The organism is Vibrio sp. Isolate30, assembly GCF_022397975.1.
Classification (GTDB): Bacteria; Pseudomonadota; Gammaproteobacteria; order Enterobacterales; family Vibrionaceae; genus Vibrio; species Vibrio fortis.
Map to the genome: position 1 here is coordinate 57,672 of NZ_JAKEUS010000001.1, position 57,671 is coordinate 115,342.

Annotated in this window: 56 protein-coding genes and 2 pseudogenes (2 of these 58 cut by a window edge); 27 read left to right on the plus strand and 31 right to left on the minus strand. The window is 46.0% G+C overall.

The genetic code is table 11. The annotated features are described in order from the left end of the window. On the minus strand, positions 1–155 hold the 5' end (the start) of the coding sequence (locus L1D60_RS00275) for a hypothetical protein (RefSeq protein WP_239839198.1). The gene continues 328 nt to the left of window position 1, outside the view; 155 of the gene's 483 nt are visible here — the first part of the coding sequence; the start codon lies at positions 153–155; its stop codon lies off the left edge, out of view. A gap of 360 nt (positions 156–515) precedes the next feature. On the opposite strand from L1D60_RS00275, the gene L1D60_RS00280 reads away from it, so the two are divergent. From L1D60_RS00280 to L1D60_RS00300, 5 genes are all read left to right on the plus strand, one after another. After that, positions 516–1,814, plus strand: coding sequence for a nucleoside permease (locus L1D60_RS00280; protein WP_239839199.1), 1,299 nt, complete (start codon positions 516–518; stop codon positions 1,812–1,814). A 75-nt stretch (positions 1,815–1,889) separates the two neighbouring features. Continuing rightward, complete coding sequence (locus L1D60_RS00285) at positions 1,890–2,912, plus strand: ADP-ribosylglycohydrolase family protein (protein WP_239839200.1); 1,023 nt, start codon at positions 1,890–1,892, stop codon at positions 2,910–2,912. Further along, complete coding sequence (locus L1D60_RS00290; protein ID WP_239839201.1) at positions 2,902–3,855, plus strand: PfkB family carbohydrate kinase; 954 nt, start codon at positions 2,902–2,904, stop codon at positions 3,853–3,855. Before L1D60_RS00285 ends, L1D60_RS00290 begins: the two co-directional genes overlap by 11 nt. A 63-nt stretch (positions 3,856–3,918) precedes the next feature. After that, positions 3,919–5,151 (plus strand): OFA family MFS transporter, encoded by a 1,233-nt coding sequence (locus L1D60_RS00295; RefSeq protein ID WP_239839202.1) that lies wholly within the window; start codon positions 3,919–3,921, stop codon positions 5,149–5,151. 128 nt (positions 5,152–5,279) lie between these two features. Then, on the plus strand, positions 5,280–6,023 hold the full coding sequence (locus L1D60_RS00300; protein ID WP_239839203.1) for a GntR family transcriptional regulator: 744 nt from the start codon (positions 5,280–5,282) through the stop codon (positions 6,021–6,023). 86 nt (positions 6,024–6,109) lie between these two features. Here the strand turns inward: L1D60_RS00300 and L1D60_RS00305 are convergent, their stop codons facing one another. Continuing rightward, entirely contained in the window at positions 6,110–8,089 is a 1,980-nt protein-coding gene (locus L1D60_RS00305) for a methyl-accepting chemotaxis protein (protein ID WP_239839204.1), read from the minus strand. Between the two features lie 343 nt (positions 8,090–8,432). Here L1D60_RS00305 and L1D60_RS00310 point away from each other — a divergent pair, with 343 nt between their 5' ends. Together L1D60_RS00310 and L1D60_RS00315 are read left to right on the plus strand one after the other, a co-directional pair. Beyond that, complete coding sequence (locus tag L1D60_RS00310; protein ID WP_239839205.1) at positions 8,433–8,606, plus strand: hypothetical protein; 174 nt, start codon at positions 8,433–8,435, stop codon at positions 8,604–8,606. Between the two features lie 91 nt (positions 8,607–8,697). Continuing rightward, a complete protein-coding gene (locus L1D60_RS00315) occupies positions 8,698–9,285 on the plus strand; it encodes a TetR/AcrR family transcriptional regulator (protein WP_239839206.1) in 588 nt (195 codons plus the stop codon). 66 nt (positions 9,286–9,351) lie between these two features. Here L1D60_RS00315 and L1D60_RS00320 read toward each other — a convergent pair whose 3' ends face one another. Further along, entirely contained in the window at positions 9,352–11,223 is a 1,872-nt protein-coding gene (locus L1D60_RS00320) for a fructose-specific PTS transporter subunit EIIC (RefSeq protein WP_239839207.1), read from the minus strand. 185 nt (positions 11,224–11,408) lie between these two features. On the opposite strand from L1D60_RS00320, the gene L1D60_RS00325 reads away from it, so the two are divergent. Continuing rightward, positions 11,409–11,717: a PTS fructose transporter subunit IIB gene (locus L1D60_RS00325; protein ID WP_239839208.1), complete on the plus strand. Its 309-nt coding sequence runs from the start codon at positions 11,409–11,411 to the stop codon at positions 11,715–11,717. Continuing rightward, the gene (locus L1D60_RS00330; protein WP_239840416.1) at positions 11,717–12,490 is read left to right on the plus strand and encodes a PTS sugar transporter subunit IIA; all 774 of its coding nucleotides are present in this window, start codon (positions 11,717–11,719) and stop codon (positions 12,488–12,490) included. The genes L1D60_RS00325 and L1D60_RS00330 overlap by 1 nt, the downstream gene beginning before the upstream one ends. Before the next feature lie 15 nt (positions 12,491–12,505). On the opposite strand, the gene L1D60_RS00335 is transcribed toward L1D60_RS00330, so the two are convergent. After that, positions 12,506–13,345 (minus strand): AraC family transcriptional regulator, encoded by an 840-nt coding sequence (locus tag L1D60_RS00335; RefSeq protein WP_032553464.1) that lies wholly within the window; start codon positions 13,343–13,345, stop codon positions 12,506–12,508. Between the two features lie 379 nt (positions 13,346–13,724). Between L1D60_RS00335 and L1D60_RS00340 the strand changes: the two genes are divergently transcribed. The 4 genes from L1D60_RS00340 to L1D60_RS00355 all read left to right on the plus strand — a co-directional run bounded on the left by L1D60_RS00340 (position 13,725) and on the right by L1D60_RS00355 (position 19,077). Next, positions 13,725–15,629 (plus strand): fructose-specific PTS transporter subunit EIIC, encoded by a 1,905-nt coding sequence (locus L1D60_RS00340; RefSeq protein WP_239839209.1) that lies wholly within the window; start codon positions 13,725–13,727, stop codon positions 15,627–15,629. A gap of 94 nt (positions 15,630–15,723) precedes the next feature. Then, positions 15,724–16,941: a mannose-6-phosphate isomerase, class I gene (manA, locus tag L1D60_RS00345; RefSeq protein WP_239839210.1), complete on the plus strand. Its 1,218-nt coding sequence runs from the start codon at positions 15,724–15,726 to the stop codon at positions 16,939–16,941. A 248-nt stretch (positions 16,942–17,189) separates the two neighbouring features. Next, positions 17,190–17,630: a PTS sugar transporter subunit IIA gene (locus L1D60_RS00350; protein WP_116870979.1), complete on the plus strand. Its 441-nt coding sequence runs from the start codon at positions 17,190–17,192 to the stop codon at positions 17,628–17,630. A gap of 13 nt (positions 17,631–17,643) precedes the next feature. Then, positions 17,644–19,077: a fructose-specific PTS transporter subunit EIIC gene (locus L1D60_RS00355; RefSeq protein ID WP_239839211.1), complete on the plus strand. Its 1,434-nt coding sequence runs from the start codon at positions 17,644–17,646 to the stop codon at positions 19,075–19,077. Positions 19,078–19,152: 75 nt separating this feature from the next. Here L1D60_RS00355 and L1D60_RS00360 read toward each other — a convergent pair whose 3' ends face one another. Then, the gene (locus tag L1D60_RS00360; protein ID WP_123305867.1) at positions 19,153–19,929 is read right to left on the minus strand and encodes a transporter substrate-binding domain-containing protein; all 777 of its coding nucleotides are present in this window, start codon (positions 19,927–19,929) and stop codon (positions 19,153–19,155) included. A 119-nt stretch (positions 19,930–20,048) separates the two neighbouring features. Between L1D60_RS00360 and L1D60_RS00365 the strand changes: the two genes are divergently transcribed. Further along, positions 20,049–20,789: an amino acid ABC transporter permease gene (locus L1D60_RS00365; protein WP_239839212.1), complete on the plus strand. Its 741-nt coding sequence runs from the start codon at positions 20,049–20,051 to the stop codon at positions 20,787–20,789. Positions 20,790–20,929: 140 nt separating this feature from the next. Here the strand turns inward: L1D60_RS00365 and ugpC are convergent, their stop codons facing one another. The 8 genes from ugpC to L1D60_RS00405 form a co-directional block, all read right to left on the minus strand. Continuing rightward, entirely contained in the window at positions 20,930–22,060 is a 1,131-nt protein-coding gene (ugpC, locus tag L1D60_RS00370; RefSeq protein ID WP_239839213.1) for a sn-glycerol-3-phosphate ABC transporter ATP-binding protein UgpC, read from the minus strand. Positions 22,061–22,069: 9 nt separating this feature from the next. Further along, positions 22,070–22,804, minus strand: a complete 735-nt coding sequence (locus tag L1D60_RS00375; RefSeq protein ID WP_239840417.1) for an HAD family hydrolase — start codon at positions 22,802–22,804, stop codon at positions 22,070–22,072. Further along, complete coding sequence (locus L1D60_RS00380; RefSeq protein WP_239839214.1) at positions 22,794–24,263, minus strand: CehA/McbA family metallohydrolase; 1,470 nt, start codon at positions 24,261–24,263, stop codon at positions 22,794–22,796. The genes L1D60_RS00375 and L1D60_RS00380 overlap by 11 nt, the downstream gene beginning before the upstream one ends. A gap of 107 nt (positions 24,264–24,370) precedes the next feature. Continuing rightward, the gene (locus tag L1D60_RS00385; protein WP_032553472.1) at positions 24,371–25,651 is read right to left on the minus strand and encodes an extracellular solute-binding protein; all 1,281 of its coding nucleotides are present in this window, start codon (positions 25,649–25,651) and stop codon (positions 24,371–24,373) included. Positions 25,652–25,657: 6 nt separating this feature from the next. Beyond that, on the minus strand, positions 25,658–26,629 hold the full coding sequence (locus L1D60_RS00390) for a carbohydrate ABC transporter permease (RefSeq protein WP_239839215.1): 972 nt from the start codon (positions 26,627–26,629) through the stop codon (positions 25,658–25,660). 24 nt (positions 26,630–26,653) lie between these two features. Then, positions 26,654–27,538, minus strand: a complete 885-nt coding sequence (locus tag L1D60_RS00395) for a sugar ABC transporter permease (RefSeq protein WP_239839216.1) — start codon at positions 27,536–27,538, stop codon at positions 26,654–26,656. Positions 27,539–27,640: 102 nt separating this feature from the next. After that, complete coding sequence (locus tag L1D60_RS00400) at positions 27,641–28,525, minus strand: LysR substrate-binding domain-containing protein (RefSeq protein ID WP_239839217.1); 885 nt, start codon at positions 28,523–28,525, stop codon at positions 27,641–27,643. A 165-nt stretch (positions 28,526–28,690) separates the two neighbouring features. After that, positions 28,691–30,316, minus strand: coding sequence for an ABC transporter substrate-binding protein (locus tag L1D60_RS00405; protein ID WP_239839218.1), 1,626 nt, complete (start codon positions 30,314–30,316; stop codon positions 28,691–28,693). Positions 30,317–30,447: 131 nt separating this feature from the next. Here L1D60_RS00405 and mpaA point away from each other — a divergent pair, with 131 nt between their 5' ends. Beyond that, the gene (mpaA, locus tag L1D60_RS00410; protein WP_239839219.1) at positions 30,448–31,155 is read left to right on the plus strand and encodes a murein tripeptide amidase MpaA; all 708 of its coding nucleotides are present in this window, start codon (positions 30,448–30,450) and stop codon (positions 31,153–31,155) included. 63 nt (positions 31,156–31,218) lie between these two features. Here the strand turns inward: mpaA and L1D60_RS00415 are convergent, their stop codons facing one another. The 4 genes and pseudogenes from L1D60_RS00415 to L1D60_RS00430 all read right to left on the minus strand — a co-directional run. Beyond that, complete coding sequence (locus L1D60_RS00415; RefSeq protein WP_239839220.1) at positions 31,219–31,608, minus strand: hypothetical protein; 390 nt, start codon at positions 31,606–31,608, stop codon at positions 31,219–31,221. Between the two features lie 24 nt (positions 31,609–31,632). After that, entirely contained in the window at positions 31,633–32,145 is a 513-nt protein-coding gene (locus L1D60_RS00420) for an SMI1/KNR4 family protein (RefSeq protein ID WP_239839221.1), read from the minus strand. A gap of 120 nt (positions 32,146–32,265) precedes the next feature. Then, positions 32,266–32,736: a hypothetical protein gene (locus L1D60_RS00425; protein WP_239839222.1), complete on the minus strand. Its 471-nt coding sequence runs from the start codon at positions 32,734–32,736 to the stop codon at positions 32,266–32,268. Between the two features lie 168 nt (positions 32,737–32,904). Further along, positions 32,905–33,117, minus strand: a pseudogene (locus tag L1D60_RS00430) (SMR family transporter); the annotation flags it as partial. A 48-nt stretch (positions 33,118–33,165) separates the two neighbouring features. On the opposite strand from L1D60_RS00430, the pseudogene L1D60_RS00435 reads away from it, so the two are divergent. After that, positions 33,166–33,396, plus strand: a pseudogene (locus L1D60_RS00435) (hypothetical protein); the annotation flags it as partial. Between the two features lie 28 nt (positions 33,397–33,424). Here the strand turns inward: L1D60_RS00435 and L1D60_RS00440 are convergent. The 8 genes from L1D60_RS00440 to L1D60_RS00475 form a co-directional block, all read right to left on the minus strand. Further along, positions 33,425–34,309, minus strand: coding sequence for a hypothetical protein (locus L1D60_RS00440; protein WP_239839223.1), 885 nt, complete (start codon positions 34,307–34,309; stop codon positions 33,425–33,427). Between the two features lie 461 nt (positions 34,310–34,770). After that, the gene (locus tag L1D60_RS00445) at positions 34,771–35,130 is read right to left on the minus strand and encodes a RidA family protein (RefSeq protein WP_239839224.1); all 360 of its coding nucleotides are present in this window, start codon (positions 35,128–35,130) and stop codon (positions 34,771–34,773) included. After that, on the minus strand, positions 35,111–36,562 hold the full coding sequence (locus L1D60_RS00450; RefSeq protein ID WP_239839225.1) for an NAD(P)/FAD-dependent oxidoreductase: 1,452 nt from the start codon (positions 36,560–36,562) through the stop codon (positions 35,111–35,113). Before L1D60_RS00450 ends, L1D60_RS00445 begins: the two co-directional genes overlap by 20 nt. Positions 36,563–36,572: 10 nt before the next feature. After that, a complete protein-coding gene (locus L1D60_RS00455; RefSeq protein ID WP_239839226.1) occupies positions 36,573–36,872 on the minus strand; it encodes a (2Fe-2S)-binding protein in 300 nt (99 codons plus the stop codon). Beyond that, entirely contained in the window at positions 36,856–37,953 is a 1,098-nt protein-coding gene (locus L1D60_RS00460; RefSeq protein WP_239839227.1) for an FAD-dependent oxidoreductase, read from the minus strand. Before L1D60_RS00460 ends, L1D60_RS00455 begins: the two co-directional genes overlap by 17 nt. Positions 37,954–38,018: 65 nt before the next feature. Further along, a complete protein-coding gene (dctP, locus tag L1D60_RS00465) occupies positions 38,019–39,044 on the minus strand; it encodes a TRAP transporter substrate-binding protein DctP (protein ID WP_239839228.1) in 1,026 nt (341 codons plus the stop codon). A gap of 13 nt (positions 39,045–39,057) precedes the next feature. Continuing rightward, on the minus strand, positions 39,058–40,356 hold the full coding sequence (locus L1D60_RS00470; protein WP_239839229.1) for a TRAP transporter large permease: 1,299 nt from the start codon (positions 40,354–40,356) through the stop codon (positions 39,058–39,060). A 2-nt stretch (positions 40,357–40,358) separates the two neighbouring features. Continuing rightward, the gene (locus L1D60_RS00475; RefSeq protein WP_008079941.1) at positions 40,359–40,841 is read right to left on the minus strand and encodes a TRAP transporter small permease subunit; all 483 of its coding nucleotides are present in this window, start codon (positions 40,839–40,841) and stop codon (positions 40,359–40,361) included. Between the two features lie 113 nt (positions 40,842–40,954). On the opposite strand from L1D60_RS00475, the gene L1D60_RS00480 reads away from it, so the two are divergent. Then, positions 40,955–41,875, plus strand: a complete 921-nt coding sequence (locus tag L1D60_RS00480) for a LysR substrate-binding domain-containing protein (protein ID WP_239839230.1) — start codon at positions 40,955–40,957, stop codon at positions 41,873–41,875. A 59-nt stretch (positions 41,876–41,934) separates the two neighbouring features. On the opposite strand, the gene L1D60_RS00485 is transcribed toward L1D60_RS00480, so the two are convergent. Further along, on the minus strand, positions 41,935–42,279 hold the full coding sequence (locus tag L1D60_RS00485) for an SMR family transporter (protein ID WP_239839231.1): 345 nt from the start codon (positions 42,277–42,279) through the stop codon (positions 41,935–41,937). Between the two features lie 324 nt (positions 42,280–42,603). On the opposite strand from L1D60_RS00485, the gene L1D60_RS00490 reads away from it, so the two are divergent. The 3 genes from L1D60_RS00490 to L1D60_RS00500 all read left to right on the plus strand — a co-directional run bounded on the left by L1D60_RS00490 (position 42,604) and on the right by L1D60_RS00500 (position 45,715). Continuing rightward, entirely contained in the window at positions 42,604–43,752 is a 1,149-nt protein-coding gene (locus tag L1D60_RS00490) for an S-(hydroxymethyl)glutathione dehydrogenase/class III alcohol dehydrogenase (protein WP_239839232.1), read from the plus strand. Positions 43,753–43,944: 192 nt separating this feature from the next. Then, complete coding sequence (gene fghA, locus L1D60_RS00495) at positions 43,945–44,784, plus strand: S-formylglutathione hydrolase (RefSeq protein ID WP_239839233.1); 840 nt, start codon at positions 43,945–43,947, stop codon at positions 44,782–44,784. A 334-nt stretch (positions 44,785–45,118) separates the two neighbouring features. After that, positions 45,119–45,715, plus strand: coding sequence for an outer membrane beta-barrel protein (locus tag L1D60_RS00500; protein ID WP_239839234.1), 597 nt, complete (start codon positions 45,119–45,121; stop codon positions 45,713–45,715). A 236-nt stretch (positions 45,716–45,951) separates the two neighbouring features. Here the strand turns inward: L1D60_RS00500 and L1D60_RS00505 are convergent, their stop codons facing one another. Next, a complete protein-coding gene (locus tag L1D60_RS00505) occupies positions 45,952–46,341 on the minus strand; it encodes a nuclear transport factor 2 family protein (RefSeq protein ID WP_239839235.1) in 390 nt (129 codons plus the stop codon). Between the two features lie 142 nt (positions 46,342–46,483). On the opposite strand from L1D60_RS00505, the gene L1D60_RS00510 reads away from it, so the two are divergent. The 3 genes from L1D60_RS00510 to L1D60_RS00520 all read left to right on the plus strand — a co-directional run bounded on the left by L1D60_RS00510 (position 46,484) and on the right by L1D60_RS00520 (position 48,227). Continuing rightward, on the plus strand, positions 46,484–46,807 hold the full coding sequence (locus L1D60_RS00510; protein ID WP_239839236.1) for a DUF4144 domain-containing protein: 324 nt from the start codon (positions 46,484–46,486) through the stop codon (positions 46,805–46,807). A 93-nt stretch (positions 46,808–46,900) separates the two neighbouring features. Beyond that, on the plus strand, positions 46,901–47,302 hold the full coding sequence (locus L1D60_RS00515; RefSeq protein WP_239839237.1) for a hypothetical protein: 402 nt from the start codon (positions 46,901–46,903) through the stop codon (positions 47,300–47,302). Between the two features lie 187 nt (positions 47,303–47,489). Continuing rightward, on the plus strand, positions 47,490–48,227 hold the full coding sequence (locus L1D60_RS00520) for an NUDIX domain-containing protein (protein WP_239839238.1): 738 nt from the start codon (positions 47,490–47,492) through the stop codon (positions 48,225–48,227). Positions 48,228–48,356: 129 nt separating this feature from the next. On the opposite strand, the gene L1D60_RS00525 is transcribed toward L1D60_RS00520, so the two are convergent. Then, entirely contained in the window at positions 48,357–49,877 is a 1,521-nt protein-coding gene (locus L1D60_RS00525) for an aldehyde dehydrogenase family protein (protein WP_239839239.1), read from the minus strand. 277 nt (positions 49,878–50,154) lie between these two features. On the opposite strand from L1D60_RS00525, the gene L1D60_RS00530 reads away from it, so the two are divergent. Continuing rightward, positions 50,155–51,912, plus strand: a complete 1,758-nt coding sequence (locus L1D60_RS00530; RefSeq protein WP_239839240.1) for a sigma-54-dependent Fis family transcriptional regulator — start codon at positions 50,155–50,157, stop codon at positions 51,910–51,912. 15 nt (positions 51,913–51,927) lie between these two features. Here L1D60_RS00530 and L1D60_RS00535 read toward each other — a convergent pair whose 3' ends face one another. Next, complete coding sequence (locus L1D60_RS00535) at positions 51,928–52,764, minus strand: LysR family transcriptional regulator (RefSeq protein ID WP_239839241.1); 837 nt, start codon at positions 52,762–52,764, stop codon at positions 51,928–51,930. 126 nt (positions 52,765–52,890) lie between these two features. Between L1D60_RS00535 and L1D60_RS00540 the strand changes: the two genes are divergently transcribed. Then, positions 52,891–53,538 carry a glutathione S-transferase family protein gene (locus tag L1D60_RS00540; protein ID WP_239839242.1) on the plus strand — a complete coding sequence of 216 codons (648 nt, stop codon included), beginning with the start codon at positions 52,891–52,893 and terminating at the stop codon, positions 53,536–53,538. A gap of 110 nt (positions 53,539–53,648) precedes the next feature. On the opposite strand, the gene trpS is transcribed toward L1D60_RS00540, so the two are convergent. Next, positions 53,649–54,671, minus strand: a complete 1,023-nt coding sequence (gene trpS, locus L1D60_RS00545) for a tryptophan--tRNA ligase (protein ID WP_239839243.1) — start codon at positions 54,669–54,671, stop codon at positions 53,649–53,651. Positions 54,672–54,931: 260 nt separating this feature from the next. Next, positions 54,932–56,260 carry an anaerobic C4-dicarboxylate transporter gene (locus L1D60_RS00550; protein WP_239839244.1) on the minus strand — a complete coding sequence of 443 codons (1,329 nt, stop codon included), beginning with the start codon at positions 56,258–56,260 and terminating at the stop codon, positions 54,932–54,934. 421 nt (positions 56,261–56,681) lie between these two features. On the opposite strand from L1D60_RS00550, the gene L1D60_RS00555 reads away from it, so the two are divergent. Continuing rightward, positions 56,682–57,341, plus strand: coding sequence for an HAD family phosphatase (locus tag L1D60_RS00555; protein WP_239839245.1), 660 nt, complete (start codon positions 56,682–56,684; stop codon positions 57,339–57,341). Between the two features lie 204 nt (positions 57,342–57,545). Beyond that, a protein-coding gene (locus L1D60_RS00560) for an HD domain-containing protein (protein WP_239840418.1) crosses the window boundary here: on the plus strand, positions 57,546–57,671 show its start. Its footprint extends 501 nt past the window's final position; 126 of the gene's 627 nt are visible here — the first part of the coding sequence; its start codon is at positions 57,546–57,548; its stop codon lies beyond the right edge, outside the window.

Here is a 57,671-nt window from a genome sequence, read left to right on the forward strand (position 1 = left end):
TAACCAACTGCAGGCGTAAACTCTGACTTGTTCAACGCAGTATAACCATCAAGCGCACCCAAGCTCACAAAGTGCTCCACCTCATCACTCACCGCAAACGCGGCGCTCATTGCAAATGCTGAGAGCATGACAGCAGGGATCGCAAAGTACTTCATTTTTCCTCCTAGAATTTCAAACGTCGTTCAATTACTTGTTGCAATCACGGCTTCTGAAGGAAAACAAGATGAAAGATGAAAAGAGACCAACAGAGCCAAGACGTAATGCACAACGTAAAACGCGGGAGACTCTAAGGGGTCAATGAAATGAATTGTCAGCACAACGCAAAGTTTCTTCTTAAAACCAATCAGTTACTCAATAAGTGAGCATTCAAGAGCGCTTCACCTAAGATCAAAGGAGTTAAATGATCGTCTGTCTCTTTGATAATCAGATCACAAAACAACCCCAATGGTATTGTATTGGTATTATCATTTGAAATACCATCTTCTTCGTACCCTACAGTACTAAAGGACATAATAATGAAATCGAATAACTTCAAACTGTCTTCAATGATGTTCATTGAATGGTTTATCTGGGGAGCTTGGTTTGTTCCCTTGTGGCAAATACTCAATACCAATGGATTTACCCCAACTGAGATCGCTTGGTCATACGCTTGTACCGCTATCGCCGCGATCCTGTCACCGATCCTAGTAGGATCAATCACTGACCGCTTTTTTGCGGCTCAAAAAGTACTCTCTGTCATGTTGATTGCTGGTGCTGCGCTTATGTACTTGGCGGCACAACAAACTGAGTTCGCAACCTTCTTCCCACTTCTATTGCTGTACTCATTAACCTATATGCCGACGATTGCACTGACCAACAGTATCGCTTTCTCGAACGTGGAAGATGTTGAGCGTGACTTCCCGCGCATCCGCGTTATGGGCACCATAGGTTGGATTGCCTCTGGTATTGCGATCGGCTTCTTACCAGGTTGGTTGGGTTACGGTGATATCTCATCAAGCAATATCCCACTGATTCTGACAGCTCTTGCTTCTGCTGCACTGGGTATCTTTGCACTGACTCTGCCAGACACACCGCCAAAAAGTACCGGTAAACTGAGCCTTAAAGTGATGCTTGGCCTAGACGCTATCGTGCTGTTGAAAGACAAAAACTTCTTAGCATTCTTCGTTTGTTCTTTCATGTTCAGCATGCCACTGGCGTTCTACTACATCTTTGCAAACGGCTACCTCACCGAAGTAGGTATGAGCAATGCGACGGGTTGGATGACGCTGGGTCAGTTCTCTGAAATCTTCTTCATGTTAGCACTGCCATTCTTTACCAAACGATTTGGTATTAAGAAGGTATTACTACTTGGTCTCTTTACTGCAGCAGTTCGTTACGGATTCTTCGTCTACGGTAGCGCAGAAACTTGGTACCTGTACTCACTATTGTTCGCGGGCATCTTATTACACGGTGTGAGCTACGACTTCTATTTCGTAACGGCATACATCTACGTGGACAAGAAAGCACCGGCGCACATGCGTACCGCAGCGCAAGGCCTTATCACTTTGGGTTGCCAAGGTATTGGTAGCTTGTTGGGTTACCGCTTAGGAGGCGTGTTAATGGAGAAGATGTTCGCTTACGACGAGCCACAAAATGGACTCACGTTTGACTGGGCTGGTATGTGGGGCTTCGGTGCCATCATGATTACCGTCATCTTGGTTATCTTTATGTATTTCTTCCGTGAACCAAACGGTGAGATTAAAGAAATTAATATCGACAACAAACCCGATGGAACCCCTTCAGAGCAAACCCAAGTAAAAAAAGCTCAAGCGTAATTTTATACCTGCTCAGTCTCTCCCCCTAGTTTCTGACTGAGCAGTTTTTAGATAACCTATTTTTGGTGAAGTAAGATGAACATTTCAAAACAAGACAGAATTTTAGGCACTTTTTATGGTCAAGCTCTAGGTGACTCTATGGGTATGCCATCGGAGCTATGGCCACGCAGCCGAGTGAAAGCGCACTTTGGTTGGATTGACCGTTTCTTACCGGGACCTGCTGAAAACAACGCTGCTTGCTATTTTGATGCTTGCCAATTCACGGATGACACTTCAATGGCGCTGGCTCTTGCTGACGCTATCATCGAATGCGACGGTGAGATCTCACCAGAGATCATTGCTCGCAACGTATTAAACTGGGCTGAAGGCTTCGATGCATTCAACAAAAACATCTTCGGCCCAAGCTCAAAGGCTGCCATGCGAGCGATTAAAGAAGGCACTTCAATCGACGAGCTTGAAAATAACGGCGTAACCAATGGTGCTGCGATGCGTGTCTCTCCAATGGGATGCTTGGTTCCAACAGCAAGCTTGGATGACTTCATCGACTTAGTCGCTAAGGCCTCTAGCCCAACTCACAAATCAGATGTAGCGATTGCTGGTGCGGTTGCTATCGCTTGGGCGGTATCTAAAGCAATTGAGGGGAACAGTTGGGCGTCAATCAAGGATCAATTACCAGCAATTGCCAATGCCGCGCAGAACAAAAATATCACTACCTTCAGTGCATCTATGGGAGCAAGAATCGAGCTTGGTCTAATGGTCGCTTCGGAAAAGAGCGGTATTGAAGAGCGCATGGAAAAGATCTACAACTTGGTAGGGGCTGGCGTAAGCACCATTGAGTCAGTACCGGCTGCAATTGCTATGGTAGAGCTTGCGGAAACGGATCCTAACCGCTGCGCCATCTTATGTGCCAACCTAGGTGGCGATACTGATACTATTGGCGCAATGGCAACAGCCATCTGTGGCGCTCTGAACGGTATTCAATCTATCGATGTTGACCTTAAAAAACAGCTTGATGATGAAAACCAGCTCGACTTCGCGGGCTACGCTGCAACCTTCTTGAGACTAAGAGAAATTAAGGAGAAAGAGTATGCCTCATAACGCGCTTATTTCGCTTATTCCGACTCTAAAAAACAGACGTCAGCTTTGTTTAATTGGTGCTGCGGTCGTCGACATCGTCACCGAAACACCCGCACTCCCAGAGCGTGGTACCGACGTGGAGCTGACCGAAAAAGGCATTCACGTTGGCGGTTGTGCATTGAACATCGCGATTGCTCTAAAACAACTCGGGGTTGAATCAACCAATGCGCTACCGATTGGTCAAGGTCAATGGGCTGATATCATCACGACATCCATGGCTGAAAAAGGCATCCACAGTAGCCTGAAAGACAACACAGGAGACAACGGTTGGTGCTTGGCTCTTGTTGAGCCAGACGGTGAGAGAACCTTCTTGTCAGTGAGTGGCGTCGAGAACAACTGGAGTGCTGAGACGCTCAATCAGCTGTCACTTGAAGACAATGCCATCATCTACCTTTCTGGCTACCAGCTCTCTTCAGCGTGCGGCGAACAGATCGTCTCATGGCTTGAAAAACTGCCATCTACTGTTGAGCTGTTTATCGACTTTGGGCCACGCCTTGGCGACGTAACACCTGCACTGTTTAAAAGATTGCTCGCTCTGAAACCTATCGTGTCCTTGAATCGCCAAGAGGCCGAGATTCTGGGCATGAGCGAAGTAAACACCTTCGTTGAACATTGGCACCAAGAATATGCCTGCCCGCTGATTTTACGCATTGATAGTGATGGCGCACTGTTCGCAACAGCGGATGGCCACGGTAATGTCGCACCATTTAGAGCGACGGTGGTAGACACGATTGGTGCTGGGGATACCCATGCAGGCGGTGTACTTGCAGGCCTGGCATCTGATTGGGAGCTTGCAGACGCAATCTTACTTGGTAATGCGGTTGCATCCTATGTGGTGAGCCATGTGGGTGGCGATTGTGCCCCGAACGTCAATCAAATCACCCATTATCTCGAACAGTATTAGCCCCTACCTCCACTTACAGGCTCAGTTTTGCTGGGCCTTTTTTATACCCTCTCGGCCATTATCATGAACAATAAAGCAAAAAAGATCTTACTCGCCAGTTGCGGGATCAACCTCTGTATTGGAGTACTCTACACATGGAGTGTGTTTAAAAATGCACTCGTTGAGCAAGGCTGGAACAACACACAAGCCTCAATGCCCTACACCATCACCATCATCACTCTATCGATTGCTTTACTTGTCGCCGGGCGCATTCAGGACAAGATTGGCCCAAAGCGAGTTCTGATGACTGGTACTCTATTTGCGGGCCTTGGTATGGTGTTAGCCAGCCTTTCGTTAACACCCATTAACTTAAACTTGAGCTTCGGTGTGATCACCGGCGGTGGTATCGGCTTCGCTTACGCCTGCCTAAATCCAACCGCAATGAAATGGTTCCACTCCTCACAAAAGGGCATGGTCAACGGCCTACTTGCGACAGCTTTCGGACTGGCAGCGATCTATTTGGCACCTCTCACCAGCTACCTAATAGATACTCTTGGGTTAGAGCTTAGTCTCAGGTATCTCGGCTTAGGGCTTATCGCCATCGCCTTTCCTCTTGCTTGCTCCATTACTAATCCACCCGCAAACTATCAACCGCAAGGGACAGGAGCACAACGGAACAAACCTGCCAGCCAGCGTAATTACGCATGGCGCGAAATGATTGGTACCAAACAGTTCTATCTACTTTGGTTAACCTACGCATTTGGAGCTGCAGCAGGGTTGATGATCATCGCTCACATCACCTCTATCGCTGCAGAGCAAGCTAATATCCTGCATGGTGCGTATTTGGTGGTCACTCTCTCTATCTTTAACTCAGCAGGCCGATTAGTTTCAGGACTGCTCAGTGACAAAATTGGCGGGCTCAAAACACTCGCGATTGCGTTAGCATTGCAAAGCATCAATATGATCGCCTTTAGCCAGTTTATCTCTAGCCCAACTCTAATGTTCGGAGCTGCACTGGCTGGCATTGGATATGGAACTTTATTAGCGGTATTTCCGTCGATCATGGCCGATCTCTATGGCTTGAAAAACTTTGGAGCCAACTACGGGGTGCTCTATACAGCTTGGGGGATTGGCGGATTTATTGGCCCTATGCTTGCTGCAATCTCTATCGATTGGTACGGCAGCTACACCTTAGCTTATGGGATTTGTGCGGTACTGGTTTCCATTGCCGTTTTGCTGACTTTTCAAGTTAAGCCAATCACCACAGAGAGTCTTACCGCTACACAGAAACGCATGCCGAGCAATACCGTCGCTTAAACGCCAGCGAGCTTACCAAGCCAACGAGGGTGGAATCTATGTTTCACCCTCGAATGCACATTTCTTTTTCTGCGTCGTTCGCAATTCAGGTATACTTCGATTAAATATAAAAGCGAAAACAGACCTTTATGAGCACTTACCAACCTTTGCTAACTCTCATTAAAAACCGAATCGAGCAAAAAGATAAATCACCGCTTTATCTGAAGATTGCCGACTCAGTCAAACTGGCAACAGAGCAGAAGCTTCTAAAAGGCGGAGACTTCATTCCAACCGAACGAGAGTTCAGTGATAAGTTGGACGTATCTCGTATTACGGTAAGAAAGGCGCTCGATGTATTGGACAAAGAGGGCGTGATAGTTCGTTCTCGCGGTTTGGGTACAATGATCAGTGAAACCGTTGAATACTCAGGTAAAGAAGCAACGGGCTTCTCTCAACAGGCTGTTTTGAAAGGCAAAAAACCAGATACACTCTGGATCAAAAAAGATGTCATTGAGTGTTCGTCAGAGATCGCGACCAAACTTTCCATTAAAGAGAATGAACAGGTCTTTTTGCTGAAGCGCGTTCGTTACATTGATGAACAAGCTGTGTCGATTGAAGAGTCATACGTCCCTGCTCACCTAATCAAGAACCCGGATGAGATCCAGCTTTCGCTGTACGATTATTTCCGTAACCAAGATATCTCTCCAACCAAGACTCAGAGTCGTGTTTCGGCGCAAATGCCAACCCAAGAATCCCTTGAAAAGCTCGCTATCGACAATAACGTTCCGGTACTGCTTATCGAGCAAACCGCTTACGACAAACAGGGCGTGCCCATCGAATACAGCATCAACCATTGTCGTGGTGACATGTATGTCTTTGTTAGCGAAGACTAACCGTCATTAGAATAAAAAAAGGCCCGTGAGACTTAACGAATCACGGGCCTTTTCTTTATCTTGGTGCTCTATATTTCAAGCATTCTCTAACGCTTGAACACGTTTGACAGAGTTTTCAGTGACGAAGCAAGCTCTGCTTGGTCACGCGCCGTTACAGCAATCTGTGTCGCGCCTGTGGTTGATTCTGTCGATTTCTGCTCAACGGAGATGACATTTTTCGCGATGTCTTGAGTCACGACCGCCTGCTCTTCCGTCGCTGTTGCAATCTGCTCAGCCATACTGAATATTTCGCCGACTGAATCAGAAATACTCTGTAAGCTCTGCTCAACATCACGTGAATCTTCCACCGCTTTCTGTGACATCTTTTGGCTGTTGTCAATCACATCAAACGCACTTTGAACATCCGTTTGCAGTGCCGTCACGAAGCCTTCAATTTCTGCTGTCGACTCTTGAGTGCGCTGCGCCAATGTTCTTACTTCATCTGCCACCACCGCAAAACCACGACCTTGCTCACCCGCACGAGCCGCCTCAATCGCCGCGTTCAATGCTAAGAGGTTAGTTTGCTCAGCGACCGATTTAATCACATCAATAACGCTATTGATATTGCTGCTGCTCTCGTTCAGATGTGCGATCTTCTCTGCCAAGCCATTGATCTCATTCGCTAGATGCTCGATTGAGTGGTAAGAGTGTTGAACCGTTTCTAGCCCGACCTTAGATTGCTGATCAGCAGTTTGTGCTGAAGCCGCGGTTTGCTGAGTCTTGTCAGCCACTTCGTTCACCGTAGCAGAAAGCTCTTCAGTGGCTGTAGCGATTAAACCAATTTGATCTTGTTGCTCGACCAATGCATGGGAATTGTAGTCACAGGTTTGCGATGTCTCTTCTGCTGCAGAAGCCAAAGACATACTTGAGTGAGATAACTGATCCATCACATCTTTAAACTTCTCTAACGTCGAATTTAAAGACGCCGCAATTTGACCAAGTTCGCTACTGCCTTCATATTTCGCGCGTACCGTCAGATCATTGCTATCACGAACGCTTGCCATTACCGAGGTTAAGTTGCTCACTCGTGTTGTTAAGTCTCTAATAACTTTAATACCTACATACAACGCTACCAAGGACACAACCGCGAACAACGCAATACTAAACAGCATCTGAGTTTGAGCTTGTTGGGCTTTATGCTTGGTCAGATTGATCAATGAATCCGCAAGATGGTTTTCAGTTTGCTTGAGTTTCACGATACGGCCCGTTGACTGAGCAAACCAATACACAGGATCAGTATCGAAACCACTCATGGTTGACTTAGCGACCTCTCGCAAGCGTTTTACTTCATCGACCGCTTTATCATTGAGCTGTTGTTCGAAAAAGGCGACATTGTCTGGGTTACTCAACACCTCAAAGTTTGAGAAGTAAGTATCTTGTTGAGTCACCAATGAAATGAATTTCACCAGCATCCCTTCACCGAACTCATTCTTAGAGAAAGTATTGCTCAATACAGCACGTTCGATACCCGCTCTCTCTTTACCTTGCAGGAAGTTATAATAAGCAATGGTCTCACGAGTAATGACCGAATCACTGCTTAGATCTGCAATCAATGAAGAGACACTCAATAGCTTGGCATTAAGCTGAGTGTAGTAAGCAAGTGCTTGGCCTAAAGGGATGGTTTGCGCATCCACCTGACGACGAATGTCCGTAATTTGGTTAAGCCCTTGAGAGATGGTTTGATTCAGTTGAGTAATCTCTGGCAGGTCGATGGCTTGTGATTGCCAAAACTCATTGCGAACAGAACGCTTTTGATTAGTCAGATTGCGTTGGTCGCTAAGCTCTTTTCCAAATTTGGTGCCTTTCGCGCCCAAGAATCCCGCCGTCATACCGCGCTCTTTTTGCAACTCATGGACAAGCTCACTGTAGACAACTGAAAGGCGAGTCAATTGATTGAGCATCTGCATCTCTTGCGATGTATTCACGCTTTGCGATATAGCGGAGGCACTGAGCCAAAGAAACCCAAGTATGGGCAAAATAAGCAGAGCAAATATTTTTTGCTTGAACGACATGTCCGTTAGTTTCATAAACCTTTCCTAGCAGCTGACAAATCTCTATATCCCGACTGTGGCACACTTCTTACTTGGTACACCTTTGGCGAGATCATGTAATTATCAAATTAATCAATAAATGTGCCATCTCAAGGTGTTACCCGGTCAAAATAACAGCTAAGTTTATAAAACATAATGATTTATCTGGTTTCTAGAAGCTCGACACTACCTAATAAGTCGATAAGTGACATACAACACAATACGCACATGCCCCAGTAAACAACAAGTTGCATTATAGTGGTGCATGTTGAAGTCATGATCGTGATGAGTATAATGCGCCGCTGACAAAAAACTGATTAGATAAAATTGAGGCAAGTGTATGAATTGTCCTTCTTGTGAAGAGCATATTGGCTGGGATTGGGTTGAAGATGAAGCAATTGAACCAAATGAAGAGTTTAATTGCCCAGAATGCGATGCAACCTTAATGTACGCCATCGATGAAGGGACTTACTACGGCGCAGAACACAAAACGGTTGAAGTCGTGGATTGCTAATCTCAGCACATCCAAATCGCGATCTCCTTTACTCTCACGCATACCCTGCTTAAAATGTTGAACACGTGTTCAAAGTCTTTGAGGTTACCCAATGGCAAATACAGCAAAATTCGATAGACAAGATGTGATCGACAAAGCCACCAATCTCTATTGGGAAAAAGGCTTTCACGCCACGTCAATGCGCAATCTGCAAGATGTGATAGACATGCGTCCAGGCAGTATTTACGCCACCTTCGGTAGTAAAGAGGGCTTGTTCAAAGAGACATTAACTCGCTACACCGAGCTAGGTAAAGCCAACCTAAAGCGTGCGCGTGAAGAGAACAGCTCCCCACTTAAAGCACTAGAAAGCTTTGTTCGACGCGCTGTTGTCGAGTCTAAGCAGAGCGCTCCCAATGGGATGTGTATGCTGGCCAAAACAGTCGCGGAGCTAACCAATGAACACCAAGAGCTGCTTGATGAAGCTAAAAAGTGCCTAGTGGTTATGGAAGGTGAATTTGCCAAGCTGGTTATCGAAGCGCAACAGGCTGGCGAAATTAGCCAAAGTCGTGATGCAAAACATCTTGCTCGACATGTTCAGGTGCAAATTGCGGGCTTGCGTACATACGCTAAGACTTGCGATGACTTAGAGCTTCTCAATACCATGGTTGAAGATATCTTTAAGCACCATCCTTTCAAATAAAGTGCTTTAATTACGAGATTAAGATTGGTTCTATTAACAGAGCCAATCTACAGTTCAATTGTTAAATCACATCTTACGAAGAATCAGCCCCTGTCCATTAAGCATCGCATCTTTGGTGCCAACATCGACAATCTTCTTGCCTCTGAACCTTTCTACCTCTTTGATTGCCACATCATGAGCAAAGATCACTAATCGAGCATGGTCGATATCCTTTTGTGTGATTCGATTGCCAATCCCGTTTGCTCCTTGTGTCTCGACTTTAATTCGCACGCCGAGTTGCTGAGCAGCTTTCTCTAAAGACTTAGCAGCTAGGAAAGTATGCGCAACACCCGAAGGGCAAGAAGTGACAGCCAACACATCGGCAACGCCCTCTTCCGTGACAGAGCCACCAAGCTCCTGATGGCTATAGCCTTGATCGCCCTCATCAACGGTTTTCTTGAGTAATATCACCACAAGAGCTGTTGTAAGAGAGCCCGCTAAAGTTCCTGCAATATAAGCAATTTTCCCATCAACCACGGGCAGAACTATCCAACCGCCCCAAGGTGCGTGGTTAACCACATGGAACATAAAACCAATCACATTGCCTACGATTCCTCCGGCGACCACCGCGGGCAGCACACGAGCAGGATCTGCCGCTGCGAATGGAATAGCCCCTTCACTAATACCAATCATGCCCATAATGCCAGCAGCCTTACCAGCCTCTCGCTCATCACGTTTGAATTTTTTCGGTGAAAGGAAGGTCGCCAATGCCATACCAAGCGGTGGAGTGCAGATCGCAATACCGACTCCTCCCATCAACCAAGGCTGAGTATTGACTTGGGTTTGAGCAAACAGGGTAGCCACTTTGTTGATAGGACCTCCCATATCAAACGCCGTCATGGCACCCAATACTGTACCGAGAAGAAACTTACCGGAACCGGCCATCCCAGTCAGCATCTCGTTCATTGCCGTCATAAACTGAGCGATGTGAGCACCAATACCCCACATCACCACACCACAGGTAACAAAGGTGCCGACGAGCGGATAGATAAAGATCGCACTCAATGCGGTCATGCTTTCCGGCAGTTTTATCCGTTTCAGCAACTGAACGGTATAACCCGCGACAAAACCCACCACAATCGCGCCCAAGAATCCGGTTTGGTACTGCTCTACGGCGACCCAAGATCCAATCATTCCGGGTGCTAAACCGGGTTTATCCGCCATTGAGTAAGCGATGTACCCGCCGAGCACTACCGTAAATAAGGTCAGCCCCGCAACACCCATCTGAGCAACATCCGCCAAAAAACCCGAGTTTGGCACTGCGGCTTGACCAGTAAGCATCACCGATAAGGAAAGCAACACCCCACCCGCGACCACAAAGGGAATCATATGAGAGGTGCCATAAAGCAGATGCTCTTTAACTCGATGCAAGGCCTGAGTGTACGGGCTAGCAATAGACAGTTGCTCTTCAATAGATTGATAAACTTCGCTTGAGGATGAGGAACAGGCGTCGATATCAGAAAACAGCATAATCACATCTTCAACAGACTCCGCCGCCTTCAATTTTGTAACAAAGCCATCCTCGATAAATTTGGTCGAGACTTGGGCCAAAACTTCGATATGGTGCTCATCATTATTATCAGGAGAAGCGAGCATAAAGAACACGTCCGAACACTCCCCAGTTTCAGCCCCGTAATCGATCCCTTGGCGGCTGATACCAATAGCGATAGCAGGCTTAGCCACGGAACGGCTCTTGGCATGAGGTATGGCGATACCATCATCAAACCCTGTATTGCCTATTGATTCTCGCGCCCACAGTTCTTCGAGAAAAAGTTGTTTGTTCGAGAGTTTGCCAGCGCTATCGAGCATCTCCACCAGCTCTTCGAACACTTGCTGTTTGGTCGTGGCCTTGAGATCCAAGCAGATCGTATCAGATTCAATGAAATGTGTGATGTCCATAGCGGCTCGATATTACTGAATATATAAGGTTAGGTTAGCGGTCAAAACCACCCAATCATATAGCACTAAACATGCATTAACTGGATTTTTGTAACCAAGAAATCAGAGTGTGAAGTGAGACTTTTGAATTCCAAACAACTCCCTCTAATATTTAAGGGCTTTCTTCATCTACACAGAGAACCATCATGAGAATTGTAGCGGTAACTGCGTGCCCTACAGGCATTGCCCATACGTACATGGCTGCAGATGCACTAACTAAAACAGCGCCTAAATTTAATGTTTCGATCAAGGTCGAGACACAAGGAGCAATGGGCGTTGAAAACCAACTCAGCGCGCATGATATTGCCCAAGCAGACCGTGTGCTGATCGTCTCTGATATCGAAATAGAACAACCGAATCGTTTCGATGCCAGTAACACCGTGCGCATTGCGATGGAAGACGTGTTGCTCAGCGTAGAGAAGGTCTTCATCAAACACTGTCGCAGCTGTTCATGATCCCAGAATATCAACTGACGTTTTTTGTCGACAACGCCTCTGCCAGTGCGCACGCAGCCCAACCTCTGTGCCGTCTTGCTCGCAAGTTCAAAAGCTCTATTCGTATCATCAATATCACTCAGGGTCGTGCTGCCGATCTCTCTAAGTCTGTGGCTCTACTACAAGTGGGGCTGCTTAAAGGCGATCTGGTTCAAATTACTGCAGTCGGACTTGATGCGGAGTTGGCGTGCTTTGTTCTCAAAGATGTAATTGCCGAGCATTATGTCTTGGTTGGATCTCAGGTAAATCATGAGTTCTCTACGGATTTGATGCAGCGCTTCCCTCAGATAAGCCCACCGTGTGAGGTTGATTGGCATCACGCCAAAGCGCAAACTCAGCTCACCAAGTTCGAGTGTTTGAAAGGCCTAGCGCATCTTATCTACCCGGAGAACCCGGATGAACTGATTCTGTCATTCATTCGACGAGAAGAGCGTTCTTCGACCTGTGTAGCACCCGGAATCGCACTGCCTCATGTGATGTTTGAGCACTGCGAGAGAATGTCGATAGCTGTAATTGTTAGCGAAGATCAGATTGATTGGGCGTCCAAGATTGGACAAGTGTATGTCGCGATAGCACTGGTCATGCCGACCAAACCACAGAGAGAGCAGATCATTGCAGCGACCAATCTGACACGCAACCTACTCAATGATCAGATCACCGAACGTTTGCAAAAAACCAAAAGCAGCATCGACCTGCAAGCCTTGCTGATGTACCTCACTTCTCGTTTACTGTAAGCACTCATTCCTAGATTAGATAGAGCTACGATATTCGCTCGGCGTTCTTCCAGTACGGTTTTTAAATACTCGGCAGAAATAGTTCACATCTTTAAAACCACAACGAACCGACACTTCATTGAGCTTAAAGTTATACTTCTTGAGCATGAACTTAGCACGGTCGACTCGCACACGAGTGATGTACTCGGCCAATGTCATATGGCCTTGTTGGCGGAACATTCGAGACAAATGGTTAGAGGAAATACTAAAGCGCGAGGCGATGCTGTCACGGGTTATCTGGCGATGGAAATTCTCTTGAATGTAAATACAAATGCCCTGATACACATCCTGTACTCGGCTGTGAGACTTCTCGACAGGTGCATCTAACATCGTCTTACTGTATTGCAGCAGCGCTTGCAGTAATAACTCATCCATCGGTTGTTTGTTACTCTCGCGTGCTAATGAGCTGAGTGCCTCAAGAATATTATCAATCGCAAAGCCAGAACGAGTCTGAATACTGTGCTTTTGAATATCATAAAAGCTCTCTTCGCCTTTGCGCTTACTCACCAAGCTTAAACCAAGTTGGCGACGACCAAACAACATACTCAGCACCGAACAGTCAGTATCCCAGTTCGGCTTGTTCCAACAGTTAGGCGGGATGAAAATCGCATCCCCAGCTTTCGCGACAACGTTGGTGATCTTACGATCATGACTCTCCATTTCATTAATATACTCACCGTCGAGCACCAGCTCTAAGCGCGGAAAGTTCACCTGATAACTGAATGCTGAAGGCGTGTGAAAATCGCCCGCAAACCAGATGTTATGAAATGGTTCTCGCTCATTTAATACCGACGAGATTAGGTCATGAAATATCATTTATTCGAACTCTTAAAAGCAGCAATAACGCTACGGCAATAGATATACTCCTTAGTGAAACATAGCGCTATTGAGCAAAATCACAATTTGAGATCTAGGTTACAAAAATCCAGTAGTGGAAATAAATATCCAGTCTGCATCCAGATTTTGAACACCGTTGTCACAATAAGAAAATCACCCTAACCCCTTATCAATAAAAGCCTTAATGACTCATAAAGGCTGTCAATACGCACCCAAAATGGTGCTCCTAAACGATCAAAATCACACTCCATTTAGAAGGCAACAATCATCCAGTAAATGCGTTTTTTCTTCACTACAGAAGGCAAGTAATCAATTTCAGAATATCCCTAACAAAATAAAAACAGAGTAGGGGTTCATTATGATCACAACACTGATCAATCAAGATTTGATTAAGCTTTCGCTTAGCGCCAATTCCAAAGAAGACGTATTTAAAGAGCTGATAGACGTGCTATACGCACAAGGCCGAATTTCAGACAAAGCTCAGTTTCTTGCCGACATTAAAGCGCGAGAAGAACAAGGTAATACCGGCTTTGAAGAGGGCATCGCCCTACCACACGCGAAAAGCAGCGCGGTAATCAAGCCTGCGGTTGTTATCGGCGTGCACAAACAAGGCATCGACTACGGCGCCGATGACGGTCAACCTTCAAAACTGTTCTTTATGATTGCCTCTCCCGATGGTGGCGACAATCACCACATTGAAGTACTGGCAGAGCTTTCTTCAAAATTGATTGAAGAAGGTTTCATTGAGAACTTCATGAATGCCGACTCCGAGCAAACGGCATTGGAACTACTACTGACGAAACCAGAGCCAGTTCAAACCGAAGAAACAACAGAAACCCAAGGCTTCATCATTGGTGTGACAGGTTGCCCGGCTGGCGTGGCACACACCTATTTGGCAGCAGAGGCGTTAGAGAAAGGCGCAGCAGCACTTGGCTACGATGTTAAGGTTGAAACTAACGGCTCTATCGGCGTTAAAAACAGCCCAACTCAAGAAGAGATTGAACGTGCAGACGCGATTGTCGTGGCTTGTGATAAGCAGGTCGACATGGCTCGTTTTGCTGGCAAACGCGTTATCTGCACCAACGTAAAAGCGCCAATCAAAGACGCGCAAGGATTGATTAAACAAGCACTCAATGCGCCAAGCTACCAAGCAGAGCAAGCTCCAACCAACCAATCCGTTGCCGAAAAAGCATCACAAGCGCGCTCAGACCTTTATCGTTACTTGATGAATGGCGTATCACACATGATCCCATTCGTAGTGACGGGCGGCCTTTTGATTGCCCTAGCACTAGCTATTGGTGGCGAACCAAGTGAATCTGGAATGGCGATCCCTGCTGGCAGCATGTGGAACCAAATTCTGGAAGTGGGCGTGGTTGCCTTCACCCTGATGATCCCGATCTTGGCCGGCTACATTGCTTACGCGATTGCAGACCGCCCTGCTCTAACCCCTGGCTTGATTGGTGGTTGGATTGCCAACAATGGCTCTTTCTATGGCGCTGACGCAGGTACTGGCTTCATTGGCGCAATCATCGCCGGTCTATTAGTCGGCTACTTCGTGAAATGGATTACTTCGTTTAACTACCACAAATTCGTTCAGCCGCTTGTGCCTATCATGATCGCTCCGATCACTGGTTCTTTATTCATCGCAGGTCTGTTCATCTTCGTCATTGGTGCGCCTATCGCGGGACTAATGGATGCGCTTACTGCGCTGCTAACTAGCATGAGCACAGGCAACGTGGTTCTGCTTGGCATCGTACTGGGTGGTATGGCTGGCTTTGATATGGGGGGGCCGTTTAACAAAGTCGCGTTCCTATTCTCGGTTGGCATGATTGCTAGCGGTCAAACTCAATTCATGGGTGCAATGGCGTGTGCAATCCCTGTCGCTCCCCTTGGTATGGCTATCGCAACCAGACTTGGCCGTAAGTTCGACCTATTCGAATCTTCTGAGATTGAAGCAGGTAAAGCAGCAGGCGCGATGGGCTTGGTGGGTATCTCTGAAGGTGCGATTCCATTCGCGGCTCAAGATCCAATGTCAGTTATCCCAGCCAACGTGCTTGGCTCAATGACTGCTGCGGTAATGGCGTTCTCGTTTGGTATCACCAACAGTGTTGCTCACGGTGGTCCAGTGGTCGCTCTACTTGGCGCAATGAACTACCCACTGCTAGCACTGGTGTGCATGGCGTCTGGTGCGGGCGTAACTGCGGTTACTTGTATCGCGCTTAAAAATCTACGCAAAGCCAAGCTAACAGCAGCAGCGGCTTAAGCCATTTCAACTCCAATGGCTTGAGCCCACTCTACTCTCACATTTCATTAGGCCGAGTAGAGCTCAAGCCATGTTTCCTTTCATGGTGATTTCGATGTCTGATTTTTCTTTAGCGAACGATTCGTTCGTACAACGCTTTTTCTACCCGATGACCAACGTGATTCAGAACTACGCATGGGGTAGCCCTTCTTCGTTCAACCAACTGTTTGGCATTGATAACCAGTCTGGTGAGCCACAAGCAGAGATCTGGATGGGCGCTCATCCAAATGGTTGTTCAATGGTGAACGACAACGGGCAACAGACCACACTGTCGAGCTTGATCTCTAAGAACCTAAACCTGTTTTTAAGCGAGAAAGTGGCGAGTCGCTTTGGTGAACTCCCTTATCTTTTCAAAGTATTAGCTGCTGAGAAAGCACTGTCTGTTCAAGTTCACCCAAACAAGCAACAGGCGGAATCTGGCTATGCACTAGAAGAGCAGCAAGGCATTCCGATGAGCGCAGGCAATCGTAACTACAAAGATCCTAACCACAAGCCAGAGTTGGTGTATGCCCTAACCGACTACACGGCGATGAATGGCTTTAGAGCAATCAACGAAATCCTTGAGCACTTTCATTACCTCGATGTTCCGGAGTTGCATTCGATGGTTAACGATCTCGAGGGCGACCAAACTCCCAATGGATTAGCCTGTTTCTTTGCAAGCCTGTTGTCTCTGGAAGGTGAGCAAAAAGGCATGGCGTTAACCATGCTGCTGATGAAGGCGAAACTTTCTGATGCACCCGTATTCCAATTGATCTCAGAGCTTGAAGCGCAATACCCTGGTGATGTCGGCTTGTTCGCTCCACTGCTATTGAATGTGATTACCCTAAAACCGGGTCAAGCCATGTATCTAGATGCAGAAACCCCTCACGCTTACATCAAAGGCACAGGCTTAGAGATCATGGCAAACTCAGACAATGTGCTGCGCGCCGGGTTAACGCCTAAGTACATGGACGTGAACGAACTGGTTTCTTGTACTCGATTTAATGAAAAGCCTGCGGATAGATTATTGCTCAACCCGATTGAGCAAGGTGATGTGATGGAATACGAAATTCCAGTCGAGGATTTTAAGTTCTCTATCGTGCAAAATTCGCATCAACGCCAGATCACGACCGAAGGTGCCGAGATCCTATTGCCGCTCGACGAGTCTATGGTGCTCACTCATCAATGTGGTGAAACCTGCGTGATAGAGAAAGGCCATTCGGTATTCGTTCCGGCTTATGCTGAGAGTTACAAACTGGATTGCGCTGGACGCGTAGCGCGCGCTTACAGCTAACTCCCTCAGAACTCAGTACACACTGTTCATGCCCTGCTTTTGCGGGGCATTTTTGTTCCTACAGAAAGTTATTTCAACACCGAAATACACCATCAGATATGCCCCATCTCACACTTGATGAATGATGCAAATCACACTTAATTTTGCTTGGTACAAATGTACAGTGAAGGGCTTTTATTTGCTATTTCGCGAATCAGGTTAATCCATTAATTTTAATTCAAGAACTTCAATAGTGAATGAGTTAATAAATGATCACACAGCTAACTAACGTCAACTTAATTAATAACAACCTTCAAGCGAATAATAAAAAAGAACTGTTTGAAGAATTGGCAGGCATGTTATTTGAGAATAACCGAATCAGCAGTAAGGAAGCCTTTTTGGCTGACATTGAAATTCGTGAATCTCAAAGCATCACCTCAATGGACGGCATCGCTTACCCACACTCGAAAAGCAAGGCAGTAACTGAGCCAGCGATTGCTGTTGGTGTAAAGCGAGAAGGCATTGAGTATGGCGATGAAGACGGTATTAACCCAACCGTATTTTTTATGATTGCCTCACCAGACAACGGTGCTGACCATCATATTTATGTACTACAAGAACTATTTGGAAAATTCAGTGATGAATTTATTCAAGATATCCATAACGCAAAAGATGAACATCAAATCCTTAATATTTTAATTAATTCATAAGGCGTAGACAATTATGAGTACCCTAGCAAATCAAGCTACGAATACCAGTAGCAATTCTAATAAAACAAATAAGAATAGTAGTAGCGACTATAAAAAAATCCTTAGTACTATGAAAGGTCATCTGCTTTTCGGTACATCACACATGCTGCCTTTCATCGTAGCCGGTGGTGTTCTGTTGGCTTTAGCAGTCATGGCATCAGGTAAAGGTGCCGTTCCAGCAGACGGTTTGCTGGCAGACATCTCCAACATCGGTATCAAAGGCCTTGTTCTTTTCCCAATCATTCTTGGCGGCTTTATTGGTTACTCAATTGCAGATAAACCAGCACTAGCTCCTGCGATGATCTCTTCTGGCATCATGGCAGACATGGGCGGCGGCTTCCTTGGTTGTATCGTGGCTGGCTTTATTGCAGGTGGTGTGGTGCTTCAACTTAAGAAGATCCCACTTTCTACCAACATGACAGCGTTAGGTGCGTACTTCATCTACCCGCTTCTAGGCACATTAATCTCTGCAGGTATCGTACTGTGGGGCATCGGTGAGCCAATCAAACTGTTCATGGCTTCAATGAACGAGTTCCTAGCTTCAATGGCGGGTGCATCTAAGATGGTTCTTGGCACAATCCTTGGTGGTATGACGGCATTTGATATGGGCGGTCCAATCAACAAAGTAGCAACCCTATTTGCTCAAACTCAAGTAGACACGCAACCATGGTTGATGGGCGGCGTAGGCATCGCGATTTGTACACCACCTCTAGGTATGGCGCTGGCGACGTTCCTGTTCAAAAACAAGTTCTCTAAACAAGAACAAGAGGCGGGTAAAGCAGCAGCAATCATGGGTTCTATCGGTATCTCTGAGGGTGCAATCCCATTTGCGGCGAACGACCCAATGCGTGTGCTTCCTTCAATCGTTGCCGGTGGTATCGTTGGCTGTGTGTTCGGCTTCATGACAGACATCCTACTTCACGCACCATGGGGCGGCCTAATCACAGCGCCAGTTTCAAGCAACATTCCAATGTACGTAGTCGGTATCGCACTTGGCTCTCTAACCACAGCGGTTATCGTTGGCTTCTGGAAACCAGTAGTCGTTGAAACCGAAGAAGACACAGTTGAAGCTGCGCCAGTTCAAGCTCAAACAGCACCTGTAGCTGGTGAAGGCGAGTACGACATCGTAGCAGTGACATGTTGCCCATCTGGTGTTGCACACACCTTTATGGCAGCCAAAGCACTAGAGAAAGCCGGTGCGGAAGCTGGTCTTAAGATTAAGGTAGAAACACAAGGTCAAAACGGCATTCAGAACCGCATCACTGACCTAGATGTAGCAAACGCGAAACTGGTTATCTTAGCTCACGATATTCAAGTGAAAGACGCTCACCGCTTTGCCAATGCAAACGTGATTGAGTGTTCAACCAAAGAAGCGATGAAGAAAGCCGCAACACTGGTCGTCGCATAACCCAACGTCAAGTTAGCTCCTAACTCTAGAGCCCTACCCCCTAAGGGCTCTATTTTTCTCTTCTCTATGAGCTCGTTACATGCTCTTCAGTCCCCACTTCTCAGCGGTTTGCTTGAAGAAACCTTGCGTCTTTTTCAATTCAACCCAGTGGTTAATGTAATTAATCCAAACCTGATCATCTTGTGGTAGTAGCATCGCAATTGGAGTTGGTTTACGTGGCTCTTTCACCGGAACTATCGCGAGTTGTTTAAACTTCTCTACTAAGGTTGCAGCCTCTACGTTTGAAGTCACGGAGACATCAGCGCGGCGAGCTAAAAGCTCTTGGAAATCCCGTGCCGGCGCTTCAATCACGATGTGTTGTGCCGATGGGAAGAAGTCCTTCACCATTTTTTCTTGTACTGTGCCAAGCGTGGCGGCAACTTTGATTTCTGCTTTGTCAAAGTCACTCCAGTCGGAGAACTTCCCTAGGTCTTTCTTTTGCACGACAGGGACGAAAGCCAGATAGAAATAGGGTTGGCTGTACCCAGCGACTTTTGCTCGAGACATGTTGAGCGATGCGCTGCCAGTCACGTCGTATTTGTTAGCTGTGATGCCATTCACCAAGGTTTTCCAGTCTGTTGCGACGTATTCCACTTTAACGCCTAGGTCCTTAGCCAGCTCAGTCGTGACATCGATATCAAAGCCTCGGTAGCTATTGGTCGCTGGATCCTTCATTGTCATTGGGTTCCAGTCCCCCGTTGTACCAACGCGAAGAACTCCGGCATCCAGTATCTCCTGTAAGCGACTTTGTGCATGTGCAATTTGTGTAAAAGCAAGTAAGCACATTCCTAATGCAATTAAGCTTTTCTTCATTTTTTATTCCTTCAAAGAATGCTGATTTCTAAGTGATGAGATATTCTTCTTAATTATTAACCATTAAACAGATTTGGTTGTTAACATAGCAATAACAAATGGAGTTTTTGGGAGTAAATGTGAACTATCGTCACTTATCGCTAGTTTCTCTGCTGTTTCTGACAGGATGTTCAGACTACCAATGGGGATGGTATGTACTCGACCCGTCAACGGAGCAGGGGCGCACTAACATTCAGTTTTTGGTAGCTGGTTTTAGCGAGACTATTCAGGTTTCGTTGCTAAGCATGTTTTTTGCTATGGCTCTGGGTCTATTGGTCGCCTTTCCAGCGCTTTCCAGTTCTCCAATATTCAGGGGGATTAATCGACTTTACGTAGAGGTGATGCGTTCTATCCCTGTATTGGTATTGCTATTGTGGGTGTATTACGGAATGCCGACATTACTCGATGTCTCTTTGAACCACTTCTGGGCAGGGGTAATCGCATTGACCATTGCCGAGAGCGCCTTTATGGCAGAAGTGTTCCGTGGGGGGATTCAAGCGATTAATCGTGGCCAACATGAAGCGGCCGAATCCTTGGGACTGACCTATTGGCAAAAAATGCGATTGGTTATCCTACCGCAAGCATTCCGTCAGATACTGCCGCCATTGGGTAACCAGTTTGTTTATATCCTCAAAATGAGCTCGCTGGTGAGTGTGATTGGTTTGAGTGATCTAACAAGGCGAGCAAATGAGCTAGTGGTGAACGAGTATTTGCCTTTAGAGATCTATACCTTTCTGGTTGTGGAGTACCTTGTTCTTATTTTGGTGGTATCGCAGGCGGTTCGTTGGCTAGAAAAAAGGATTGCGATTCCGAGCCATTAAGTGGTTCTTACCCTCAAGAGCGTTTAGCTACCTCAAACAAAAGCCTCGAGCACAAACCCAAACTCCTGTTGATACTCCCCCTAAGAAAAATCCCCACTCATTTGAGCGGGGATTTCTTGTTTTAAGTGCAATACGTCGACTTATTCAGTCAGTGCCTCTTCTGTTTCTAAATCGAATAAGTGACACTGTGAAGTATTGAAATGAAGCATTGCCTCTTGTCCGCTTTCCGCCGTTCGGTCAGCATCAAAAGGCACCCTTGCGACCATTTTGTCATGACCTAACTGGAAGTAGAGATAAAGCTCATTACCCATAGACTCAACCACGCCTAGACGGTGCTTCTGAATATTCACTTCTGATTGGGGCGCATCATGATTCGCAAGACTGACGTGCTCAGGACGCACTCCAAACCATACCCATTCACCTTGCTTGGTTCGTGCAACGGCTTGTTTATCTTGAGGTAGTTCCCAACGAACACCGCTCTCTGACAAGACATTCATCACACCATCAATCTCATCAATACGAGCTTTGATGATGTTCATCGCTGGTGACCCAATAAAACCTGCCACAAACTTATTTGCAGGGTGATGATAGAGGTTCATTGGTGTATCCACCTGCATGATCTGCCCCTGATTAAGAACGCAGATGCGATCACCTAACGTCATCGCCTCAACCTGATCGTGGGTCACGTAGATCATGGTCGCGTTCTGCCCTTCTTGCTTTAGGTTGTCATGCAGCTGAGCAATACTCACGCGAGTTGAAACACGCAGCTTGGCGTCCAGATTAGAGAGAGGCTCGTCGAACAAGAACACATCCGGCTTGCGCACCATGGCACGACCCAGCGCCACACGTTGACGCTGGCCACCCGACATCTCACCCGGTTTGTTATTCAGTAGGTGCTCAATATCCAGCGTTTTCGCCGCCTCTGAAATACGCTCGTCGATCTCGTGCTTGGGCAGTTTTTGCTGCTTTAATCCAAAGGCCATGTTGTCGTAAACCGACATGTGTGGATAGAGCGCGTAGTTTTGAAATACCATTGAGATGCCGCGATCTTTAGGAGGAAGATCGTTAACTCGCTTATCGCCAATGTAAACATCGCCCTCAGATATGTCTTCAAGACCAGCAATCATTCGTAAAGTGGTCGACTTAGCGCAGCCAGATGGCCCAACAAACACCATAAACTCGCCCTCGCGGATATTGAGATCCACGCCATGCACAGCTTTAAAGCCATTTGGGTAAGTTTTCTCGACGCCGCGTAGTGTGACTTCAGCCATAGCCTGTCCTTAAATCAATTCGTTAAATTCTTGAGGGTCGAAGTGGGCAACCGAACCAATCACCAGATCAGCCATAGGCTCTAATTCACTGTGTGCCGCCGTCCCCGTCAGCACGCCAACGTTTTTCGCACCCGCATTGCGACCAAATTCCATGTCTGAAACCGTGTCACCAAACATGATCACTTCATGTGGCTCTACCCCGCACTGATCACAGAAGGCATTCAGTAATGCAGGAGCAGGCTTAGGCTCAATATCGCCATCAGAATAACCCACGTAATCGAACAACTGACTCAAACCAGATTGCTCTAGCGTATAAAGGGTAGAATCTTTGGTGTCTGCGGTGGCTACACCCAAGTACATGCCTTGTTGCTTTAAAGAGATCAGCTTCTCAGGCACACCGGGCAGAGCTTCGACCCAATGTGGATTCTCTTCCACTTGGTTGTTGAAAGCGGTCTTTGTCACTTTGGTGAATTCGACTAGCGAGGTATTCGGCTTTAACATGTTGAACCATGCAATCGCCGTATCTTCCACTGGATTCGAGGCCAGTAGTCCATAGTTATCAACCACATCGCCCTCAACTCCGATAGCCAAGAGTAACTCAGTAATCGTGACAGTTTGATTACCTTGATGGTTATCACTGAAGGTTTTAACTTGCTCACTTGCACCACGTGAAACGTTGAGCCACATCTTGTGGAATTCCAATAGGGTGCCGTCTTTATCAAACAATAGTGCTTTAAACTTCATCACTATTTACTCGCTCCATAAGTTCACCCCAAGTGTCGACAAGAGGTTGGTTAAATTGTGGTTGTGTGCCATCAAAGACGGCATTAATGCAGCCTTCAAACTCGCCTTTATTTGGCGATGCGGATCCGAATTGAGATGCTGAGTCGTATTGAGAAGATAAGCCGCGTCGAATATCAATACGACACCAGTGATAGCCCGCTTCAACGGAAAGACTTTGCTTTTCATCCGTGAGGTCGATTCTTTCGATCACTTTGCCATCAACCACGCACTCCGCGTAGTAGTCATGTTCCGTGTCGCGAACGGATAATCGATAGGTCAGTGCTTGGCCTTTGCTGTCCTCACCTGGCAGCAAATCGCCGAGGTTAATATCGAATTTCAGACCGCAGCGACGCTCTAGGTACACTTGTCCATTACGCAAACCCGCTAGAATCCCTTCACCACTTAAGCCGTGGCTATACACGAAGGTTGAAGGGTCACCGTAAATGGAAGGCTCGGTCGCTTTTGGATTACGCTCGTGAGGTTCTAGGTGTGAATCGCTGCCACCAATCGCGGTAATACGCTGGCCGCAGTTCCACATCTCATTAAGTACCATTAAGGCATCTTCAGTCGCTTTTGGTGATGTTGACCAAGTTGGGTCACAACACACTTCAAAGGTCGAGACTTGGCTCAGCAGTACTTCATCGTAGTGCCAATGCCACGGCTTCATCATCGGATGATTAATGCCAAGGGAACTGTGTCCACGTTTAACAAGCTGTAGCCCCGCCTCCATAGTGGCTCGACTCGTATGTTCAACCTTTGTTAGATCCAAAGAATGGCTTGGACCATGAACATTAAAATGCCCAAGATCGGTTGTGACTTCTAATGCAGGCAGAAACAGGCACTGCTTTGAAAGTGGCAGTTTCGGCTGGCATATGTTGTGTTCGGTAATAAAGAAAAAATCTAAGCCTTGCGACTCAACAATCTCTTTTGCGGCACTTAGCGTGTTGTGTCCATCGGAAAGCTGAGTGTGGGCATGAAGATCACCACGATACCAACGCGATTCTGCACTCAGCATCTGGCTGTAATCAAATTCGATCTGGTGCGATGCAGTCACCACCGATTGAAGATCCAGTTCTTCGCCGTTCGATGATTCAGGAAAGGCGATATCGACCTGATATTGCATCGCTCGCTCACGACGAAACTCACCTTCAAGATTGTACAGCTCGACAAACCACTCACCGGACTCTAGTGGGCCGTCAATCGCACCTAAACCTGATGCCTGTCGTTGAATCACCAGAGACTTATGGTCTTTTTCAAACAGTACCTTGCCACGAAAGTTTTGATTGGCATCGTAAGCGGCAGCGTACAAGAAGCCTTTGGTTACCGTCGTTCCGGTAATCTTGACGGCATCAACGTCCGCAGGGACATGAAAGGGAATTCGCACTCTGCCAAAAGAGAGTTCACCTTGAAATTGGTTCATTGCTTTCACCAAGTTGCTCTACATTAAACATCACAAAGAGCGATGAGATGATAGCCCACCACATTGATGGGCTACTGTTTTAGATACGGGATGTCTTGATCCCGAAGTTATGAGCGATTCGCTCTATCCAAAGCACGTTGCGCCTTTTTCGCCGCCTGTTTTAGCGCTTTTTCTGCTGGCACGTTCTGAATTTGGATTTGATCCGCCGCTACTTTCAGAGCATCCATGATTTTGCCGTTGGTTGGGTCAAGGAAGTCTTTAGTTGCCGTGTTCGCCTGCTTCAAAGGAATCAGAGCTTGTGGGTTGTCTTGAGTGAATGCTTGATACTCTGGCACCTCAGATACGCTGTTACGTACTGGGATGTAGCCTGTGAACATTGACCAAGCTGCTGTGTTCTTCGCATTGGTGTAGAACTCAACAAACTCAAATGCACCCTTCGCTGCTTTGTCGTCTGTGCCTTTTGGCATCACGTAAACCAGCGCACCCGCTTGTGGCGCTGATGGGTGGTTGCCCCAGCCCGGTTGAGTGGTCGCTGCAAGCTTAGTGAAGTCCAAGTCACCTTGGTCACCCGATGAGCCAGTGTAGCCAAGCGCATTGTCTTTCATCACGTCATCGATAGTCTTGTACCAGTACTCCCAGCCTTGACCGCCGTAGTGAATACGCATGATTTGGTCGTCATGAATCCATTGACGGAAGCTGTCCCATACCTCAACCCACTCTGGAGAGTCGATCAGCACTTTCTTACCGTCATCACTGATGATCTTGGCGCCATTAGAGAATGCCGCATCGATCATGTTGTCTTGACCCCACATCGGCTCCCAACCATAGAAGGTGGTGTTGCCTTTGTCGTCACGCTGCGTCACTTTCTCAGCAACCTTTGCTACACCTTGCCAAGTCGCTAGGTCTTGCTCGGTAAAGCCATGCTCAGCCAGCACTTGCTTGTTGTAGTAGAACACCTGAGTGGTACCGTAAGCCGGCAAACCAATCACGGTGCCATCGTCTGCTGTCACTTGATCTTTAAACGCACCAATGAAATCAGAGAAGTTAAACTCTTCATCCATGAATGGCGTTAGGTCACGGCTCAATCCACGTCCGTGCATCGCTTCTGCACGGCCTGAATCAAGAAGAACCAATTCAGGAGCCGTTCGAGACGCCAAACCTGCTTGCAGCTTTTGGTAGGTTTCCGTGTAATTACCCTGTAGAGCTGGCTTAACAACGTACTCATCTTGGCTCGCATTGAACTCTTCAATAAGCTTGGTCATCATTTGTTGAGGCTTAGTACCACCGGAATACCAGAAGTTAACCTCTGTTGCTGCAAGAACACTGCTAGAGAACATAGAAGCGCTTGCTGCGCCAGCACACACTAGTGCGAGAGTTTTTAGTTTCATTTCCGTTTACTCTTTTACGCCGTTATCGGCGATACCTGAAAGAATCGTCTTTTGACAGATGACGAATAGAATCAATAAAGGCATTACAGCAATGGTGCTCGCCGCCATGATCTGCGACCAGTTCAAACCGTAGTTGCCTTCAGCGATAAAGTAGTGACGAATACCAGTCGCAATCAGGTTCAATTCCTGAGTGGTAATAACCAGACTCGGCCACATGTAACTGTTGTAGTTAGTAATAAAAGTGATAAGAAATAGTGTTGCCACTGCCGCTCGGCACTGCGGTAGCACTATCGCCCAAAGTATTTTTAGCTCGCCTGCGCCATCGATACGCGCCGCTTCAACCAAGGATGGATGCACCTTGATAAACACTTGGCGCAGGTAGAACACACCAAATACTGAAGCTGCATTAGAAGCAATCAACCCCATGTGAGAATCCAAAAGTCCTAGCTTGGCCAACGTGATGTAAGAAGGAATGTAGGTCACAGCACCCGGCAGCATGTAACACCCCATCACTACAAAGTAGAGCAAAGTTTTAGAGCGAAACTTCAACTGAGTCAGAGCGTAAGCAAACATCGCCGAGTTGATGATGACCAATAGCGTGGTGAACAGAGCCACACTGAAGCTATTGAAGATATACAAACCAAAAGGCGCGCTCTGGAACGTCTCAATGAATGTCTCCCAACGGAACTGCGAAGGGATTAGATCTAATGGGTTAGCAAAGATCTCATCATTGCTTTTCAGCGAGCCCGATAGCATCCACAAGAATGGGAATACCATGATGGTGCCGCATACCATCAAGAACAGATGCTTACTCAACGTAGCCAGAGACTGTGCATTAACTCGAATTGCAGACGCAGTGCTCGATTGTTGTTTCTCAGTGTTTATTGCCACAGAAGAACGCTGCGCTCTAGCAGTGCTACTTTTTAGTGGCCTTGTTGCGCGAATCACCGGATTCGCATCTAATGTTTGCGTGGTCATGATGTTGTCCTTTTCAAATCCGGTTTAGTAGTACACCCAGCGTTTACCCATATAGGTATTAATCAGTGCGAGCAGGCCTGTGATGAGGAAGATCACCAAAGAAGTCGCGGCAGCTGGCCCCATCTCATAGCGCTCAAACGCTTGCTGATAGAAAAGGTAAAGCAAGGTGCGCGTCTCTCCGCCCGGCCCACCTTGGGTTAAGATCTGGAACTGATCGAACGCCTGCATCGCGGTAATAATGTTGACCACCACCAAGAAGAACGTGGTTGGCGAGATAAGCGGTAAGGTGATTTTTAAAAAACGCGTTAAGCTGCTACAACCATCAATCAAAGAAGCCTCATATAGCGATTCAGGGATCTTGTTGAGGGCGCTAATGTAGAACAGCATCGTCCAACCGATTGCCTGCCACACCGTCACAATAATTACCGCAACTAGCGCAGTATTTCCGCTCTCTAACCAAGGAATCGCGTTAAAGCCCATCGACTGTAAAAGATGGTTCGCTAGGCCTGATTTGGTCTCAAATACCCAAGACCAAACTATCGACACCGCGACCGTTGGCGTGATCCAAGGGGAGAAAATCACCGCGCGGTAAAACTGGCTGCCCTTGAAGTTTTTGTGCAGCAGCATGGCGAACACAAGGCCTAATAAAATGGTTGGCACCACTACACCAAGCGAGAACCAGAAGGTGTTCATCGCCGCTTGCAGAAACTCAAAGTCTTCCACCATGTATTGGTAATTTTCGAGCCCGACAAAGTCGTAATCTGGCGAAATGTAATCCCAATCGGTGAAGCTGATGTAAATGGAATAGCCAAAAGGCACTAACCAAAAAGTAAACAGTGGAACTAACAGTGGCGCGGTAAACAGCAGCACTTTCAGTCGATTTGTTATGTGTTGTGAGAAAGCACTCATGGTGACCTCATCCTTGTTTGTATGTGCTTAAACTAAGCGTTTTATGTGACAGGTTAGTAAGAGCGTCCCTCATATTTTTTATGGCCACTCATAAGAAAACCTTTACTCCGGCTCTGCACTTTCTATTTGGTGATAGAGCCAGTCACAGAAGAAATTCACCTTGGCACTTCGGCTATGTTTGGTGATCAGGTAATGGGCAGATTCAGCAGGCATAAGGGCGTCACTCGCGAGTACCACCTCCCCTTTTTTGAGCAGTTCAGTAACTGCCAATGACCTAACCAGCAGTACACCGACACCCTGCTTGACCGCCTCTAATGCGTGTAATGAGTTACTTATTTCAAGCTGAACTTGCGGAAGCGACATCTCAAACTGGTTATGGCTAAGCCACTGCAGCCAGTTCTCTCGGTAGCCTTTCACTTGCACTGTCGGCAATGAAGCAAAGTCTCGTGCATCGAGCTGTTCTTGGTATTGAGCTTTAAAATCAGGACTACAAACCAGTTGCCAATGCTCTTGGAAAAGACGTTCGAAATGGGTGTCTTCGCTCTCGACTTTGCCGTTGGTCAGTTCGATATCTACGTTCTGGCAAGGCGTAGTCGACGGCCAGTCCACCAGCTGAATATCTAAGCGAATAAAGGGATATTTTTGATAAAATGAAGCTAGGCGAGGCAGTAGCCAGTTGTGGCAGAACGTGTGATTGACGCGCAGGCTCAATACATCGGTCTCTTTCTCACCAAATAGGATTTGCGTTTGTAGCTTTAGATGAGCAAGTGAGCCTGAAACAATCGGTTGATACTGCTGGGCAGCCGACGTCAACTTCACGCCTTTAGAGCTGCGTTCAAACAGTGTGGTATCGAAGAAGGTTTCTAGGCTTTTGAGCTGTTGGCTTACCGCCGCTTGAGTAACACACAGCTCGCGCGCCGCGGCTCCAATCGAACCAAGACGAGCAACAGCTTCAAATGCAACAAGTGCGCGCAGAGGGGGTAACATGGCTTCACCTAATTGAAATAAAAGTGAAAATTACTTCAATCAGGTTTCAGTTTTTTGCAGTTCGCGTTACAGATTAATGACGAAGGGACGTTGATCAGAAAATTATGATCAACGTCCCTTTTCTAAAAGTCATACATTCGTGCCAGTGTTTAAACGAGCACGAACTTACTGCTTAATGTAGAGATCTTTCGAGTAAATGCGCCCTTCTACATTATTCTTGGCAAAGCCACCCACAGTTGGTCGAACCAAGCGCGCTTGCATGTAATAGTAGATTGGAGCAATTGGCATATCGACCGCGAGCGACTGTTCTGCTTGGTTATAGAAGGTTTGACGCTCTTGTTCGGTGGTAGCCGATAACGCACTCTCCATCGCTTGGTCGTAAGCTTCACTGCTGTAACGCGCAAAGTTACCCGATGAACCAGAACGCAGCAGGCTAAGGAACGTAGACGCTTCGTTATAGTCACCACACCAGGAGGCGCGCATCACATCAAAGTCACCCTGCCTGCGAGACACCAAGTAAGATTTCCACTCTTGGTTTTCTAACTCAACTTTGGCGCCCAAGTTGTTTTTCAACATTGATGCAATCGCCACCGCAATCGACTTGTTAGACTCACTGGTGTTGTAGAGTAGCTTGAAATCCAATGGGTTAGACGCATCGTATCCCGCCTCTTTCAGCAGTTTTTGCGCTTTCTCATCACGTTGTTTTTGCGTCCACTGGCTGTATTCCGGCTGAGTGGCATCGAAACCTGCGGTGTACTCATGAGCAAAGGTATAGGCAGGCAAGTTGCCCACTTGTGTGACACCATTTGTGACAACATCACGCATGATCGAATAGGAGACAGCCTGACGAACTCGCACGTCATCAAACGGTGCGCGCGTGGTATTGAAAGCATAGTAATAAGTACATAGTAGAGGGACTGCGGTATAAGCTTGCTGATACTCTTTCTTTAGCTTTTGTGCCATATGTGTTGGCACATCGGAAGTGATGTCGACCTCACCTACCGCATAGCGATTAATCGATGCATTCTGGTTTTCAAACGGAATGTATGTCACCTGATTTAGGTGCGTATCACCACTATCCCAGTAATTTGTGTTCTTCTTTAGCTCCACACGCTCATTGACCACCCATTCATCCAGAAGGAAAGCACCATTACCCACAAACTGCTTTGGATCGCTCCAAGGCTTATCACTACTTTCTAGATTGGCCTTGTGAACAGGCATCATAGAAGTGTGGCCCGTCATCGCCACAAAATAAGGGACTTTGCTATCGAGTTCGAAGCGAAGCGTGTGTTTATCAACAGCGGTCACACCTAATGCATCAAGCGGCTTTTTACCTTCTGCAACATCGGCAATATTATTAATTTTGGTGAGCTTTAAGTACCACACATTCGGTGATGCGGTTTTAGGATCCACAGCACGTCTTAACGCATACACAAAATCGTCTGCCGTTACCGGGTCGCCGTTCGACCACTTAGCGTCTTTGCGCAGATGGAACACAAAGGTTTTGTTGTCCTCTGTTTCCCAAGACTCAGCAACGCCCGGAGTAATATTGCCATCACGATCTTGAATAACTAAACCTTCGAACAAGTCTCGTAAGATGTGCATTTCCGGTAAGCCTTCCGCTTTGGCAGGATCAAGCGTCGCTGCTTCGGCATCATTAGCACGAACTAAGTGCTGTTCTTTCGCTAGAGTGGTTCCTGCAGGCAGAGTATCTGCGGCGGCTGTTACTGATATGAAAGGGGTCAATAAAGATGATACGAGTAAAGCCGTTGAATGTTTCTTAAAATCCATATGTATTTGCTCTCCTAGCCTATCTTTGAAGCAGAGTAATAAAATTAACAATGCGACGGTTGACGAGTTTTGATAGTTGTATTTATCTAATAATTAATACTTGATAGTACTTGATCAATCAGGAGATTAAGGTGAGTTTAATTCCAAGAACGGAAAGAGCTGCGTTTTCGATAAAACCGCTGATTTATGGACGTTCAGTATTGGGAGCGCCCTTGCTCTATTTTCCTGCCCAAATAGAAAGCGACACTCGCGGGCTAATTTTGGCAGGCACTCACGGCGATGAAACCGCTTCTATCGCAGGCTTATCTTGCGCGCTTAGAAGCTTGCCTGCTGAAAATTTAAGGCATGACGTGATCTTGTCGATGAACCCAGACGGCAACCAATTAGGCACTCGCGCTAACGCTAATCAAGTAGACTTAAACCGCGCCTTCCCGACTCAAAATTGGAAAGAAGATGGCACTGTGTATCGCTGGAGTTCAAACACTCCGGTTAGAGATGTAAAGGTAAGCACTGGGCAGCCAGATCAACTTGAACCAGAAGTGCAATCACTGATAAACCTCATCGAAGCGCGTCAGCCTAAGTTCATGATCTCTTTCCATGAACCACTCACCCTCATTGACGACCCAGCCCAATCACAACTCGCCTCTTGGTTAGGCAAACAGTTCAAGCTACCAGTTGTCGAAGATGTCGATTACGAAACACCAGGCTCATTCGGCACATGGTGCGAAGAGAGAAACCTACCGTGCATAACGGTGGAACTGCCACCTGTATCGGCAGACTTCGCGATTGAAGAGTATTTGGACGCGTTTGTGGCGGTGTTGGGGTTTAAGGGAAGTTAGTGCGCTAATAATTGAGCGAAACGCGTTAGGTTTTAAGATCTAACGCACTCGGTATAGTTAGAATTAGTATATCGAAACCTTAAATGGTTGTGATACGTTTTCTTCCAACAAGTTGCTGTCATACCAGATATCTTCGTAACCATTGTTATCTATTAGGAAACGATAGCCAGGAGGTAAACCAAGATAAGCTTGCAGTTGCGGTAAGTGTTTAACTATATGCTCAACATGTATCGGGTCAAAGAAGTCTGCGTTTGAAGACAGCTTTTCACCGCACCATATATACCAACCATTGGTACCATTTTCAGGCGCGACTCTCATACCATTAATAGGTATCTGACCTAAGGTAGAAAGCGCAATTCCTAGTTTGCTACCTGTTTCCGGATACTCATTCGCTAAATCCATAAACTGATTACCCAACCCTTCCTCCTGACGCATAGTAAAAGTGCCGCGCATGCCGAATCACTAATGAACAATTTGTTAGCTGCTTTCCATTTCAGACTGAATTTCATCAAACCACATTGTATTGACTTGAATCGCACTAGGATCTACTTTCCGAATGAGCTCACTACATTGGTTCATACTTGAGTTTGTAAGGCACAGCTGAAATATACATAGGCTTTCTGATAACTTATCTAGCGAAGAATTAATGAATACTCTCTCATTATTACAATCATGATTAAAATAGACTATTTCGTTACTTTTTATATCTATAGCTAGAATATCACCAGAACCGTTTGAACCAATTGGGTAATATGATTCGGTTAATACCCCTAATTCATATAGTTCAGATATTTCGTAGGACGAGTAAGAGTTGAAATTTAAGAATGGGGAAGCACAAACGGGCATGCCAACCTCATGAAGAAAGTCGGAACTCTCACGCTCTAATACTGCAAGGGTCGATTTATCATAAGTAACAAACTCACCTAAGCCTATATCTATCCCAGCAGGAACCTCTGGTAAAGCTTCTAAAAATCGCTTTTTAAAACTCATAATATCCTTAAATACCTAAACAGCTAACGCCTTTGCACAAGGTGCACCACGGCGAACCAACCAAGCACATCGAATTCCATGCCAAAACCGCCAAGTGTAACGCGTCATCTTGAAACTATGTTAAACCGCTTGCTTCCAGATCCCCTTCGCAACACTCTTGTGTTTTACAATCAATGGAGGTAGTTCTTGGCGAGCAAAACTCAATGCATATTCTTTGTCACCACATTCAAACCAGTAATGATCAATCAGGTAGCCAAGGTGAACTTCAGGATCTTGAATGTCGTAACCTAAACTTGCAGAAGCTAGCCATATTAAAAAATCTGTTAGTTCGTCACCATTTTCAATATCTAAATCGTGGGTACGAAGTGCAAATTTTTCCATAAATGTAAATTCGTTGTATCGCGGAAATTCACTTTCAGGTAAGCGTAAGCATGATTTAGGGCCTTCAACTGATAGCTGACACAATGGCTCAAATGGTTCGGCATTCGCAAGAATTTGTTTGTCAGCCCAAGCTATCACTTTTTCTTCGCTTATTAATTTCTCTACATACAGAGCCATAACTATCGATATATTTGACATAAGTTCTGCCATTTAGAATTCTTAATCACAGGCAGGCTTGTTTTTCTGTCTGACTGACTTTTGATTAACTTATCATAAGACACTAAAAATTATAGAAAATATATCAAAATACGTACTCTACCCTCACATAAAAACACGCCACTTTCCATGCGCAAACTACATTCAAACTTGGTAAGCTGTGTAGATATCGAGCTTTTGTCCATAAACCAGCCAAGATAAGGCTGCGACGAGCACGATGCCTGCGCCACACCAGATTGCGTATGCGACACCAAGTGACATGGTTTGTACCATGAGTGATAGAAGGTAGAAAGCGCAGCCGAAACCAAACAGCACAGCGATTGAAATAGGTACTGAGGTGAACTGATTGGTTTTCAGAAGAAACGAAGTCGCGAGCGTCGAGCTGTTCTTGGTAGCGCTCTTTAAACTCTAGGCTACAAACCACTCGCTTCTTGGTTAGGCAAACAGTTCAACCTACCAGTCGTCGAAGATGTCGATTACGAGACCCCAGGCTCATTCGGCACCTGGTGTGAAGAGAGAAACCTACCGTGCATAACAGTGGAACTGCCACCTGTATCGGCAGACTTCGCTGTAGAAGAGTATTTGGATGCGTTTTTGGCGGTGTTGAGGTTTGAGTTTGAGTTTGAGTTTGAGTTTGAGTTTGAGGGAGGTTAGACTAACTCATAATTGAACGAAACGCTTGTTAGCCCACATAGTGTATGACTTTTGTTGAAATATTTAAGTACTCATATATTGCTTTTGCTCTTTGAACTAGTGCTTCGTCATTTGAAATTATTGCAGTGCAAAAAGAGGCATTGGCAATATGTTGTGAATCACTTAGTACATTTGAGATACGATCTACTTTCCTACATTTCCGTTCTGAGTGGAACCCTATAAGATCCATCACAGCACAACATCTAACAATGCCAGTTACTTTCGATGGTTCATCCTTCCCCGAAAAACCGAAGAATGTATCGATGTCCACATCAACACTTTCTTCAATTATCTTCCATACTTTAGCGAGAACATTCTCACCCGAAATCCCAGTTAACCCTGATTTTGGAATGCCCATTTTCTTTCGAGTTTTTACTATATCAGCATTTCTTTTTTCTAGTTCAGAAAGCATATTTATATAATCTGATTTTATTATTGTTATTTCTTTCACTTGGTGTTCATTGAAATCCGAGTGGTTTAGAAAATCGAATGTAGTATCTGCAACTTCTTCGGCAGAGCGATTTAAGCCTCCACCATTCAATGCAACTATCATTTCATCAAAGACTCGCGAGTTAACATCAGATTCCTGTACTATTTGCTTAAATTTTGTGTATCTAAAAGCTGCCGATTCATTCCGATGTAGTAGTGCTGTATCCGTTGCATTAAAGTTTAAATCAAACTTTACCTCTAAAAATGCCGCCTTGATATCATCGAGAACGTTGACAAATTTCATATCCTTTTCTGAATTAGAGAATTCAGAAAAATGAGTATTTGAATATACCCATTCGACATTTTGAATCTTAGATAATGGAAACGAACCTTCAGTGATAAAGCCAAGAATATTTTGATCAATATAAATAGTAGGTACTTTCAATCTATTACCTCGAACTTTCCTGTGGGCTAACATTGTTAATAACAGGCCGTTTTGTTCTTCTGCCTACCTGACTTTCGATTAATTTATCATAAGCATCTAAAAATTAAAGAAAAGACATTGAAATGCGCACTCTATCCTCACATGAAAACGCGCCCGCGTGTTATCACTTTCAATAATGCATGTTATCCAAGATGGGAAAATCACAACCCTATTAATAAACAGTAACTTACAGAGCTTTCTACCGACAAAGCAAGACTAAACATTCAAACTGAATAAACTGTGTAGATATACAAAAAAAGAAGTGGAAGTGGCAAGCAAATCAATCATAAACTTGATGTTAAGTTTTGTTAGGCAAACTAACACACCTAGATTCTGTAGAATGTTTAATTTAGCTAACCTTGGGACAAAACATCGCCCTAAGAGACAATCCTTTAGAGCGAAGTACTATTACTTAGGTATCTTTAGTTAGTCTGTTTTACGGCAGCTGTAACTAATAACTCTACTTTTAGTTCAGGGCTTGCCAACTTGGCCTCACCGCATGCTCTCGCAGGAGCACAACCAGGTTTAAACCACTCGTCCCAGACATGGTTCATTTCCGCAAAATCCTGCATGTCTGCCAACCAAACCGTGGTTTGTAACACATGATCTTTATCACTACCCGCTTCAATTAGCAGGCTTTCAACTCGAGATAACGCCTCTGCGGTTTGTTCAGCAACGCTGGTGCCTTTCACACCGACCTGACCACAAAGATAGACAGTATCATTATGAATAACGATTTTGCTCATTCTTTGATTGGTGTGATTACGCTGGATGTGAGTCATTTTGTGTTCCTTTATTTCTATATTTGTACATGAATGATTCGCCGATTGGGGTCAAGCTAGCCAACTCTCCCAATTTGAGTGGTTTAATCGGGTTTCTCAGGCGGTAATAGCCCACCTTCTCCATAGGAATCCCTGCTTCCTCTTGGATAATATGAGCCACCGTGGTACCGCAATAGCGTCCCTGACAAGGCCCCATACCGCAACGCGTATAGGTTTTGATTTGATTGATCCCGTGCGCGCCTCTCTCTACCTGACGACGAATTTGTCCTGCTGTGACTTCCTCACAACGACAAACGATAGTCTGATCGCTTGGTGTCAGTGCCTGCTTAGGTGGCGTGTACAGTGCGTCCAAAAACGGTCGCACTCCAATCTCTTTATGAATCAATGCTCTAAGCTTGTCTCGTTCTTCAGTCAGTGACATTTCTCCATCACTTTCAAGCGACATTAAAGCACTAACCGCTGCAAGCTGACCTTGGTATTGCGCAGCCATTGCTCCACCAATACCGCTGCCGTCGCCAGCAACAAGAACACCTTGGCGAGAGCTTTGGTGGTATTGATCAACACTTGGCCGCCAACAGATCTGTAGCGGATCCCATTCGTGCTTTAACCCCATTGCTCTCGTGAGCTGAACATTAGGAACAACACCAATATGAGAGAGCAAAGTATCGGTATTTAGGGCATGTAGTTGTCCTTGAGCAGTGAAAGTGAGTCGTTCGACCGATTGATCGCCGTAAGCTGCAATGTCGGTTGCACCGGTATAGCGTTTAACACCAGCACGGCGGATTTTAGCCAACAACTTAAGACCTTTGAAAAGCACCTTGCGGCCTTTTAATGCCCCGCCTGCATAGCGAATCGCTTCGATGTAACTATTCGGCTGCTGGGTATCAACAATCGCTTGAGGAGGCGAGCCCGCATCAACCATCTGTGCCGCGAGCAAATAGATGAGTGGCCCAGTACCGACAAGCACAGCATTGGTTGGAACTAAGCCCGAGGTTTTCATCATAATCTGACACGCACCCGCGGTCATCGCTCCCGGCAGAGTCCAACCGACAAATGGAAATGGCCTTTCCGTCGCCCCTGTTGCAATGATGATTTGTTTCGCTACGGTTTTATTGGCTACACCATTTTGACTCCAGTAGACGCAGTTTTCACTGTCGACTCGCCACAGTGTCGCCCTGCTAATGTGGGTCAGTGGTGCTCGATTAAACGCTTTGATTATGCTTGCACCATGTTGATAGTCGGGGCCAAAGATAGAGCCGTTAGGATGCCCTTGTTCTTTCTGCGCTCGATATATCTGACCTCCCGGGATCGGCTGTTCATCAATCACAACCACACTGGCACCTGCTTCTGCGCACCTCACCGCCGCGCTCATTCCAGCTGGACCAGCACCAATGACACATACATCGACTTGTTTTTTTATTTCGTCTTGCATGAACTCACCACTAACTTGTCTGACGGCAAATAGTCATGCCATCTTCTATTACATTCATACATGCTTGAACATTGTGCTCACCATTGACTTGAACACGACACTCAAAGCAACTACCCATCATGCAAAACGGGGCACGAGGGGCTCCCGACTGGGGAGACTCTCGAGTATGGTCAACACCTGCAGCCAACAATGCAGCCGCAATGGTGTCACCGGCAAAGGCTGTGTATGACTTGCCTTCCCAAAAAAACTCCACCGTTTGTTGCGACCTTTCTGTCGCAACCATTCGTTGAAACTTAGAACCTGTCTTCACTGAATAACTCCAAAGTTGGTGCATCCTCTGCTTCTTCTAGCCAAGCTGGGAGCAAAAAACTGTGCGCTGCGGCTAATGTAATACCACTATGACAACTAACGAGATAAGCGCCTGAATTGGTTTTCGACTGTTGATATATCGGTAAGCCATCGGGAGATATAATGCGAATTGCTCCCCAACTACGAACTAACTTTGTCTGGGCTAAAAACGGATAAACCGCAATCGCGCGTTCTGCTATCGCCGCCGTCACGTCTAAGGTATCGCTATCATCAAAACCAGCGTTCTCCTTAGAGTCTCCAATCTGAATACCACCTTCATTGACCTGTCTGATGATCCCTGAAGCACGCTTAAGCCTTGGGGGCAGCTTTTCGGTAATCAGAACTTGACCTTTTTGTGCGCTAATTGGTGCAACAAAGCCAAGCTTAGGGCCCAGTTCCGCCGAGCCTAAACCTGCCGACAAAATCACTTTGGCGCTGCTGTAACGTGTTCCATCTTGCAATTCGACATCAAATCGCTGTGAGTGGTTTTTATTTACCTCTGTCACGGTAACGCCGGTGACAATGTTTGCCCCCAGCTTCTTGATCGCTTTGGTGTAAGCTCGAAGCAGATTCAATGGATTGACATGACCATCTTCTGGGCCATAAATGGCACCAACGACTTCATCACCAATTTCTGGCTCTTCCGCAACGAGACGTTCTTTATCCCAAACTTCATAAGGATGATCCGTACCCAGTTGTTGTCGAAGCACCTCATATTGCTTGGCTTTCTCAGCCATCTCTTGCTGGCAAAAATGAAAGTCGTACCCCCCGTTTTGAACAAGATTGAGTTCTTCACCCGTCATCTCTTCAAGCTCATCAGCCAGCTTGCGCCATAGCCCCACTGAGCGACGCGTCCACGCGGCATAATGAGGGGCACCTAAACCTTTACTCGATAGCCACACCAAGCCAAAATTCCCTCGTGATGCACGATGCGCCTCATCTCCACCATCGAGTACTGTTACCTTATGTCCAGCTTTGAGCAGTCCGTAAGCCACTGCGCAGCCCACGACGCCTCCACCGACAATTATGTAATCCGGTTTCATATCGTTCTCTTCAGACTTTTGTAATAAAGGGCGCAACAACGCCCCTACTTGGAGGTGCGCTTAGTTTAATTAAGCGCTTTGTCTAGAATTGGTTGGCTCCAGTCAGAACCAATATCATTAATGATTTGAGGCCATACGGTTGTACGAACCTTATCCGCCGTCAATTTCAGCTGTACCGGAGTCATTTCGACGATTGTCGCGCCGGCATCAACTAGTTTTTGCTCGTTAGCTTTCTGGTCTATCTGCGCCGCTCCCCAGCGTCGAGTTTCAAAGTCAGCAGCCGCCGATACCAAGGCGTTTTTCTCGTTTTCATCAAGGTCATCCAAACGCTCTGAGTTAATCATCAGATACCAGATCTCAAAGTGAGTATTGAGTGGAATGTACGTTTTTGTTACGTCACGGAACGAGGCATAATAACCTTCGGCTCCAGAGCCAATCACTCCATCTACCACCCCAGTTTGTACTGCAGTAAAGGCTTCGGAAAACGGTAGTGGCGAGCCGATATAACCTACATTGTCAGCAAGTAGCTGGAAGCTCTTGATTGGCGGAACGCGAAGCTTGATGCCTTTGCTCACATCAGGGTTACCCGCTTCAACCGCATTACGATTCAGTGAAATACCACCAAAATAAACTGGGTAAGCAGCAAGTAGTGTGATGTCTTGTTTAGCAAATAACTCTTCCATTGCGGTTCTGACTGGTGCTCCGCTACCGTAGATGTTTTGTGCTTCTTCCCAGTTATTGGCAAGGAAAGGTAGCAAGCCAATCTGCATTTTACGATCCGTTGAAGTCGATGCAGGCTGTAGTGCCATGTCAATCGCACCAACAGAGATACGTTCCTGAACTAAGGTGTAGTCACCTAAAGCGTTTGCTGCATAAACTCGAAGCTTAAGATCGCCATCCGTTGCCGCTTTCAGTTCATCGCTGAGTTGTTTTATATCGTTATCAACTACAGTACCTTGTGGGCGAACATGGCTGATTTTCAGCGTCGTCGCTTGTGCAGGGATAACCGTCGCTGCAGCTGCGATAAGAGAAGCAAGCAACGTGTATTTTTTTAGTGCTTTAGTAGGAGCAAACTTACTTGTTTTTGTCATTGGTAATTTCCTTTTAGTAACCAAACACAGTAGGGAGGAAGAGTGATAGTTCTGACCAGAAAGAGGTAAGAATCACTACAGGTAGATAACCAAGTAGTATCAGCGACATTGCAGGGCCAACTACTTCGGAGAATTTAACGTTACCGATACGTGCACCTAGGTATAGAATCGACGCGTATGGTGGAGTAACACCACCCATTGCCGTATTCACACCCATGATTGCTGCAAACTGAATCGGGCTGATGCCAATAGCGGTCATCAGAGGTAGTAATAGTGGAGCGATAAGAATGATTGCAGTCAGGTCATTGACCACCATTCCCACTAAGAACAACAAAATGTTGATAAAAATAAGCAGCAGGACTTTGTTTTCAGTGATACCGAAAATCGCTTCGACCAGTTGCTGAGGAATATCCTCAACCACGAACATCTGGCTAAGAATCAAGCTAAACAGGATCATGAACATGATTGACCCGACCGCCGTCGCCGATTCTTTCCCCGAGATAAGCAGTGTTTTCCAGCTCAAACCTTTGTAGATAAGAAAACCCACTGGAACCGCATAGATAACGGCTACAGCTGCGGCCTCAGTCGGCGTCATCACGCCACCATAGATTCCACCTAAGATGATTACCGGCATTAATAAAGCAGGTACGGCATTAAATGTCTTGCTAGAGGTTTGCTTTATCAACTCTGACATCGACGGCTTGTCATCCAAAATCAATGGAAACCTGCGCGCTTTGTACATATTGATCAATGCGAAGTTAAAGGTCACTAATAAGCCAGGGCCAAGCGTTGCTAGGAAACAGGCGAGAATAGAGGTATCCGTTACCCAACCGTAGACAATCATGGTTACGCTTGGCGGAATCAACAGTCCCAAAATGGACGAGTTTGCAATCAGTGCGGTCGCATACGCTCTTGGATACCCGCGCTTTTCCATCTCAGGAATTAACAAAGGACCAATAGCCGCAACACCGGTTAACCCACTACCAGAAATGGCACCAATGATTGCACAACTGAAGGATGCAACAATCCCTAGACCGCCGCGAATATGACCGACGAACACGTTCACAAATCCGAGTAAACTGGCGGCAATGCCGCTCCTGCTCATGATAGTTCCTGCTAGAACAAATAGCGGGATAGCTAACAGAACAGGGTTCATCAGCTGACCCGCTCCCCACATCATATTGCCTTTCATCGACATATCGCCGATAAAAACCATCACCATTAACGCACCACCAAAACAGAACGGTAACGGCACACCAAAGGTCAGCAGTATGACCAAAACGGCTACTGCCAACAGAGCTACTTCAACCATAATTAGACCTTATTCACTTGATAAGAAGGAGACATCAGTTGACGAATCAACTTGACCACATGCATTGCAATAAAGAGGGTAATCAGGAGTAAACCGATAAAGACCGAGCACTCGTGATAAAAAGTTGGGATATAAAGCGTTGGGCTCTCTTTCCAAACCCGCCATGCATACTTGACGTAGTCCCAAGCCCAGTAGGTCAACCAACTCGAAATCACCAAGCTGATCGTCTCACTGATAAGGGCTAAGATTTGATGACCTCGCTCTGTCTTGATAAATATTTCCAGTACATTTGCACGGATTTGCGTATCTTCCCTAGACGCATTCACCGCACCAAGCATGTAAAGCCATAAGGTCGGAATAACCATCGACTCTTCAAGCCCCATAATTGGGACTTCAAAGACATATCGTGTCACTACCTGAACAAACTGCATCAATGCCACAGATGCAATCAGGAAAGTGAGTAGATATCTAAACTTTTGCTCCACGTTGTTATTTCCTTATTGTTTTATTTGTAAACACCTCGTTAATTTAATGATGACAAGCAATAAAAACAAATTTAAAATTCCTCTAATCTGATAACTTTTTCTTATAGGCTCGTATGAATAACCTTTCTATAAAACAGCTAGAAACCTTTCGCACCGTGATGCGCTCTGGATCCGTGACCTTAGCGGCCAAAACGTTGTGCCGAACACAGCCGGCGATCAGCGCAATGCTGGTCGGATTAGAGAAAGAACTTGGCTTTGCATTATTCGAACGACATAAAGGTCGACTAGTGCCGAATCCAGAGGCATATTTTTTACTTGAAGAGAGCGATGCGATTCTAGAGCGACTTTCACGCGCGACTCAGTTAATGGCAGAAGTGAAAAACCTAACGCGAGGTAAATTGAGGATCGCCTGCATGCCAGCCGCCGCATTATTCTTTATGCCTCACGTTATTGCGGAGTTTGTAAAAGACAGGCCTGAGGTTGAGGTATCTATGATGATGCGTAGCTCAACCATGGTTCAAGATTGGATTGCTTCCCAACAATACGATATCGGCTACTCAGAGTTACCCAAAGATAGAGACTCATTCCATGTAGAACCGATTCACCTACAAGGAGTGTGTGCCTTACACATTGATCATCCTCTTGCTAAGAAACAGACGATTACTCCGAACGACCTCGATGACTTCCCACTAGCGACTCTTTTTACTCGTCACGCTGCAAGTGAGCACTTACGCGCATTGTTTGAAGAGCATAATGCCGCCTATCGCCCTAGGTTCGAGCTGCAAAACTACATTTCTGGCTTTGAGTTCGTTGAACAACAGTTATGTGCTTGTATCTGTGACCCAATAAGTGCCGCTAGTTATAAGCTCTATAAAGGTGATCAAGGGAAAGTTGTCTTTCGCCCTTTCTCCCCAGTAGTGACATTCGATCATGCTATTCTCACGCCAGCACACAAACCGATGTCTGAGTTAGCCAAATTGTTCGCAGAAAACATTCAACAGAGTGTGAACTCATTTGTGTCGGTTTTTGACTAGATAGATTTAATACTGCGGTACCAAAGACATGCAATCGTCAATCAAAGCATCAAAATGGACTAATGACTCACCGAGCTAGAAAACAGGTTGATGATCACCACGCCAGCCAAAATCAAGGCGATACCGATGACTGCGTAGATATCAAGTTTTTGCCCGTGGACAAGCCAAGATAAGGCTGCAACGAGTACGATGCCCGCACCACACCAAATTGCGTATGCGACACCAAGTGACATGGTCTGTACCGTGAGTGATAGTAGATAGAAAGCACAGCCGTAACCAACCAGCACTGCAATTGAAGTCGGTATTGACGTGAATTGATTGGTCTTTGGAAGCAGCGAAGTCGCAATGACTTCAAGGACAATGGCAAGTGACAGCATCACTGGTGCTGGGAGAGATAAAAGCATATTTGAGCCTGCGATAAGAAAATAGACGACAAACTTACACTCGATTTATTTCTAATGAATGTCTCTTCTACAAAGCCATTATTTGGGGAGTCGTAAGATTTTCTTATTAGATATGTTACCTCAACCTCCCCCTTTTTAAGATACTACTATTACACATATGTAATAATCATTTTCAATTTCGTGGGATTATCAAAACAAAGAGGCGCACCTATACTAGCCTCAACAAAACGAGAGAGCGGAAATAAACATGCTCAACTACGCTTAATACGTTGAGCATATTGAGAATCAAAAATCCGCTGTAACGACATATATAGGAAGCATCCAATGACTATCGAAATCAAACCTGGTCAAACTCATATTCAATCTAAAGCTATGGTCGCTTGGAAAGCGGGCGAGCCTCTAAAACGTGAAACCGTTGACGTTGAACTGCCAAAAGCAGGTGAAGTTCTTGTTCGCATCGTAGCAACTGGTGTTTGTCACACTGATGCATTCACACTATCAGGTGACGATCCAGAAGGTATCTTCCCTTCTATCCTTGGTCACGAAGGTGGCGGTATCGTTGAAATGGTTGGCGAAGGCGTAACAAGCGTTGAAGTTGGCGACCACGTTATCCCACTTTACACAGCTGAATGTGGTGAGTGTAAGTTCTGTAAGTCTGGTAAAACTAACCTATGTCAGGCAGTACGTGAAACTCAAGGCAAAGGCCTAATGCCAGACGGCACAAGCCGCTTCTCTATCAATGGTGAGACAATCTACCACTACATGGGTTGTTCTACGTTCTCTGAGTACACAGTACTTCCAGAAATCTCACTAGCGAAAGTAAACAAAGAAGCGCCTCTTGAAGAAGTTTGTCTTCTAGGTTGTGGTGTTACAACTGGTATGGGCGCGGTACTAAACACTGCGAAAGTTGAAAAAGGCGACAACGTTGCTGTATTCGGCCTAGGTGGTATCGGTCTTTCTGCAATCATTGGTGCTCGCATGGCTGGTGCTAACCGCATCATCGGTGTTGATATCAACGAGAGCAAATTCGAGCTAGCAAAACAGCTTGGTGCAACTGACTGTATCAACCCAATGAACTTCGACAAACCAATCCAAGACGTTATCGTTGAGATGACAGATGGCGGTGTTGAGTACTCTTTCGAGTGTATCGGTAACGTAAACGTAATGCGTCAAGCACTTGAGTGTTGTCACAAAGGTTGGGGCGAATCAGTAATCATCGGTGTTGCAGGCGCTGGCCAAGAGATCTCTACTCGCCCGTTCCAACTAGTAACTGGTCGTGTATGGCGTGGTTCTGCTTTCGGTGGTGTTAAAGGTCGCTCTGAGCTTCCAGAAATCGTCAACCGTTACATGGCAGGTGAGTTTGGTCTTCAAGAGTTCATTACTCACACAATGAGCCTTGAAGAAGTAAACGACGCATTCGACCTAATGCACAAAGGTGAATCTATCCGTACTGTTCTACACATGGATAGATAATCCCTAGTTTGGCTCTCACTTGAGGGCCAACACATTGCCTTCACCACTTTTCGCTCGGGAAGTGGTGAATCTGCTTTGTTAAGATCCGATTTATGGCTTAATCGAAGACATTAAGACGCCTTTTAACAAAGTGCAGTATTTCCATTTTATTTAATGATTTTCCAGACCAACAGCCAAACGGAGCACAATTTAATGACTATCGAAAATATTAGCCAAGCCAAGGTTGCTGGTGGTTGGCACAAACAATACACACACTTCTCTGCAACGCTAAACTGCAATATGCGTTTCGCTATTTTCTTACCGCCGAACGCCAGCAAAGAGAACCCTGTACCTGTTTTATACTGGTTGTCGGGCCTGACTTGTACTGATGAAAACTTCATGCAGAAAGCGGGCGCGTTTAAGGCAGCAGCAGAGCAAGGTATTGCGATAGTCGCTCCAGACACCAGCCCTCGCGGCGAAGGCGTTGCCGATGATGAAGCGTATGACATGGGACAAGGAGCAGGTTTCTATTTGAATGCAACTCAAGCTCCGTGGGACGCGCACTACCACATGTACGATTACGTGGTAACGGAGCTTCCAGCACTTATTGAGTCTTTCTTCCCTGTGACTCCGATTAAGTCTATCTCTGGCCATAGCATGGGCGGACATGGAGCCTTAACCATCGGCATTAAAAACCAAGAGAACTACCGCTCAATTTCAGCGTTCAGTCCAATCAGTAACCCAATGCAATGCCCTTGGGGACAAAAAGCATTCAGCCAATATTTGGGGCTAGATATTGAAGAGTGGAGACAGTACGACGCTTCAGAGCTTCTAAAAACCAAAGGCACTGTTTTACCAATGCTGGTTGATCAAGGCGAAGCAGATAACTTTTTAGTTGAGCAACTCAAGCCAGAGCAGTTAACTGAAGCAGCGAAAGCAACGGAGTCGGATTTGGAGTTGCGTATGCAGCCAGGTTACGACCACAGCTATTACTTTATCTCGAGCTTTATTGATGAACACATTGAGTTTCACGCTGCTTACCTAAAACAGTAGTCAAGTGTCAAATAAGCCCACACCTTGTAAACGCGAGGTGTGGGCTTTTTGCTACCATTTTCTTTCTGCTAGAGCCCTCAGCTTTCTTTTGTGACGCTCAATCGCAAATTCCTTATTTATTAATAACTTATTTATCAGTACGAATAATTTTGAAACAAATCACTGGCTAAATAATGTTTGTTTTGTGCGCCATGTTGCATTATTAAATCTATCTACACACGCAAGTTTTATAAATTCAAAGCGAAGTGATATCTTCCGCCACCTATTCGAATTAAGAATAGTTTCATAACAAATGAAATCATAATTATATACTTATAAATCAAGTGGTAACGAAATGACGAATCTATATAAACACACACGTCAAATTTCTTCTGGCTTAATCTTAATGGCTTTAGCATCTCAGGCTCACGCAGCTCCTTTCGACTTCGTACTTGGCGCAGGCTACGACTTTGGCGGCGAGACAATGAGTACCGTACAGTATACAAATGGCGATTCAGACAAAGTTGAGTCTAACGAAGGCATATTTTTTTACGGTGGCATCGACGTACCTGTGACTGATGCTTGGCGTGCTCGCGCAACAGTTGGATACAAAGGTACATCCGTCGACGGTTCAAACGGTGAAGTAACATTCGAGCGCGTCCCGTTCGAGCTGCTAGGTTTATACGACTTCAACAATCATAATTTCGGATTAGGTCTGGCTTACCACACAGGTGTGGAATACAAGTGTGATATTACCAATTCGTGTAATTACACTATTGAATTTGAAGACAGCCTTGGCTTTATCGCTCAATATGAATATCAATTTCACGTGGGTAAAGACAACCGTCTAGCATTAGGCGCCCGTTACACGCACATTGATTACGAAGTGAAAGGCGTTGACTACACAGTAGACAGTGGCGGCTTTGGCTTAAACATCAGCTTCCTTTTCTAGGAAAAGTGGGCGATAAGTTTTCAAACTAGTGCTCAAGCAATATCAAGCAATGCCAGTCAGATTCATGACTGGCATTTTTTATTCTGACTGTTTGATATTTTTAGAAAAAGTGGCTTTACACCCGATGGATTGAGGCATTCAAACCATGTACGCCTTATACTTTACTAAACAACGTAAATAGTGAACAGATACGCCCCCTTGTTCAGGCCATGAGTCAGAACGAGGAGTTTTCTAATCTAATACTCTTTTTCAGCAACAATCTTCACCCATTGAGAGCGCCAAGTTTGTGCCTCCATTGGATCTGGCCAGAACTCTTTTTGATGAGTGATAAGCCCATCAACCACAGTATGAAAAGTAATGGCGCGAGCCTTTTGCAATCCATCCGTGATTGAAACGTCGGTGACCACTGTATTTTGCTCGGTCACAATTGAATGAATCTCAAACTGCCACTCTCCATGAGCAGGGTAATAGCTGTTGATAGCAACAAAGTTGTTTCGACCTAAGGTCAACTCGCCAGATTGTGGCCAATAGCCCTCAAAATCTTCACTCAGTAACTCACTGGCTTTAGCAAAATCATTTGATTTCATTGCTGTCCAGAATGCGACTACTACCTCTTTGGAACCCATATCTCTACTCCCTTTAACCTTAAATCAACGATACAGCCAAACAAGCGCACAGCCGTAAAAATAACATTGCATTAGAATGGTTTGCCGAATCTATCCACTTGGCTTACGATGCGAATATCCCGTGACTATACAAGAGTGGCTTATGATAACTTGGCCTGCATTTATCAAATTAGAAGGCGATCACGAACTGTTCTACATCGCGTCGCTCGAACAGTTGCAATCAGAGAGTCATGACCTGATCGTCGGTGAACAAGACTGTATTATCGACGCGAAAGGGCACGCTTATTCACTACTTACCTACACCACCACTGAACTGCTTGAACGACAACAAGACGACTATTCGTTGGAAAATGTCACGCAACTGATCCGCGAGCATGAGTTTCATAAAGTACAGATGTGCCTTACCAAAATACATTTTGTTACTATCGAGGAAGCCATTGAGTCGCTCGCTTTTGAGCTAGGTTAAGCCAAGGTATAATATCCCCACCTCGGGCTTGCATCTTTAGCATCGCTAGTTACCATAGCCCCAATTATATCCCCTAGATTATTGAAGGTTGCGATGAAAGCAATTAAGACTCTTTTCTTTTTGATGGTACTGCTGACTGGTTTGTTTACCGCTTGGCTATTTATGCCGATTCCAGCAACCATTGATAAGCAGACGCTCGATGTCCCGCTCACCAAACCGTTCAAGCTTGTGGCGTACCGCAGCAACCCAAACGATGCAACCAAGCCTTTCACTTATCACTACTATGTGGTTTCAGACATCAGTGACATCGACGACATGGACCCGTTTCTAGTTACAACCGATCAGTTTGTGAAGCTCGGTGACTTCGACGAGAACACATTTAAGTTAACGGTAAACGGCAAGATAGAGAGCTACACCAACGATCTGTGGATTGAAAAATCTGACGGTAAGTTTCAACACTGGTATGTCAGCGTTGATGCGAACTACGTTCGTTAGATCCAAGCTCAAATAACTCCGATTTTAAAACTGCGCTCTGGTTTCCAAGCGCAGTTTTTGTTTCTTGCCTACCGCTTCCCCAAGCAGTCTCCATGTCACCGGCTTTTCGGGTGTCATCACCTCGACATCTGTTATAAGCTCGCTCTATAAAAGTCTCTCAATAAATCAAAAGAATAGAGGTTCACCCGTGGAATTTACGCTCGACAAATTTAACGGCATCATCATCGACCCGCTGACTACTTCACACGATGCTGCTTCATTCCATGCTGAGCTCAGCGAAATCACCAAGTTTTCAAAGCAAAACAACAAAGGCATTATTTGGATTAGTTTGCCAATTTCACTGTCGCATCTTATCCCAGTAGCGACAGAGCTTGGCTTCGTGTTCCACAACTGTTTAGAAGACGAGATAACGCTGATCCACAAATCAGAAACTGTCGAGTTTGTCCCTTTCATCCCTACCCACACCTTGGGTGCAGGTGCATTGATCACCAACGAGCATAACCAAGTGTTGATGATCAAAGAGCATGGTATGACAGGCTACAAATTACCTGGAGGCCACATTGAACTTGGAGAGGGTATTGAAGAGTCGGTGGTTCGAGAAACCTTTGAAGAGACAGGCATCGAAGCCACGTTCGTTTCAGTGGTTGGCATGGCAACGCGCCACCCATATCAGTTTGGCAAATCAAACCTCTATTTTGTTTGTCACCTAACTGCTCAAACTCAAGAGATTGAGATTCAAGACACCGACGAAATTGCAGAAGCCAAATGGGTAGATATCCAAGAGTTCATCAACAACGCTGAGAACTACCCGTTCAACCGCCAGATGGTCGCGTCTTTGGTTGGCAAACAAGGTTTGGAACTGACTCAGCTAGAGGGCAACCAAGGGCCTACGTACAAACCTGAGATCTTCTTTTCGAAGCACTAACGCTTAGTCGTCTCAAAGAGTAAAAAACAGGAACGCCCAAATCAAATGACTTGGGCGTTTTTGGTTTCTACTTTACAGCAAGAATCAGCTAACTGCGCTGCTCGCTATAAATTGCTTGTGAAAAGCGCTTTAGAAAAAGCCTAGCGGATTAGTATCGTAGCTAATCAGCAGGTTCTTGGTATTTTGATAATGGTCGAGCATCATCTTGTGCGTCTCACGACCGATGCCTGATTTCTTATACCCACCAAACGCCGCATGCGCTGGGTAAGCATGGTAACAGTTAACCCAAATACGGCCTGCTTCAATATTACGCCCCATGCGATACGCTAGGTTAGCATCACGCGTCCATACACCCGCACCCAAGCCATACTCTGTGTCATTGGCGATCGCCAGAGCTTCTGCTTCGTCTTTAAAGGTGGTTACCGCAATGACAGGGCCAAAGATCTCTTCTTGGAAGACACGCATCTTATTGTTGCCTTCAAGCATGGTTGGCTGAATGTAGTAACCGCTACCCAGATCATCTGGCTGCTGCGCAATCTCACCACCAGTGAGGACTTTCGCGCCCTCTTGGCGACCGATCTCTAGGTAACTCAGAATCTTATCAAACTGCTCTTGAGAAGCTTGAGCACCAACCTGAGTGTCTGTGTCTAATGGGTTACCTTGTTTGATGGTTTGAGCACGCTCCACTACTTTTGCGATAAACTTGTCGTAGACCGATTCGTGGATCAGCACGCGGGAAGGACAAGTACACACCTCACCTTGGTTAAAGAACGCCAGAAGCATACCTTCAACACACTTATCTAAGTATTCATCCTCATGATCAAAGATATCTGGGAAGTAGATGTTCGGAGACTTACCGCCCAGCTCTACCGTGGACGGAATTAGGCTTTCAGCGGCACATTTTAGAATATGATGACCAACCTCAGTTGAGCCAGTAAACGCCAGCTTAGCAATACGATCGCTAGTCGCAAGAGCTTGCCCCGCTTCACTACCGAAGCCATTAACGATGTTGACTACGCCCGCAGGTAGAAGATCAGCAATCTTCTCCATCAAAACTAGGATCGAAGTCGGCGTTTGCTCGGCAGGTTTCATCACTACACAACAACCAGCCGCGAGGGCTGGAGCCAGTTTCCAAGCCGCCATTAAAATTGGGAAGTTCCACGGAATAATCTGACCGACTACGCCAATTGGCTCTGGAAAGTGGTAGCTAGCGGTGTTTGAATCAAGCTCGGCTGCACTGCCTTCTTGCGCTCGAATACAACCCGCAAAGTAACGGAAGTGATCGACAACTAACGGGATGTCTGCCGCCAGAGTTTCACGAACTGGCTTACCGTTTTCCCACGTTTCAGCAACAGCGATCTCTTCTAGGTTTGCTTCAATACGGTCAGCAATTTTAAGTAGGATGTTCGAGCGTTCAGCAACACTGGTTGCGGCCCAACTCGCTCGCGCTGCATGCGCTGCGTCTAATGCTAATGAGATATCGGCTTCTGTCGAGCGCGCTACTTGGCAGTACACTTGTCCATTGACCGGAGAGCTATTATCAAAGTATTCGCCAGAAGTCGGCTTCACCCACTCTCCCCCAATAAAGTTGTCGTATTGAGCTTTGAAATTGACTACTGCGTTGTCACTGCCAGGCTGTGCGTAAATCATAGTAAGGTCCTTCTGTGATTGTCTAAGTATTTGAATATTCGCCATGTCATGTTCATGGTTTCTGTTTAAAACACTGTCATTTCGTGTTTTGTTCACATACCTAACAACGCAAGTCACACGCCAACATTGAAAATCTTGTTGTTAATGAATTGTAAAACTATGATTACCAAACGTTTACAACCAGTGGTGAGTTGGAATTGAATCGTAGTACGGAGATTGCTCCAGTGTTCAACTGTTCCAAATTGGTACACCGTTACTGTTACAACATGGAACAGTTATGCAGATTCAACACACAGATACTTCAGAGTGGCTTAGTTCATCTTGGCACCGTAGTAGTGAGGCGGGATTAAAGCCGAGGAAGCTACCCGATGACATTCGACTACCAAATGCGATGCTTAAGGAGCGTCGCTTTCACTCATCGCAACTCATCGAAACCGTGCAACGCATGGCGCTACCCCTGTTTAATCAGACCTTTGCACGCAGTGACAGTCGACTCATATTGACGGACACGGATGGTGTGATTCTGGCGAGTTGGGGACAGAAGCGCTTTGAAGAGAAATTAACGAGTATTGCATTGAGCTCGGGCGCTTGCTGGAAAGAGCAACTCAAAGGCACCAATGCGATCGGCACAGCACTGGTTGAGGCCAAGCCCGTTACCATAATTGGCGAGCAACATTTCATTCATCAGCACCGCTTTATCAGTTGCTCCGCGAATCCCATTTTTGATCACCAAGGGCAGATGGTTGGTATCTTAGATATCACCAGTGAGCAGCAACAGCACGACAGCTCGGTGCAATTCTTAATACAGAATATGGTGCAATTGATAGAGAACCAACTGCTCAATCACATCCCCCAAGGATCCACTCGTATCGACCTCGCGTGTGAAAAGTCGCTACTGCATAGTGGTTGGCAAGGTATTGTCATTGCCAATGAGGCGGGAGAAGTATTGGCTCATAACCAAGTCGCTTCTCAGCTGCTTGAGCAAGGTTCGATACTCGGTGAAAGCATTGATCAGCTCTTCAATCGCTCTGAATCATCATTTGTATTTGAGAAAAAGAGCCTAGAGGCACCATCAGTAAAACGCAGCCGTGCAATCACTGCTTCGTGTGAATTACACCACGGTGATCAACAGATAGAGCAAGCATGGCAACAAGCCAGTAAAGTTATTGATAAAGGCATCAGCCTTCTGATATTAGGTGAAACAGGTGTCGGTAAGGGCGAGTTTGTCAAAGCGCTGCATAAACAGAGTCAGCGCAGCAACAACCCTTTGGTGGCAGTGAATTGTGGTGCGCTGCCAAAAGATCTGATTGAGTCTGAACTGTTTGGTTATGCGCCCGGGGCATTTACTGGCGCGAACAAGCAAGGTTTTCAGGGTAAGATCCGTCAAGCAGACAAGGGGATCTTATTCTTAGATGAGATAGCAGACATGCCGTTAGAAGCTCAGTGCCGATTACTTCATGTGCTACAAGATAAGTCGGTGGTGCCTGTTGGCTCTAACCAAAGCCACCAAGTTGATTGCCAGATAATCGCTGCCACCCATAAAGATCTAGCTAAACTCGTCGAGACTGGGCAATTTAGACAAGATCTCTATTACCGACTCAATGGTTTGATATTCACTCTACCAAGTCTCGAGCAAAGGCAAGATAAGCGTGAGTTAATTGAAGCTATCTACCAAAAGTACTCGGACTCAGAGCAAACCATCTGCTCGCACTTAATGACACTGTTCTGCTCATACTCGTGGCCGGGTAACATTCGGGAGCTCGATAATCTGCTCAAGGTATCGGCTTTAATGTCTAGCGGTGAGCGTCAACTAAAACTCGAACACATTCCGTCTCAATTGGCAGAGCAACTGACGAATCAAAGCCAAGTCACTTGCACTCAAGCATCGTCTAGCAGTGATCTGCAAAGTACTGTTGAAGAGACCTTAGTTCAAACCTATCAGGCGAACCAAGGTAACATCAGTAAAACGTCTCGGGTTCTTGGCATTAGCCGCAACACTATCTATCGCAAGCTCAAGCGAATGGGCGTTTTGTAGGGGTTTAATTGGGCGTCAATGAGACAGATTAAGATCACCCAGTCGATTTAAAAGATCTTTATCTAACAGCGGGTGATGTTGCGAGCCCAAGATAAGTGCGATTTCCACCGCAGGTAACGGAGGCATATTCTCCAGAATTACGAGCTCAGGTGAAACACTGAGCTTACCCATTGCTCCCACAGCCAATCCGGCTTTGACAATGGCACTCTGAGCCGACGCGGTATTGCTGCAAGCGAGCAATCGATAGGCAGTGCCTTGCTTGGTCAGCCCATTAACTGCGGCTGCATGGTACTTACAATCTGTTTGAAACAGTGCCAGCGGTAGCGATTCATGAGCATCGACATCAAAGTCTTGGCTCGCAATCCACACTCCAACATCATTGGCGAGCCAGTAGCCCTCTTCACTATCAGGTGCGCGCGTGACAATCGCCGCGTCGAGTCGGCCATCATCGAGCCATTCACGTAATGTAATACTCGGTTGACTGAATACCTGTATCGAACAGGTGGGTTCTGCCTCCATCAACACTTCAATAAACTTAGGTAACAGTGTGTCGTTGTAATCTTCAGGACAACCCAGTCGCAGCGGTTGCTTGTTCTCGTAACACTTGACCTGTTTCAGCGCCGTATTGTGCAACGCCACCAGTTGTTCGGCATGAGAACGCAGTGCCAGCCCAGCTTCGGTCAGCACCAAGTTACGCCCCTCTTTTTGAAACAGAGTGACGTTGAGTTCTTCCTCTAGCTTACGCATCTGAGCACTAAACGCCGATTGGGTGCGATTTATCTGCTTGGCCGCTCGGGTGAAACTGCTGGTTTCGACAAAGGCGAGAAAGCCTCTTAACGCATCAATATCCATATCGATTTGGTACCCATCGTTTTTATTAATGTATTACATCAAAATTATCCGTTAGTGGCGCGCAATACAATCTCTTAAGCTAAAACCTATTCCATTAGACGACAAACTTAACGCAAGGAAGCCTCTATGAAACTCTTCATCGCTAATCAAAATTACTCTAGCTGGTCACTTCGTGCATGGTTGATTTTGGCGCAGCACAATCTCGATGCCGAGATCACCAAACTGACACTATTTACGCCAGAATTCTACGAAACGCTTTCCGAGGTCACACCGACAGCAAAGGTACCTACGCTGGTTGATGACAAAGTCACAGTATGGGACTCGTTTGCAATTCTCGAATACATCAATGAGGCGTATCTTAATGGCTCAGCATGGCCACAATCCGCAGCTGAGCGCGCACATGCCCGCGCAATCTCTGCTGAAATGCACTCAGGTTTTTTCGCTCTGCGAGAAGAGCTCCCGATGAACTGCCGAGCACGCAGAAAAGTGACATTAAGCGAGGGCGCTAGGAAAGATATTGAGCGAGTGGATGCTCTGTGGTCTGAACAAGGAGAGAAATACCCTGACGGCTGGCTATTCGGCGAGTGGTCAATTGCCGATGCGATGTATGCGCCTCTTGCACTAAGGTTCAGAACTTATGGAATCGAACTATCAGAAACCGCGACTCGTTACCAAGAGCGTGTACTCAATAGCCCAGCCATTGTGAGATGGTTAGAAGAAGCAAGCGTTGAGACAGACATTGTCGAAGAGGACGAGGCTGGAGAGCCTGTATAAAGCTTAAACAGATCGAATTAAATGAGGCTCGGTGTGAGCCTCATTGGTTTTGATCGTACCCTGCCGACACGGCAAGTTTTTATTGTAATATCAAGATGCTCAGCGGGCTTTCAGAAGATATTGAGCCCAAACACACCCTTCACATCAAACAGAACCTTAGCTGTTTTTTCTCTCGAACGCTTGCTTCCGATAGATAATATTTCCAACAGCTGAGCCTTGTCATCTAGGTATTCAGCTCTGCGCGCTCTGATCGGTCGAAGCATCTCTTGTAAGCACTCTTCCAAGGCTTTCTTAGTGGTGCCATCACCCAACCCGCCACGTCGATAGTGATCTTTAAGCTGTTCAACATCGTTTTTATCTGGGTGGAACGCATCGAGATAAGTGAACACCACATTCCCCTCTACGGTACCCGGGTCTTCCACTCGCAGGTGATTAGGGTCTGTGTACATCGATTTCACTGCCGCTGAAATCTCTTTCTCACTCGCGCCTAAATTGATGGCATTACCCATCGATTTCGACATCTTGTTTTTGCCATCAGTGCTGGGTAAACGCGGAGCATTACTGAGCAGAGGTCGGCACTCATTCAACACTTTACGTCCTGCTAGTCCATTCACCTTTCTCACTATCTCATTGGTTTGCTCTAACATCGGTAATTGATCGTCTCCAACGGGCACTAAAGTAGCGTTGAAGCCTGTAATGTCGGCTGCTTGCGAGATGGGATAAGTTAAGAAGCCTGCTGGAATAGAGCGTTCAAAGCCTTTGTTTTGAATCTCACTTTTCACCGTCGGATTACGCTCTAGTCGACTGATAGAGACAAGATTGCTGTAGTACATGGTCAGCTCTGCAAGCGCAGGAACTTGTGACTGTAAGCAGATAGTGGTTTGCGAAGGATCTATGCCGACAGCTAAGTAGTCAGCCACCACGTTTAAGATGTTGGAAGAGACTTTACTTGGGTTATGCGCGTTATCCGTTAAGCCTTGCATGTCCGCAACCAAAATCGTCTGTTCATGCTGTGATTGCAAAGCGACGCGCTGCTTTAGTGAACCCACATAATGGCCTAAGTGCAGCGGGCCTGTGGCTCTGTCACCAGTGAGGATAATTTCTTTTGTATCAGTGATTAGATTGGTGTTCATAATGGTATCTCCTAGTAAAAATAAACGGCTACTGGAGATACAAAAAGAGATGACATTCTTAGCTACCTACCAGCAGCTTAAGAATGTAAGAATCCCGCGCCGCTCTAATTAGAGCGCCACCAGATAATGAATGATGAAGATGTAGGATTCGTTTGCATCCATCCAATCTAACAACAACGTTTTATAAATTCAACCGCAAACGAATACAAAAACAGCGCCTTAATAGCGCTGTTTTTCTTTTTAACTCATTGATATTTATATCAGCCGATGAATACCTTAGCTAACACGTAGCCTAGGCAACACGCACCGACGACACCGATTAGACCGACTGACATGAATGAGTGGTTGAAGTACCACTTACCAATCTTGGTGGTACCTGACACATCGAAGTTCACCGTTGCGATGTCTGATGGGTAGTTAGGAATGAAGAAGTAACCGTACACCGCTGGCATCAAACCGATAAGCAGTGCTGGGTCTAGTCCTAGCCCCAAACCAACAGGTAGCATCATACGTGCCGTTGCAGCTTGAGAGTTCACCACCACCGATACGATGAATAACGCCAGAGCGAATGTCCACGGGTAGTTAGTTACCATCTCAACGATGCCTGATTTGAACTGAGGCATTGCGTATTGGAAGTAAGTATCCGACATCCAAGCGATACCAAAGATAGCAATTGCCGCCACCATACCTGATTTGAATACCACACCGTTTGGTACATCACGTGGGTCCGTTTTAGTCGCCAGCAAAATAATACCGCCGAAGCAGAGCATCATCATTTGGATGATCACCGACATTTTGATTGGCTTTTCACCTTCTACAATGGTTCTGATCTCTGGCACCATTGCCACAATAACGATCACCACAATCGAAAGTAGGAAAATCAATACTGCGTTGCGAGCCGAAGTTGGTAGCACTTCATCTAAAGAGGTCGCCGTGGTGCTTTCAATGCGCTTTTTCCACTCAGGATCTTTTAGTCGCGCTTGATAATCCGGATCGTCATTGAGCTCTTTACCGCGCTTCAAGCTATACAGAGAAAGTAACAGCGTACCAAATAGCGTTGCAGGCACGGTTACAAGCAAGATAGACAATAAAGTAATAGAGTGTTGAATATCAGAAAGCTGTGCTAAGTAGTAAACCACTGCCGCTGAGATTGGAGACGCAGTAATCGCCAATTGTGAAGCTACCGAGGCAGCAGCCATTGGACGTTCAGGACGGATGCCATTTTTAAGCGCCACATCGCCGATAATAGGCATAATTGAGTAAACCGCATGGCCTGTACCCAATAGGAAGGTCATCGAATAAGTCACAAACGGTGCTATCAAGGTCACGCGTTTCGGGTTCTTTCTTAATACCCTCTCCGCCACTTGCAGCATGTATTTCAAGCCACCGGCGGCTTCTAAAATGGAAGCACAGGTCACTACTGCAAGAATAATCAGCATTACCGTAACTGGCGGTGACGTTGGCGGCATCTTGAAGATGAAGACCTCAATCACTAAACCAATACCAGAAACAACACCTAAACCAATACCGCCATATCGAGAGCCGATATAAAGGACGATTAGCAAAAATAGAAACTCAAAATACAACATAAGCAACCCTACCTAAACATGGAATAGGGTTATTTTCTCTGTATGTTCAATGATTTACTTATTACTAGGTCACACTCTGATTGACCATTCTAACGGATTGTTTTTTATAAGATTATGGTCACGATAACAGGCCTATAAGTATCTAAATTGTGATCATTTGTCTTCATCAGCACTCTGATTTGTTATGCACACTGATGTTCATTGTTTCTTTTAGAACGTGGGAATCTATAAAATCCACCCATCAGATCCAACCGTTATTAAAGCAATGATATGCATATAGATTTTCTATCCTAAAAAGGGAAAATTGAAGTCAGGTGGTCATAGTTTGGAACGCTTTTTCACAGAGCTTTAACTCGCCTAAGCCATTGGGGTATGTCAAAATAGCGGCCTTCACTAAAGACGATGTACAAGAACCACAACTATGAATTTCCAAGCAGCAATTTTTGATATGGATGGTCTACTTCTCGACACCGAACGTCTGTGTATGCAGATATTCGAAGAGGCGTGCCATGCACAAGGCGTCCCATTTCTAAAAGATGTCTACCTCGGCATCACCGGCTGTAACGCGAAAACCATCGAGCAGATTTTCAGAAACGGTTATGGTGAAGATCTCGACTACCCAGCTCTTAATAATGAGTGGCGAACTCGCTACAGTGCAATTGTGAAAAACCAGGCGATTCCGGTAAAAGAGGGCGTGATTGAACTCTTAGAGTGGTTGAAGTCGAACAACATTCCAGCAGCAGTGGCGACTTCGACTCAACTGGATATTGCTAAAAAGAAACTTGAGTTGGCAGGGTTAGATTCCTACTTCACTTCACTAAGCACTGGCTGTGAGGTAACGAATGGTAAGCCCCACCCAGAGATCTACCTATTAGCGGCAGAACGTCTTGGCGTTGCACCGGAATCATGTCTTGCCTTTGAAGATTCTAACAACGGCATCCGCGCTTCTATGGCGGCGAATATGATCAGCTTCCAGATCCCGGATTTGGTTGAGCCGTGCGAAGAGGTAAAAGCACTGGGTCACACCATTAGCCCATCTCTACATGACGTGTTAGTTCAACTGCAAAAAGAAGCAGCCTAAACACCTCCAGCATATTGGCACACCACATTTTTAGAGCCGACGTTCGAGTCGGCTTTGTTGTATTTGGCATTCCAGAAGAAGAGTTTGATAGGCTGAACCAACCCGAAACTAGAGCTTCAATACAAAGCTCACAAGATTGCCTGTAAAACAGAACCCAAAATGATTAGCATAGCAACACAATACGAATTAGAAAAAGAACTGAACGTGATCGAAAAGTTTGAAGATCAAATGCTTACCTTTGCAAAACAAGAGATGACCCAAGATGCTGCTCATGATATCAGCCACATCAAACGTGTCGTCAAAACAGCAAAATCCTTGTGTGCTCAAGAG

Coding starts and splice junctions, on each gene's coding strand:
- L1D60_RS00280 (WP_239839199.1), top strand. CDS start 516: ATGAAATCGAATAACTTCAAACTGTCTTCAATGATGTTCATTGAATGG.
- L1D60_RS00285 (WP_239839200.1), top strand. CDS start 1,890: ATGAACATTTCAAAACAAGACAGAATTTTAGGCACTTTTTATGGTCAA.
- L1D60_RS00290 (WP_239839201.1), top strand. CDS start 2,902: ATGCCTCATAACGCGCTTATTTCGCTTATTCCGACTCTAAAAAACAGA.
- L1D60_RS00295 (WP_239839202.1), top strand. CDS start 3,919: ATGAACAATAAAGCAAAAAAGATCTTACTCGCCAGTTGCGGGATCAAC.
- L1D60_RS00300 (WP_239839203.1), top strand. CDS start 5,280: ATGAGCACTTACCAACCTTTGCTAACTCTCATTAAAAACCGAATCGAG.
- L1D60_RS00305 (WP_239839204.1), bottom strand. CDS start 8,089: ATGAAACTAACGGACATGTCGTTCAAGCAAAAAATATTTGCTCTGCTT.
- L1D60_RS00310 (WP_239839205.1), top strand. CDS start 8,433: ATGAATTGTCCTTCTTGTGAAGAGCATATTGGCTGGGATTGGGTTGAA.
- L1D60_RS00315 (WP_239839206.1), top strand. CDS start 8,698: ATGGCAAATACAGCAAAATTCGATAGACAAGATGTGATCGACAAAGCC.
- L1D60_RS00320 (WP_239839207.1), bottom strand. CDS start 11,223: ATGGACATCACACATTTCATTGAATCTGATACGATCTGCTTGGATCTC.
- L1D60_RS00325 (WP_239839208.1), top strand. CDS start 11,409: ATGAGAATTGTAGCGGTAACTGCGTGCCCTACAGGCATTGCCCATACG.
- L1D60_RS00335 (WP_032553464.1), bottom strand. CDS start 13,345: ATGATATTTCATGACCTAATCTCGTCGGTATTAAATGAGCGAGAACCA.
- L1D60_RS00340 (WP_239839209.1), top strand. CDS start 13,725: ATGATCACAACACTGATCAATCAAGATTTGATTAAGCTTTCGCTTAGC.
- manA (WP_239839210.1), top strand. CDS start 15,724: ATGTCTGATTTTTCTTTAGCGAACGATTCGTTCGTACAACGCTTTTTC.
- L1D60_RS00350 (WP_116870979.1), top strand. CDS start 17,190: ATGATCACACAGCTAACTAACGTCAACTTAATTAATAACAACCTTCAA.
- L1D60_RS00355 (WP_239839211.1), top strand. CDS start 17,644: ATGAGTACCCTAGCAAATCAAGCTACGAATACCAGTAGCAATTCTAAT.
- L1D60_RS00360 (WP_123305867.1), bottom strand. CDS start 19,929: ATGAAGAAAAGCTTAATTGCATTAGGAATGTGCTTACTTGCTTTTACA.
- ugpC (WP_239839213.1), bottom strand. CDS start 22,060: ATGGCTGAAGTCACACTACGCGGCGTCGAGAAAACTTACCCAAATGGC.
- L1D60_RS00375 (WP_239840417.1), bottom strand. CDS start 22,804: ATGAAGTTTAAAGCACTATTGTTTGATAAAGACGGCACCCTATTGGAA.
- L1D60_RS00380 (WP_239839214.1), bottom strand. CDS start 24,263: ATGAACCAATTTCAAGGTGAACTCTCTTTTGGCAGAGTGCGAATTCCC.
- L1D60_RS00385 (WP_032553472.1), bottom strand. CDS start 25,651: ATGAAACTAAAAACTCTCGCACTAGTGTGTGCTGGCGCAGCAAGCGCT.
- L1D60_RS00390 (WP_239839215.1), bottom strand. CDS start 26,629: ATGACCACGCAAACATTAGATGCGAATCCGGTGATTCGCGCAACAAGG.
- L1D60_RS00395 (WP_239839216.1), bottom strand. CDS start 27,538: ATGAGTGCTTTCTCACAACACATAACAAATCGACTGAAAGTGCTGCTG.
- L1D60_RS00400 (WP_239839217.1), bottom strand. CDS start 28,525: ATGTTACCCCCTCTGCGCGCACTTGTTGCATTTGAAGCTGTTGCTCGT.
- L1D60_RS00405 (WP_239839218.1), bottom strand. CDS start 30,316: ATGGATTTTAAGAAACATTCAACGGCTTTACTCGTATCATCTTTATTG.
- L1D60_RS00415 (WP_239839220.1), bottom strand. CDS start 31,608: ATGCGCGGCACTTTTACTATGCGTCAGGAGGAAGGGTTGGGTAATCAG.
- L1D60_RS00420 (WP_239839221.1), bottom strand. CDS start 32,145: ATGAGTTTTAAAAAGCGATTTTTAGAAGCTTTACCAGAGGTTCCTGCT.
- L1D60_RS00425 (WP_239839222.1), bottom strand. CDS start 32,736: ATGGCAGAACTTATGTCAAATATATCGATAGTTATGGCTCTGTATGTA.
- L1D60_RS00445 (WP_239839224.1), bottom strand. CDS start 35,130: ATGACTCACATCCAGCGTAATCACACCAATCAAAGAATGAGCAAAATC.
- L1D60_RS00450 (WP_239839225.1), bottom strand. CDS start 36,562: ATGCAAGACGAAATAAAAAAACAAGTCGATGTATGTGTCATTGGTGCT.
- L1D60_RS00460 (WP_239839227.1), bottom strand. CDS start 37,953: ATGAAACCGGATTACATAATTGTCGGTGGAGGCGTCGTGGGCTGCGCA.
- dctP (WP_239839228.1), bottom strand. CDS start 39,044: ATGACAAAAACAAGTAAGTTTGCTCCTACTAAAGCACTAAAAAAATAC.
- L1D60_RS00470 (WP_239839229.1), bottom strand. CDS start 40,356: ATGGTTGAAGTAGCTCTGTTGGCAGTAGCCGTTTTGGTCATACTGCTG.
- L1D60_RS00480 (WP_239839230.1), top strand. CDS start 40,955: ATGAATAACCTTTCTATAAAACAGCTAGAAACCTTTCGCACCGTGATG.
- L1D60_RS00485 (WP_239839231.1), bottom strand. CDS start 42,279: ATGCTTTTATCTCTCCCAGCACCAGTGATGCTGTCACTTGCCATTGTC.
- L1D60_RS00490 (WP_239839232.1), top strand. CDS start 42,604: ATGACTATCGAAATCAAACCTGGTCAAACTCATATTCAATCTAAAGCT.
- fghA (WP_239839233.1), top strand. CDS start 43,945: ATGACTATCGAAAATATTAGCCAAGCCAAGGTTGCTGGTGGTTGGCAC.
- L1D60_RS00500 (WP_239839234.1), top strand. CDS start 45,119: ATGACGAATCTATATAAACACACACGTCAAATTTCTTCTGGCTTAATC.
- L1D60_RS00505 (WP_239839235.1), bottom strand. CDS start 46,341: ATGGGTTCCAAAGAGGTAGTAGTCGCATTCTGGACAGCAATGAAATCA.
- L1D60_RS00510 (WP_239839236.1), top strand. CDS start 46,484: ATGATAACTTGGCCTGCATTTATCAAATTAGAAGGCGATCACGAACTG.
- L1D60_RS00515 (WP_239839237.1), top strand. CDS start 46,901: ATGAAAGCAATTAAGACTCTTTTCTTTTTGATGGTACTGCTGACTGGT.
- L1D60_RS00525 (WP_239839239.1), bottom strand. CDS start 49,877: ATGATTTACGCACAGCCTGGCAGTGACAACGCAGTAGTCAATTTCAAA.
- L1D60_RS00530 (WP_239839240.1), top strand. CDS start 50,155: ATGCAGATTCAACACACAGATACTTCAGAGTGGCTTAGTTCATCTTGG.
- L1D60_RS00535 (WP_239839241.1), bottom strand. CDS start 52,764: ATGGATATTGATGCGTTAAGAGGCTTTCTCGCCTTTGTCGAAACCAGC.
- L1D60_RS00540 (WP_239839242.1), top strand. CDS start 52,891: ATGAAACTCTTCATCGCTAATCAAAATTACTCTAGCTGGTCACTTCGT.
- trpS (WP_239839243.1), bottom strand. CDS start 54,671: ATGAACACCAATCTAATCACTGATACAAAAGAAATTATCCTCACTGGT.
- L1D60_RS00550 (WP_239839244.1), bottom strand. CDS start 56,260: ATGTTGTATTTTGAGTTTCTATTTTTGCTAATCGTCCTTTATATCGGC.
- L1D60_RS00555 (WP_239839245.1), top strand. CDS start 56,682: ATGAATTTCCAAGCAGCAATTTTTGATATGGATGGTCTACTTCTCGAC.